The following is a 57,671-nucleotide window of genomic DNA, read 5'->3' on the forward strand; positions in this document are numbered from 1 at the left end:
GTTGCTTCCAAGACCAGCGACATCGCCGGTGACGGAACAACGACCGCGACCGTACTCGCCGAGGCCATCTACAAAGAGGGTCTCAAGAACGTCACCGCCGGTGCCAACCCCACTTCCCTGCAGCGCGGAATCAACAAGGCCGTCGACGCCATCGTCGGTGAGCTTGCCCGCATCAGCAAGAAGGTGAAGGACAGCTCCGAGATCGCTCAGGTCGCCACCGTCTCCGCCAACTGGGACACCACCATCGGCCAGATCATCGCTGACGCGATGGACAAGGTCGGCAAGGATGGCACCATCACGGTCGAAGAGGCCAAGTCCATCGAGACCTCCCTGGACGTCGTCGAGGGAATGCAGTTCGACAAGGGCTACCTCTCCCCGTACTTCGTGACCAACGCCGAGGGAATGGAAGCATCACTCGACAGCGCCTACATCCTCATCCACGAGAAGAAAATCAGCTCCCTCAAGGATCTGCTTCCTCTCCTCGAGAAGGTTGCCAAGAGCGGCAAGCCACTCCTTATCATCGCTGAGGACGTCGAGGGCGAAGCCCTTGCCACCCTCGTGGTGAACAAGCTCCGCGGCACACTCCAGATCTGCGCCGTCAAGGCTCCCGGATTCGGAGACCGTCGCAAGTCCATGCTCGAGGACATCGCCGTCCTCACTGGCGGACGCTGCATCACCGAGGATCTCGGCATCAAGCTCGAGAACATCACCCTTGAGGACCTCGGTCGTGCGAAGCACATCACCGTCGACAAGGAGAACACCACCATCGTCGAAGGATCCGGCAAGAGCTCTGACATCCAGGGCCGCGTCGGTCAGATCCGTCGCCAGATCGAGGAGACCACCAGCGATTACGACCGTGAGAAGCTCCAGGAGCGTCTTGCCAAGCTCGCAGGCGGTGTCGCCGTCATCAACGTCGGTGCAGCCACCGAGACCGAGATGAAGGAGAAGAAGGCCCGCGTCGAAGACGCCCTTCACGCCACCCGTGCGGCAGTCGAGGAGGGTATCGTCCCAGGCGGCGGTGTCGCTCTCATCCGCGCTCAGAAGGTGCTCGACACCCTCAAGCTAGAAGGTGACGAACTCGTCGGCCTTGAGATCATCCGTCGCGCCGTCGAGGCTCCTCTCCGCCAGCTTGTTGCCAATGCAGGCAAGGAAGGCGCACTCGTCGTCCAGGAAGTCAAGAAGGGCAAGGGCAACGAAGGCTACAACGTCGCCACCGGCGAATACGTCGACCTCGTGAAGGCTGGCATCGTCGATCCGACGAAGGTCACCCGCAGCGCCCTGCAGAACGCCGCTTCCATCAGCGGACTCCTCCTCACCACCGAGGCCGTCATCGCTGACGCTCCCGAGAAGGAGAAGGGTCCAGCCATGCCTCCGGGCGGTGGCGGAATGGGCGGAATGGGCGGAATGGACTACTAAGTCTGACTCCCACGCTTCTCAAAGAAGTTACAGCAGCAGCCGGGTCAGAAATGACCCGGCTGTTTGCTTTTCTGAAAGAGTTTGATGGACTAGTTCGGCCATCAGGAATTGCCCGAATCAGAAGAGACTCAGCGTTCCCGCGCAACCCGAAAGGATAAGAACGAGTGATGTGATCAAGGTCAGCATGATCAGTGAAGTTGTTTTCATGTTGGGAGTGCTTAGTTCGCCACAATTTGTCACTCGAGCCCTCTAAGCATATTCATTAGCCGTTTCTAAGTACTTCCCCATCTAGTCCGGGGGATCTTCAGGGAGTAGGGTTGCCCTATGAAAGCAACAACCATGATTGGGATCTGCAGTTTGATAATCACGCTATCGCTGACGTCATGTTTCTGGCTGAGCAGCACAACGAGAACAAGTGATGCCACCCCTCAATCCACGACCACTTATACCCAGCATACCAGGACCACGCCGAACACGACTACCACAACGCGTTCCGTAAACTACTAAAAACCAAACGCATCTCTCACCAAAACATAACCCCAAACCTGCCACCATTATGCTCTACACAATCGCCATGGTTCTTCTTGTCCTCTGGGCGCTCGGACTCGTCAGCGCGTACACAATGGGAGGGTTCATCCATATCCTGCTTGTCTTCGCCCTTGTGGTGCTTCTGATCCAGATCATCCAGGGACGCAAGATCGGCTGACACACTTCAGCTTGCTAATGATTAGAGGGAGAAAAATATACGAAACCTCCCAAACCTCACCTTGGCAGCAGGCGAAATTCTCTTGGCTATTGCCCTCAATTTATTGGGAGAGGGGTGAATTAGCCGCTTTTTCCTTCGCCATTCAGAAAACTGTGATCAGTCTGAGAAAATTATGAAAACAGCCCTCTTCACAATCCTGCTTTGTACCGTGGTGCTATTAGGTGGATGCATGTCAACGCCTCCAAAAAAAGCACCTTTGAGAACGGTTGATCATGTGGATCTGAACCGGTTCATGGGTGAGTGGTATGTGATCGGCACTATCCCGTGGATCGTCGAGAAGAACAATGTGGGGACGATGGATATCTACAAGATGAGGCCAGATGGTCGGATCGATATTACTTATGCCTTTCACAAGAAGGTCCTCACGGCAAAACGCCAGGCGATGCATGCGATCGGAACTGTGCTCGACACTAAGACCAATGCCCGTTGGGGAGTCCAGTTTCTCTGGCCCTTCAAGGCTCCCTACCTCGTCATCGATCTCGCACCTGATTACAGCACAACCATCATTGGTTACCCATCAAGGGATCTGATCTGGATCATGGCGCGGACACCGACCTTGCCTGAAATCACGTATCAGGCGCTTCTGCAAAAGGCCGCCAACCAGGGCTACGACACCAATCGCATTGTCAAAGTTCCTCAGAAAAAGGGTCTTTAGGTGGATTGACGCCTAACAGTCTCCATCCTCACTCATTATCTAGAGCATCTTGCGTTCAATCAGTCGTTTTTTGGGCGATCATCTTGACCGTCGATAATTAAAAGGACTCGCGCATCCGTAACGCCTGCGCGAAATTCTTCTGCCTCTCTACCATCCTTTTGACTTGCCGTCCGGATGGGCAAGGAATGCGATCCACCCATGCACGCCGTCATACGCCACTACCACTTCGATCCCAAGGACAGTAAGGAGATCGCCGAGAAGCTTACCAACGGCTTCATGCCGACCATGAAGAATGCCAAGGGGTTTGTCCGCTACTACTGGCTCGATAACGGAAAGGGCGAGGGAGCCTCCTTCAGTCTTTTCGGTAGCCGGGAAGAGGCGGAGGCCTCGGTGCCTCTGGCCGCCGAGTGGGTTCACGAGAACTTCACGGACTCCCAGATCATGAAGCAGAAGCCTGAAGTCATCGAGGGGACCGTGGTCGCCCACGATTGATTGCCATGCTGATCAGGGGTCCAATAAGTATCGGTTATTTCTCCACAATACTCATGTCATGACCACGACGCGCGTCATTCACGTTCCACTCGGTTCAGGGAAATCCTTCTGGGGTCCCGGCGGTGACCGCTACCGCTTCCTGATCACGGGGGAAACCAGCGGTGGCTCCTGTTTTATCGTGGAGTGCCTGGTGCCGCCAGGCGGTGGACCTCCGATGCACACCCATCTCCGGGAGGATGAATGTTTCTATCTCCTGGAAGGGGAGTTGGAGATCGAGGTGGGGGGCAAGAGTGTCGATGTCCGAGCCGGAGATTTCGTCCATGCACCGCGTGGGGTTCCTCACACCTATCGCAACACGGGATCAGGCCAGGCCAAGATGATCGCGACCTTCACCCCGTCTGGGATGGAGGGGTGGTTTGAGAAGACATTGGATCCTGTTGGTGAGGGAGAGGAGGTGCCGCCGCCGCCAAGTCCCGGAATGGTCCAGCGCATGCTGGATGCGGGGCCTGAATTCGGCGTCGAATGGTGATCTCCAAGGGATTGATCCGGAGAGACGTTCCAAGGACTTAGAGCATCCTGATTGCAAAACATGAGGAGGCTCACCGCAGTGATAGGATTTGTTGCTACTGCGGTAACTCTGCAGTCCGTATCGCTGGCTGGAATCGGGCAACAATCATCCTTGCCACACGATACCCTCTCACTGACCAATGATGGGATCATGGACAACCGGAAGATTATCGGAGCTCTTTCAGGAAAGGTTATTCATTTGCCGGACGTCAATAAGGCGCCGATGCCATCGATCGCTTCATCAGGCATGGTGATGAATGGGAAGCCATTTTCAGGAATCAACATGGTCACTTCGCCGGGTCAGCCCGATGTGAGGAGCTTCAAAAGGAAGTTCGGTCTCCTGATCCCTGCCACCAACACGAGCATGGAGTCGGAACTCTGGAGCATCATCTGCAACAATCAAGGCGCCGGAGGGCTTGACGGGGTGGGGATCCACACGGTCAACATACAAACCCCCAAGGCGCAGCTCAAGACGGAGGCTGATCTGCTTGCCTACAAGGATCAATTCATTGCCGGACTGGACAAGGCCATCCAGCAGGCAACCCTGGCGCAGCCAGAATACCTCATCATGGGCATGAGCTTGGAGCATATCCTGTACGGCATCGGTGAGATCAGATCACTGATGAGCGGTATCGAGTCCCGTTACGACTATTCATGGGCAACATGGCATGATGCAGCTGATGCCGCCTTGAAGAAGTACAAGGCAAAGCGGATCGGCCTGATCACTCCCTTTGATAAGAAAGGAAATGAGAATGCCATCAAGATGTTCGAGGATCTCGGATACGAGGTTGTCGCAAGCTTCGGCTTTGCTTGCGCCAACGCTATGGATATCGCCCACATTCCCGACTCGGCTAAGGAGGAGGTGATCGTAAGGTGTCTGGCGACGCCTGAAAACCATCTCGATGCAGTCGTCCAATTGGGCACGAACATGAGCATGATCCATGTCACCGAGAAGCTGGAGTCGAAGCTGGGCATTCCGATTCTGGGAATCAATGCGGTCACCTTCTGGTATGCCCTGAGGGAGAACGGCTTCAAAACCCCCTTGGTCAAGTCTGGGCGGTTGCTGAGGGAATTTTAACTCGGCACTCGAATCACTCAAAGGACACGTTCAGTAGATCATAACCCTTCCCCTTGATCTCCGGGACCGCCCCGATCCGCTTCTCTAGATGATCAAAGAACCTCACCCCGGTAAATAGCCCGGACTTGGTAAACGATTGGGCTTTCTGGTGGAGGGGCATCGGGGATGTCGGAGTGTAGGACAACAAGCATCCCCATCCAAGCCGGATCATTCAGCCCATCCCTTTTATCCCCTTGATCACTGTGAATCCTTCGCTGTCTCAGCCCCTAAAAGCCTAACAGCCTGTAGCCTAAACTCCTCGGCTACTCATCCCCCTAGACCTTTGGGTGATCTGGGGACATGATGGGTATAACACACGACCGACACCTATGAACCTCACACAACACGCTCCCCGCAGTCCCCGCGTCCGCCTCGGCGGTTATGTCATTCTTCCCCGCATGCTCGACAAGGGCCGTGCCACCGTTGCCGGTACCAACGGCGAGTATCACTACAACTGCCCGCTTGATGAGCACTTCTTGAAATTCACCGGAGTTGATCCGGAAGCTCTCCTCGTGGAAATTAAAGCCGGTAAAGGCGACGGAGAAATTCTCGAGTGGATCAAAGCCAACTCCGCAACCAAGTCGACAGAACTTGAAATCAAGTCATGGTCCTCCTGGCAAGAGAGCCGCGTTCCCTCATCCGTGGATACCCGCGAGTACATGCACGAGGCCCAGAAGAAAATCGCTCCGCACAGGGATGATATCGGCGCCTGGTTCGAGCTTCTGGACGTGGATGATTTCGTCACCTTTGGAGGTAAGGCCTAGGCCCTAGGCTTTAGTGACTAAAACCTTCGAGTCTTTTCAGCTGAAGAGACCTGAAGGTTTTTACAAGGATTCCGCCATCAATATCTTTTAAAACTCTCATGGACATTGCCTTTGCATCGCTTCCCCTTGAAGACACGCCCGCTGACATCCTAGGCAAGGCCCAGCGTGGGCTTTCGCTCTCCGATGAGGCTCTTGCAGCTCGCGCAGGGGTCATGGTTGAGGAGATCCGCGAACTCAAGAGTTGCGGAATGGATGCTGAAATCCTTCGCCGGGTTTCCGGGGTTCTCAGTCTGGGAGCTAGGTCGCTGACCGAGATGGCGAACGGCCGGTATGTCCCGGCACATGTGGAGCCTCCCGAGGGACTCTTCTGCACGAGCACTCCCTATCACGACATGATGGTGAATTCCTTCGTGGTCTGGGATCCCGAAACTCGCGAGGCCGCGTTCTTCGATACCGGGAGTGATGCCGAGTCTATGCTCGTCTTTGCCTCAACGAACAATCTGCAGGTGAGACAGATCTTCATCACTCATATCCACGGCGATCATATTCTGGATCTCGACCGGGTGCTCGCCAAGACGGGCGCGCAGGCGCTGGTCTCCGCGCTGGAACCGCTCGAGGGGGCGGAAGCCTTCCAACCGGGAACTAGTTTTTCTATCGGCAGCCTGACGGTCTCTACTCGTAGGACCAGCGGTCATGCCACCGGGGGGATCACCTATGTGGTGGAGGGGCTCTCGAAGAGCCTTGCGATTGTTGGAGATGCCATGTTTGCAGGCTCTATGGGAGGAGGCAAAGTCAGCTATGATGAGGCGCTAAGGACCAGCCGACAGGAGATCTTGTCACTGCTGGATGAGACCATCATCTGCCCGGGACATGGTCCCCTGACGACCGTCGGGGAACAAAGGCGGGCTAATCCCTTCTTCGCTGATTAGCCCAGAATCAGCATCCCCAGGGCGGCTACTCCCATGATCGCCGTGGCGATCCATCCGAGGATGACGATCGGTCGGCTTGCCGTGTAGTCGCCCATCACGGACTTCTTGGATGCCAGGATGATGATCACGGCCATCAGGGGGACGGCCACTACACCATTGATCACGGCGCTCCAGACAAGAGCCTTCATGGGACTAATCGGCGAGTATTGGATACCCAGAGCGGCAAGCACGCTGATGATAATCACACCGTAAAAACCGCGTGCATCACGGACCTTCCTTTCCAGCCCCCACTTCCATCCCATGGCCTCGGATAGGGCGTATCCCGCTGATCCTGCGAGCACGGGGACGCCGATCAGTCCAACGCCCATGATTCCCATCGCGAAGAGGAGAAAGGCCAAGTCACCCGCGAGGGGGCGGAGGGCAGTGGCGGCTTGGGATGCTGTCTGGATGTCGGTGATGCCGGCTGCATGGAGCGTCACTGTCGTGGCCAGGATGATGAAATAGGCAGTAATGTTGGAGTAGAACATCCCGCTCCAGGTGTCCCATCGGATGCGGCGGAGTTCCTTGGGAGCCGAGGTGGGATCTTTCAAGAGGGGGAGCTTCCCCTGGTCGCGGTGCATCTCTTCGACCTCCTCCGAGGCTTGCCAGAAGAAGAGGTAGGGGCTGATCGTGGTACCGAAGACGGCCACTATCATGGTGGCGGCCTGTGCATTCGGGGTAAACTTCGGCCAGACCGTGCGGATTGCCACCTCATACCACGGGACATTGACGGTGAAGAGAACGGCCGCATAGGCCAGCAAAGAGAGGGTGAGCCACTTCAGATAAAAAACATACCGATGGTAAGGGACGAGCACCTGGAGCAGGAGTGTCACCGCAACGAACAGGAGTGTCATGAACCGGGGGTTCATCCCTGTGACCAATTCGCCGACCTCGCCCATCGCTGCCACATCGGCGGCGATATTGAGTGTGTTCGCCACCAGCAGAAGAATAACGACTCCCTTCAGAATAAGGGGAGGGAACGCGTCCTTGATATTGGCCGCTAGGCCCCGTCCGGTAACCCTGCCGATCAGCCCACAAATAAACTGGATGGCGGCCATCAATGGAAAAGCCAGAGGCATTGTCCAGAGCATGTTCAAGCCGAACTGCGCTCCCGCCTGCGAGTAGGTAACCACACCGCTTGGATCATCATCAGCCACACCCGTTATCAACCCGGGGCCACACTTCGAAAGAGGGTGATCCTTGAGGCGTTTCCATACCCCATGCCGGTTTTCCTGTGGCGAGGAGTGTTCCTTCACTAGGACATCATAATTGAAAAGTGCTTTCCGAAGGTGATTAGACAACCAAGCAATTTGCTTATCTTTAGAGATTTACGAGTGATCTGCTCAAAAAAAGAGACCGCCAAGTACAGAGTACCAGCGGCCTTAAAAAGTCATCCCCTTCGGATAACGCAGCCTCGAGAATACCCCCCGATACCTCGCGGCTGCGTTATTTCTCCGAGGAGATTTTTTTACCCTAAAGCACATATCTCGTCATGCAAAGCATTCATTGTGACAATTTCGACAAATTCCGGAAACACAAGGAAGCCGATGCCAATTTCAACCTCAAATTCCATGGGATTTATTCAGCGCTTCCCTAGGCTACAATCATGAGCACCGACGCGGCCTTCGAACTTGTCACCCTGAAAGGGGGGGGGCGGAGCATCCGCTCCAAGGCGCACGGGGAGACGATGCATATCGGAACGGACCCTCGCACCGAAGCTCTCGAGCTCCATGTCGGCCAGCAGCGTCTTGCGGAACGGGTGAGGGAATGGGAGCGCCACGATCCTTTTGTTATTTGGGACATCGGCCTCGGCCCTGCTGGTAACGCTATCACGGCGATCGAGGTCATCAGTGAGGTGATCAATTCTGGAAATCGTGAGAGCTCTACGCCTGTTGAGATCCATAGTTATGAGATCTCGACGGAGGTGCTGGAGTTTGCCCTCGGTCATGCCGGAGAGCTGGAATACCTGGCCGGTTGGGAAACTATCCTCCGCGAACTACTGGAGACTGGGAAAGCATCACCCGCACCCTCGATTGACTGGCGACTCCACCGGGGGGATTTCTCCAGGCAGCCTCATGATGCGCCGGCCCCCTCCGTCATCTTCTTTGATCCCTACTCGCCAGCCCAGAACTCCGAGATGTGGAATCTGGAGACATTCCGATCGATGTGGGGGGCCGTGAGTGCTCCGGGGGCTCCGGGTTGCACGATGACGAACTACACCCGATCGACCTCTGTCCGCGTGACGATGCTGCTGGCGGGATGGTTTGTCGGCACAGGGGTGCCAACAGGTGAGAAGGAAGTAACGACAATCGCGGCAAACCGACTTGATCTTCTCAAGGAGCCGCTCGACGCCACTTGGCTAACTCGGGTCCGTTCTTCAACGAACGCCGAGCCGATGCGTGGCCGCAACAATGAGAGGGGACCCATCTCACCCGAGGACTACGCCCGTCTCATCGCCCATCCGCAGTTTCTGGGCTAAGAATCACTGCCAGACATTCCGGTCCAGATTCCGGTAGCTGAGGGCTTCCAGGAGATGATCGGGCGAAATAACAGGACTTGCATTCAAGTCGGCAATGGTAAGCGCGACTTTCAGGATACGGTCGTAAGCGCGTGCGCTGAAGTTGAGATCCGTCATGGCGTTCTTGAGGAGTTCGTTGCCACGGGCATCCAGTCTGCAGTGTTCCTTGAGCTGTGCGTGACTCATGCGGGCATTGAAGGTGACCTTCCTGGACTTTGTAAACCGTCGGTTCTGAATCTCCCGGGCGCTGACGATTCTCTCCCTGATGATTGCAGAGGATTCTGCCGGCACGTTGTCGGATAGTTCCTTGTACTCCACGGACGGGGCCTCCACGTGGAGATCAATAATACCATTTACGCGATTAGTCTGGTGGAATTGGCGAAGGAATTTTGGTGATGGGCTAGGCGGAAGACTGAGGGCTATCTGAAGATAACCCGAGGGATGACAACAACGCCCATCGCCGAAAGAACCTGCTGATTCTACCGGAATAAGAGTGGAGATGGTATAAGGTCGAGAAGCGGACCCGAGATCTTCTGACGATAGCGCTCTACCTGTCCGGGAGAGCAACGGCATTGACGCTTAGGATCGCCGTAGTAGCCGCAGGGACAGGGATTCATGGCTGCGACGAGCATGAATTCACATGGAAAACTCATTGTTCCACGGGCCCGTGTAATTACTACAGAGCCAGCTTCAAGTGGTTTGTGTTATAGCCACCTTTTCCCATCTCTGGACCTAGAGAATGGGTTTATTGAAGTAACGGTTTCAAATCCCGTCAGCCGTATTTCTTGAGATTCCGGAGAGTTTCTTCATTCTGAGGAGGTTCCAGGGGGATAGTTGGATAGTACAAAGAGCGACGGAGTTGCTATGTGGTTGGGTTTAGTCATCACTTCTCCTTTATCTTTTCTGTCTCGGAGCCTGGTGGATAACTTTTTCAACTATACTATTCTCCTTTTTTACCGAATCTTCTTTTTTCATGTCGAAATGTTGCACCGAATCAGTTCTCTCCCGAGTGTCTGAGGTGTTCCTGCCGTTGCGCTCTATTTTTCCGCAGGTTGTTGAACGTTTTCTGCCGGCCTCCTTGGCCGCAATCATTTGCGCGGTCAATGTTTCTGCCCAGAACTTCCCCCCGCCGAATCCCTACATGGGACCGGATGGCACCTCCACCATGCATGCCAATGCGGCATCGTCAGACGCCACCGCAAATCCGGGTCCCGGGGTGGGTCCGGTCTCCTTTGTTTCCCAATCCTATGGTGCCGTCTTTGCTTCAATCCTTATGGCTAGCGATGGGATGTTGGTAAGCGTGGCGACCAAGATATTGGACCAGACACCCTATGTCTACCTGCTGGACCCGGTGTCTTTGGCCAGTCAAGCCGAGATGAAACTAGTGAAGTCGACCACGAGCGACCTTGCCGGGGGTATCTATTCCTATCTGGACAACAACAGCAACCTTGTCCTTGTAAACGCCAATGGTGACCTGCAACGCATCAGTCACTCTCAGCAAACCAATGGTTCGTGGCAGTTGACGGTGCAACAGTCCGTGCAGATCGGTTATCCTGATGTGGTGGGACTCACGCCAGATTATCAGGGCAATGTCTGGTTTGCTACGGCGCAGGGAGCGACTACAAACGCAGGTGCCGTGGTGGGGTATTATTCGCCTTTTTCCAAGCAAACCTTCGCCTTTCAGTTGCCTGCAGGAGAGCAGGTTGCCAACAGCATTTCCTCCTCGCCTACCGGTGTGGCCGTGGCGTCGACGGCTGCCCTCTACATGTTCAATGCCAATGGCACAAACGGCGCAGTGACCGAGAATTGGCGCACGGCCTATGACCGGGGGCCAGCCCGCAAGCCGGGTCAGTTAAGCTGGGGCACGGGGTCCACACCGTCGTTCTTCGGGCCAACCACCGGTTTTGAATATCTCACGATCACCGATAACGCGGCCCCGCAGGAGCATATGCTCGTGTTCAATGCCACAAACGGAGGTCTCATCGGATCATCCCCCTTCCTGACCTCCGGAGTGAATAGCGGGACGGAGGACGCCGCAATAGCCGTTGGCAACAGCATTTATCTGTCGAGTACTTACGGATACGTCTATCCTCCCGGTGCCGCCACCGGACCCAGCATTCCGACGAATGCCCCGTTTGTCGGTGGAATGCAGCGTGTCGACGTCCTGGCAGATGGTAGCGGTCTAACTAATGTCTGGATGAACCAGACACTGGCTTCCGCAGCGGTGCCGCGTCTCTCCACAGCCGACAATCTAATCTACTCAGTTACGTACTCAACCAATACGGGGATATATAGTTTCGTTACGGTGAATCCGGAGGACGGATCAGTGTTGAGCAGTACAGATGTTGGAACCGCCAATACGTTGCAGATGGTCGGTGTGATCGGGCCTAGCGGAGTCCTGTACCAAGGCACTGAGACTGGGCTGTTCAGCGTGACTTCAGTTCCAGAACCCTCGACCTACGCCTTGCTAGGTCTCGGTGCCTTGGCACTCTTGATCGCGTATCGTCGGAAGAGCAGGAAGAAGGCCTCCTGAAGAACTGCTCAGACTGACACCAGAAGACCCATCCTCTTTTGGCAACGGGGGATGGCTTTTATGCATTCATGGAGCCAGCCCGAGTCTCGGTTTTTCCAAGGGACTCCTTCGCTCTGAAGAGGTTCGTGAACACCGTCCGAATTTGCCGCTCCTAATGGAGCCTGCGATCAAGATTCCGGTAGCTTAGCGCCTCCAGGAGATGATCTGAGGCGATGGAGTCACTTCCGGCCAGATCAGCGATAGTTCGTGCGACCTTGAGTATGCGGTCATAGGCACGGGCGCTGAAGTTCAGGTCGCTCATGGCGTTCTTCAGGAGTTCGTTGCCATGGTCATCCAGTCTGCAATGTTCCTTGAGTTGGGCGTGGCTCATGCGAGCGTTGCAGGTAACTTTCTTTACCCTTCGTGACTTGGCGAAGAGTTTTTGTTGGATGTCACGTGCTAAGACAACCCTATCTCTGATTGTTGCAGAAGACTCAGCGGGAGTATTGTCCGAGAGATCTTTGTACTCCACGGCAGGGGCCTCAACATGGAGATCAATCCGGTCGAGGAGAGGGCCGGAGATCTTCTGCCGGTAGCGTTCAACCTGATTGCCAGAGCATTTACACTCCCTTTTAGGGTCGCCGTAATAGCCGCAGGGACAGGGATTCATGGCTGCGACGAGCATGAATTCACATGGAAAACTCATTGTTCCACGGGCTCTTGTAATTACTACAGAGCCAGTCTCAAGGGGCTGACGGAGCACTTCCAGGGTCGAGCGATGGAATTCCGGAAGCTCGTCCAGGAAAAGCACCCCGTGATGAGCTAGGCTGACTTCCCCCGGAGTGATATTGCTTGTACCCCCGAGCAGGCCGATATCCGAGATCGTGTGATGGGGATCACGAAAGGGGCGCTGACGGACAATGGCCTCACCGGGAGAGAGAAGCCCGCATACGGAGTGAATCTTGGTTGTGTCGATCGACTCCTCGAGTGACATCGGCGGCATGATCGTGGGGATGCGCTTTGCGAGCATCGACTTGCCCGATCCGGGTGGGCCGAGAAGCAGGAGATTGTGCCCTCCGGCCACAGCCACCTCGATCGCACGCTTCACCTGGTGCTGTCCCTTGACTTCGGAGAAATCGACTTCGAAGGAATGCTCCTGTGGCCAGTGCTCCAAGAGATCGCTCACGACCGGCGTGAGTTCCGAGGCTTTGCTCAGAAACTCGTATGCCTCGCGTAAGTTTTTCACTCCATAGACTTCGATCCCTTGAACGACGGAAGCTTCCCTCACATTGGCAAGGGGAAGGATCACCGCTTTACGCCCCTGGGCACGAGCCTCCAGCGTGAGTGGAAGCGCTCCCTTGATAGGGCGCACTTCACCGGTCAGGGCCAACTCCCCGGCGACGGAGCAGCGGGAGAGTCTGGGTAGATCTTCCTCACGGTCCGTGGCTATCATGCCGATAGCGATTGGTAGGTCGAAGCTCGGGCCCTGCTTTCTGATATCCGCCGGCGCGAGATTCACAGTCGTGCGTTTGCGAGGCCATCGATAACCGCTGTTCGAGAGTGCAGCGATCACCCGGTCCTTGCTTTCCTTCACCGCCGCGTCCGGGAGGCCCACCACAATGATCGAGGGCTCGCCTGGCCCCGTGTTGACTTCGATTTCGATTTCGGTTGCGTCGATGCCGACCACGGCTGCGGAAAATACACGGGTGATCATGATGGACTTAAGAAGAACCCATCACACATGGCCGAGGCTTTGTAAACAAGGTGATGCGATTTATGAAAAGATTTCGAACGCACGTGCCGAAGGGTTTGTCAAATAAGCAAAAGGAAACACCCAAACAAAACACATCATGAACTACGAAGACTCAGATTCCGGATTCCAACTCTACCTGCGCCAAATTGCCCAGTACCCGCTGCTGACGCCTGTGCAGGAAATCAACCTTGCTGCCAAGATCAAGAAAGGGGACAAGGCCGCTACTGACGAAATGATCAGAGGCAACCTCCGCCTCGTGGTGAAGATCGCCCGTGACTACGCCAATCTGGGACTTCCCCTCCTCGACCTTATCTCCGAGGGAAATATCGGCCTCATGAAAGCTGTTGAGCGCTTCGATCCGGCCAAGGGAGGAAAGCTCTCCACCTACGGATCCTGGTGGATCAAACAGTCGATCAAGCGGGCCCTTGCGAATCAGGGCAAGACGATCCGCCTGCCGGTCCATCTGGTAGACAAGATCGCCAAGATCCGCCGCGTCGGCGCAGGACTCAGCGATGAACTCGGGCGCGAAGCCACGGACGAGGAGATCGCCGAGGAGGTAGGCATGGATGCCGGCAAGGTAACCTTGCTCAAGCAGGCAGCTATCCGACCCGCGTCGCTGGATGCTCCTCTCGGTGATGAAGACTCTACGGAGTTCGGCGAGATGGTCGGAGATGTGGCTGCAGTCGATCCCTTCGAGAACCTGAGCGACAAGAACATGCAGTTGGAGGTCGTGGATCTGCTTGGGCAACTCGATGAACGCGAGCACAAGATCATCGCAGCCCGGTTCGGTCTCGACGGAAACGATCCGATTACACTTGAGGAAGTGGGTGAGAAGTTCGGGGTCACCCGCGAGCGGATCCGCCAGCTACAGAACATCGCCCTGAGCAAAATGCGCAAAGCCCTGGCGAAGCGCGAACGGGCAACTCCGGAGAACTACCTGGCCCATGCCGCCTAACCGATAACGCTCTGGGGAGCCCGATCAGTTTCCCGCCAAACGATGAAGCAGCCCGCCATGACGATGGCGGGTTGACTCGTTTCGGACAGCCATGCCGAGCGCTTTTTTCTGGCCCACCAGTACGACCATCCTTTTTCCGCGGGTCACCCCGGTATAGAGCAGGTTTCTCTGGAGTAGGAGGTACTGCTGCATGGCCAGAGGAATCACGACCACCGGGAATTCCGAACCCTGGCTCTTGTGGATGGTGATGGCATAGGCCAGCTCCAGCTCGTCGAGCTCATTGAACTCGTAGATCACCTCGCGCGTTCCGAAGCGGACCAGCAACTGCTTCTCTTCCCGATCCATGGAGCGGATCCGGCCGATGTCGCCGTTGAAGACCTCCTTGTCGTAGTTGTTGGAGGTCTGGATGACCTTGTCGCCTACCCGGAAGAGATTACCGTAGGCCTGGTATTCATCGCGGTATTCGCTTTTAGGATTCAGCGCGGCTTGGAGGCGGAGATTTAACTCCTTGATACCGAGGCTGCCGCGGTGCATCGGGCTCAGTATCTGAATCCCCTCGATCGGATCGACGCCGAGATGCTTGGGCAGGCGGTCACGCACCATCGATACCAGAGTCGCGGCGCATTCCTCGGGATCCTCGCGGTCGATGAAGACAAAGTCAGAATCCTTCGGTGCCTCGATGATATCGGGAATCTCACCGCGGTTGATGGAATGAGCCCCGCTGATGATGCGACTGTCACCAGTCTGGCGGAAGATCTCCTTGAGGTGAACTACCGGAATCATTCCGCTGCGGATGATGTCTCCAAGGACGAGTCCCGGGCCGACGCTAGGTAGCTGATCGGCATCCCCGACCAGGATCAGCCTGGCTTTTCGTGGCAGAGCATCCAGGAGCCGGCTCATGAGGGGAACGTCGACCATGGAGACCTCGTCGATGACAACGACATCGCCTTCCAGGGGGTTCGATGCATTCCGCTGGAAGCCACCTCGTGCCGGCTGAAACTCCAGGAGTCGGTGGAGCGTTGAGGCTTCGAGTCCCGTGGCTTCCGCCATCCGCTGTGCGGCGCGACCCGTGGGGGCTGCCAGGATGCACGTGAGCTTCTTGGCGGTGAGAATCTTCAGGAGTGACTGCACCAGAGTTGTCTTGCCGACGCCCGGTCCCCCGGTGATCACCACGGCGCGGCTACGCAGTGCGATTTTGAGTGCCTCGTGCTGGCTGGGGGAGAGTTTGCGTCCTGTCTTTTCCTCGACCCAGGGGATCGCCTTCTCCACATCGATTGGCGGTTCGGGTTCCTTGGCCTCCGAAAGGCGTCTTAGCTGTCTGGCAATCCGTTCCTCGGCATCACGTAACAGGGGGATGAAGATCATCTCCTCCCCTTCGATCTTTTCGGAGATGATCCGGTCATCCTTGAGATGGCGCTCAAAGGCCTGCGCGACAATCCCTTCGTCGACTTCCAGTAGCCGGGTGGCTCCCTCCAGCAGTTCACGACGGGGTAAGGCACAGTGCCCCTCGGTCGTAGCTTGATCGAGCAGATGTTCCAGGGCTGCTCGTGCGCGGAGCAGGGAATCCGCTTGCAGACCCAGCTTCTCGGCGACTCCGTCCGCGGAATGGAAACCGATTCCATGAATGTCACGCGCTAGTCGGTAGGGGTCAGCCCTGATTAGTTCGATCGCCTCTACCCCGTAGGATTTATAGATTCGGACGGCGCGATTCGTCCCGAGTCCGTGGGCATGGAGAAAGAGCATGATGTCCCGCACCACCTTCTGCTCGGCCCAAGCATCCTTGATCCGCTGGCGGCGCTCCCGTCCGATTCCCTCGACTTCTTGAAGACGCTTTGACTGGTTCTCGATGATGTCGAAAACTTTGACTCCGAATCTCTTCACAAGCTTGGTGGCATAGACAGGACCGATCCCTTTGATCATCCCGCTGCCGAGGTATTTCTCTATACCCTCGAGCGATGTGGGCGGCTGGGTCTTCAAGGTGTGAGCCTTCAGCTGGATGCCGTGGTCGCGGTCCTTCTCCCAGGTACCCTGGGCGGTGATCCATTCCCCTGGTGCCACGGAGGGTAGGGAACCGAGGACGGCAAGCGGTTCCTTGCGGCCCTGCACCTTCACCTTAAGGATGCAGAAACCGGTCTCCTCGTTGTGGAAGGTGACGCGCTCTACCTGACCGCTCAGGGCATCGTCGGGACCGCCGGGTACCGGTTCATTGTCCGGCTTTTTTCGGAAAGGTCGGCGCTGAGGCATGGTTGATCATGCCACGGGAATCCCCTCAAGCCAATGCATCACTCTCCGGCGACCATGGCCAGGACCCGTTCTGCCTGCTTGAGGTGGAGTCCGAGGTGGAATCCGAACATGCAATGCCACTTGTGGGCATCGAAAGATCCGAAAACGGAGTGGGGAGTCTCAGCTGTACCACGGAGCGGAGGCAATGTCCCAATCATGATCAGATAGTCGTCGATTGATTGGCGGAAGGCCTCCACCTGCTCGGGGCCTGATAGTCCCTCGGGGAGTACGTCGGTCTTCGGATTGATCGGGTGCTCTGGTGTCGGATCCTTACCCAGAGACAGTTGCCGGACATTTCGTTGGATCATCCCGTTTACGAACGCATTGTGCTCAAGGATTTGGAAAAAGGACCATCCCCGCATCTCCGGGTCGACTCCGATCATCGTGGGAACTGTGACCGGTTTGGCACCATTCTCGGATTCCATCTGCTTCGCAAGTTTCAGATAGGAGCCAGCATGGGTGCGGATGATCTGCGAGGCCCTCTTCCGTGAGGTCAGGAGGAACTTAGTCCTGATTACGGTTCTTATGATGGGATTGCTCATGCTTCATCAGTTCTCTCTTCCTGAGTTCCTGAGTTCCAGATTAATTCGCACCAATGACCATCCAGGAACCTGCCTTCATTGATCTTCCAACTCCGACCGGACCGATGCGTGTGCATCGCTTTCTTCCGCAGGAGGGAAGCTGGCCCGCCGTGATCCTCTATTCCGAGATCTACCAGATGACGGGACCGATCGCCCGTCTGGCGGCGCGTCTTGCGTGCGAGGGCTTCGAAGTGCTTATCCCCGAGGTCTACCATGAGTACGAGGCTCCGGGGACAGTTCTCTGTTATGACAAAGAAGGAACCGACCGGGGAAATTTCCTTAAGTTTGAGAAACCGGTCTCGGGATTTGATTCCGATGCCAAGGCCTTGATCGATTACGTTCTGAGTCGTCCGGAGTATCGGAGGAAAGGTGTAGGGACGATCGGCTTCTGCCTAGGCGGCCATCTGGCCTTCCGTGCCGCTTTGGACACGCGGGTGCAGGCCTCAGCTTGCTGGTTCCCGACCGATATCCACTCGGCTACATTAGGTAAGGGCCAGAGCGATGATACCCTCGCTCGCAGCAGAGAGATCACATCGGAGTTGCTCATGATCTTCGGCCGTCAGGATCCCCATGTCCCTGCCGAGGGACGCCGGAAGATCTACGATCATTTAACTGAGACTGGGCGGAACTTCACCTGGCACGAGTTCAACACGGCCCATGCCTTTGCCCGGGATGAGGGAATCCGCTATGACGCGACGGCGACCCGAATCGGCTGGGAAATTACTTTGGAGCTATTTAAGAGAAAACTTACTTCCTGACCAACCCTGAGATCATCACGTCCGATCCGATCTTGGTGTAGCTGGCATCAGTCAGATGTACGGAGGAGATTCGGGCGCTGACGGCGGGGACGCTTCCGCCTTGGATTAGCCCTTCAACGCATACGCCGCGACTTCCAGACCGGGGATCTGTGTGAAGTGTTTGGTATTGCGGTGGGTAAATATGAAATAAGGGATGTGTAATGGGGGGCGTTAGAATGCAAAAGGTAATGAAGGTTGAAAGGGATTCCTGAGAAAGAACCACGAACCGCACGAAAGGACACGAACGCCGAAAAAAGTTAGAGGAGTTTTAACCCTAGTGTAACGAGAGGCTCGAAATCAGTTCTGTTACCCGATGCAAGTGATGCGTTGCACCTTATGGCTACGGCGGCGATGCAACAGTCAGCATAGCTTTTGGAGCGGCGCCCTGACTTGTTAAAAAGTTCCGCAGCGAGTTCGGCATCCTTACCAATCATTGCTTCCACGATAGGAAGAATTCGACGGCAAAGGGTGACTGAATGTTGCGAGTTAGGACCGCAGAGGAACTCTCCCCATGCCACGGCACTGATACCAATCGGTGATCCACTTTCAATCCATTCTGAGAGAAGTGAGGATTGGCTGCTCGTGGTGACGAGGGCATCGATCAGGAAGTTGGTGTCCAGATGGATCACGATACCCTGATGTCTAAAATGTTAACGTCGCGCCTGGACAACGGAGTCTTTCCAGGCATCTGCCTGCGCAGAAGTAAGGCAAACTTCGCGTTGGAGTTGCCTGAGAGCTTGGAGTGCCGAAGCGACGGGTTCTATTGGGAGAGTGCTTGCGGCTACCGAGACGGCTCTTTTCAAGGCTTCCTGTGGAGCAAGATGCCATGTTTCAGCCAAGGATCGGAGGGTTGAAGTTGCCGCATCGTCCAACTCAATTGTGACCGTGGAAGACATATAATGAATCTAGATCATTCGGTTCTCTGCTGCAACCTCCCAGTCTCTTTCCTGAGTCCCAGATTAAATATGCAGCTTCACCCCTTCCTCACAATCCCTGAGATCATCACGTCTGATCCGATCTTGGTGTAGGTGACATCCTTCAGTTGGGTAGGGAAGATTCGGCCGCTGACGGCGGGGACGCTTCCGCCTTGAATCACCGGGGCGAGGAAGAAGCGGACTTCGTCGACAAGCTTGCGCCTGAAGGCTTCTCCAAGCGTTTGTCCGCCACCCTCGATCAGGACGCTGGAGATGCCACACTTGCCAAGTTCCTGCAGGACCTTCCGGAGCGTCATGCTGCTGAAGACCAGTGTGCGGGCGCGGTGGGTGTCGGTGAGGAGTTTGGATTTCTTGGGGATCTTGCCGGTGCGTGACCAGACGACTCTCCATGGTTGGGGATGACCTTTTGGAAGTTTGATGCCTCGGATGGTGAGGGAGGGATCATCGGTACGGACGGTGCCTGCTCCGATAAGGATTGCCTCGACGGAGGCCCTGAGGCTCATGGCTTCTCTGCGACTGGCTGCCGAGGTGATCCATCTCCGATGGGGAGGTGAGTCGATCCGTCCGTCGAGTGACATCCCCGCCTTAGCGATGACCCAGGGAAGGCCTGTAGAGGCACGGTGGTTCCAATGGGAGTTTAACGTGGCACATTCCCTTGAGAGGATCCCCTCGGTCACTTTGATGCCGGCCTTGCTGAGAATCTTTGCCGCCCGTCCCTTGTGTCGTTTGTCGGGGTCGGTGGCGCCGTAGACGACTCGTGAGATTCCTGCCCCGATAATCGCCTCCGTGCATGGTGGGGTCTTCCCGTGGGAGGAGCAGGGTTCCAGTGTGACGTAGAGGGTCGCGTCCGCAAGCGGACGAGGCTGAAGGCTGGAGGCTGAAGGCTGAAGGGGAAAATCGGAAATCAGTTTTCTGATGGCCTCGATCTCTGCGTGGGGGAGGCCTGCGGCATGGTGGTATCCCTTGGCGATGACTCTACCGTTTTTCACAATCACTGCTCCAACGGCCGGATTCGGAGCTGTCAGTCCTTGGGCCTTCGTTGCTTCCTGAATCGCCAGACGCATGAAGCGTTCGTCGGATTTGAGGTCAAGTTGCGAGGTCATGGTGGTTGGAAATATTCCCGCTGAGGCGCAGAGACGCAGCAACGACCGGGATAGCCAAAACAGGGAAACAGGGATGGAGATGCATGGAAGTTTTTTTTACAGGGATGAAGGGGATAAAATGGGGGGCACAACCGAGACCTTGTTTCTGAGGCCAATCTGAGTCAGATCCCCGGCTTGTCCAACCCAGTTGGCATGGGCTTTGCAAAGCAAAGCCGGTTGCCTTTGGGATCATCTTTACAAGCTCACTTGCAAGAGTGATGCCAAGGCCAACCGTAGCGAAGTTCTGCCTGGCAGCAACTTCTACAATGCCATTCTTACTATCCCTTTGCCGGCACTTGCTACCCGGCAAGCAGTACCGCCCTTCCGGGTCACGCATTCGCGTGAACTTCCGCGCCGCTTCCCAGCGGTTTGGTTCATCTCCTTCATCCCTGTGCGTAAATCATTTCTCTACCTCTACGTTTGCTTGCCTGGCCTCGGTCTGATGACCTGCGGTGCAGCTGCACCTCCGCTTGAGAAGGATTCTTTGATTTCATCCTGTATTTCGTTCTTTAGGTCGGGGTTGCCTTTGAACGATCCTAGGGAATGGACACTAAAGAAAACAGCTCCGAGACATCCTCTGCCCCAAAAATCAAAACGGGCCAGGAGATCGATGTGGAAATCAATGACATCGGCTTCGGCGGCAGGGGGGTCGGCCGGATCGATGGGGTGGCCTGTTTTGTGCCGGGTGTGATCGAGAAGGAAAAGGTCCGTGTCAAAATCGCCAAGGTGAAGTCACGCATGATGGAGGCCTGGCTGCTTGAAGTGCTTGAGCCCTCACCTTACCGGGTCGAGCCTCCGTGTCCTGTGTTCCTCAAATGCGGTGGTTGCTCCTACCAGCATATCGACTATCCCCATCAGCTGCAGATTAAGGAGACTCAGCTCCGCGAGGCCCTGCGCAGGCTTGGGGGCCTAAGCGAACCACCTGTACTGCCGATGATCGCATCGCCAGAGCCCTACGGCTACCGTAACCGGATCGCCGTCCATGTGCGTGACGGGAATGTTGGATTCTTTGCCGAGGGATCGAACCGCGTGATTCCGGTGAAGAAGTGTCTGATCGCTTCGCCCGAGGTTGATCTGGGATTCCAGGATCTGCTCAAGGAGCGCCCGCGTGACGGCGACTACCTTATCGGTGAGAAGAAGCGCTATGGGGGCTTTCGCCAGGTGAACAATGCCGTGGCTGAGATTCTGAAAGAGACAGTCCGGGAAGCCGTCAGACCTTCTGGCGAGGCCGCTCCGATCGCCGGATTGCTTGTGGATGCCTATTGCGGAGCCGGGTTCTTTGCCCATGAGTTGCAGGAGCTCTTCACGAAGGTGATCGGCATCGAGCGCTCGATCGCCTCGGTGGCGATGGCGAGCCGTCAGGCCGCCGAGAACGAGGAGTATCTGGCGGGTGATGTGGAGCTGAAGTTGAGTGAGGCGCTGGGAGCCGGCAAGCCTGAGGAGACCGTCCTCCTGCTGGATCCCCCCTCTGAGGGGCTTGCTGAATTGGCCATGGAAGCCATTTTGCAAAATCCTCCTGCGCGCATTGTCTATGTATCGTGTAATCCGGCAACGCTTGCCCGCGATGCCAAGCGACTGGCCGGCAACTATCGTCTCGTTCAGGTGACCCCGCTCGATATGTTTCCTCAGACGGCCGAGATTGAGTCGGTTTCCGTTTTTAAACTCATTCCATGATCACCCGACGCTTCGGCCGGACCGGTCTCGAGATGCCCGTCCTCTCCTGCGGGGGGATGCGCTACCAGCACAGTTGGAACGACAAGGATGCCGGCGGGATCACGCCCGAGGGACAGGCCAACCTTGAGGAGTGCATCCGCAAGGCGCTCGCCTCCGGCATCAACCACATCGAGACCGCACGTGGCTACGGAACCTCGGAGGTCCAGTTGGGCAAAATCCTTCCCCGGCTCCCTCGTGGGGAAATGATCATCCAGACCAAGGTCGCCCCGTCCTCCGCCGCTGACTTTCGCGCGACCTTCGATCAGTCGATGCGCAACCTGCAGTTGGGACATGTTGACCTTCTCTCCATCCACGGGATCAACAACCGGGAGTGCTGGGAGGAGACAATCCGCCCCGGCGGGGCGCTCGAGGCAGCGCGGCAGATCATCCATGAGGGAAGGGCCACCTTCCTTGGTTTCTCGACGCACGCCCCGTGCGATCTCATCGAGGAGATCGTGGAGAGCGATGCCTTCGACTATGTAAACCTCCACTGGTATTTCATGAACCGCACCAACTGGAGTGCTGTCGAGGCGGCCACCAGGCATGACATGGGGGTCTTCATCATCAGCCCCACGGAGAAGGGGGGATGCATGCACCAACCCTCGGAGAAGCTCTCCGGGCTCTGCTCCCCCTACTCGCCGATGGTCTTCAACGACCTCTACTGCCTCATGCATCCCGAGGTCCACACGCTGAGCATCGGAGCCGCACGACCTTCGGATTTCGACGAGCATCTGAAGATCCTTCCTCTCATGGAACACAAGGAGACCTGGGATCGGGTCCGCGAAGTGGCGGGGCGCCTCGAGGAGGAGTTTCAGCGTGCCAATAGATTTCCCATTCCGGCGCGCTGGGATAGGGATCTGCCAGCCTTCGGGGAGGTGCCGGGCGAGATCAATCTTCAGGAGATCGTGAGACTTCGGGCGCTGGACCGGGCCTTCGACATGCAAACATACGGGAAGCTCCGCTACAACTTGCTCGGCAACGGCGGTCACTGGTTCCCCGGTATCAATGCCGCGGAGTTCGACGAGGCTGCGATCGGAGAGATCGGCAGGAAGGCCGGATACCCCTCGTTGGTAAACATCCTGCACGAAGCCCATGACCGCTTCGGTGATGCACCCCGAAAGCGGCTCCAGCAGGACTGAGCAAAATGACTGAGGCGCAGGTTCCCAACTCTTTCATCCGGATCAAGGGGGCGCGGCAGCACAACCTGCGCAACATCGACGTCGAGATCCCGCGCAACAAGCTCGTGGTCATCACCGGCCCGAGCGGTTCGGGAAAATCCTCGCTTGCCTTCGACACGCTCTTTGCCGAGGGGCAGAGGCGCTATGTCGAAAGTCTCTCGGCCTACGCGCGGCAGTTTCTCGACCAGATGCAGAAGCCCGATGTGGATCACATCGAGGGCCTCTCTCCGGCGATAGCCATCGAGCAGAGGATCGCCCCGCCGAATCCCCGCTCGACGATCGCCACGACGACCGAGATCTACGATTACCTCCGCGTCCTCTACTCCTCGATCGGGGTGCCCCATGATCCGAAGACGGGAGCCGCGGTGCGCCGCCAGTCACCCCAGCAGATCGCGACCGAGATCCTTTCCTGGCCCGAAGGAACCCGCATGATGCTTCTGGCACCGCTTGTCAGGAATGAGGTGGGTGAGTTCCGCGATGTCATCGATCGGGCCCGACGTGAGGGATTTGTCCGACTGCGGATCGATGGTGAGATCATCGATCTGGGCCGACCCGAGCCGATCAAACTTCTCAAGACCAAGAAGCACACGATCGAGGCCGTGGTAGATCGTCTGGCACTTCGTCCCGAGGGCGAAGGGGAGGGGATCCGTGAACGCCTGCTCGATTCGCTAGAGACCTCGCTGCGCTGGGGGAAGAACATGGTGACCGTTCTCCATCAGGCACCCGGTGCGGCGCCCGATGCTTGGGAGGAGAGGCCCTTCTCCACCGATTTCTGCAATCCGGAGACCGGCTTTACGATGCCTCGACTGACTCCCCGGCACTTTTCCTTCAATAGCCATCTTGGTGCCTGCCCTGCCTGCCAGGGACTCGGGACCGAGCCTTTCTGTGATCCGGGCCTGCTCGTGGATCCTGAGATGACTCTCTCCAAGGGGGCGATCAGGCCCTGGCGGACTCCCGACAAGCGGATGGGGCAATACTATCAACTCGTTCTGGAAGCTCTCTGCGAGCAGACGGGAGCCGGTATCAATGTTCCCTTCCGCGATCTTCCCGAGGCGTTCAAACAGAAGCTTTTCTACGGAACCGGCGGGGAGTCGCTGGAGCTCGGCGGGACAAAAGGAAAGGGGGCGAAGGCGTCGCAGAACAGGCCCTTCGAGGGACTGGTCGCCATGGTGGAGAGGCAGATGGAGACCTCGGCCAGCGAGCTGAAGAAGAACCGTTTGAAGGCCTACTTCGCCCGGAAGGCCTGTACGACCTGCGGCGGGGCTCGTCTTCGTCCCGAGATCCTCGGGGTGACGCTTGAGAGCATTGTTGGGCCCGACAAGAGGGAATGGAACATCGAGGAGTTCTGCGCGCTTCCCGCCTCCCTTGCCTGCGAGGTGCTGGCGGGATTGCAGCTCTCGGCCGCGGATCGCAAGGTGACGGTGGATCTCCTGCGAGAGATCGGCGCCAGACTCGGATTTCTGGTCGAGGTGGGGCTCGGCTACCTCACCCTCAACCGTGAAAGCGGGACGCTTTCCGGCGGGGAGGCGCAGCGCATCCGACTTGCCACGCAGATCGGATCCGGTCTCGCGGGGGTGCTCTATGTGCTGGATGAGCCGAGTATCGGGCTTCATCAGCGCGATAATGACCGCCTCCTTGGGACGCTCCGCGGTTTGAGGGATCTGGGGAACTCGGTCGTGGTTGTCGAGCACGACGAGGAGACGATCCTAGCCGCAGACCATGTTCTCGACATGGGGCCTGGTGCCGGTCCACGGGGAGGAGAAATTGTCGCCGAAGGCACGCCTGCCGAGATCCTGGCCAATCCCGCTTCGCTGACGGGTCAGTTCCTCTCGGGCAAGGCGAAGATCTCCGTTCCGAGGATCCGCAATCGTCCCCCCGTAAAGCCGGCCCCAGGTCCCGGATGGTTGACCGTAATTGATGCCTCCGAGAATAATCTAAAGAATATCACGGTCGGTTTTCCCGTCGGTCTCTTCACGGTGGTGACGGGGGTTTCCGGTAGTGGCAAGTCCACGCTGGTCAACGACATCCTGCACCGTGCGCTGGCGCGTCAGTTCTACGGGGCTAAGGATGTCCCTGGTGAACATGGACGGATCTTGGGTGAAGAGGCCTTCGACAAGGTTGTGGTGATCGACCAGAGCCCGATCGGCCGGACGCCTCGTTCCAATCCGGCAACCTATTCGGGTGTCTTCGGGCCAATCCGTGATCTCTTCAGTGGTCTGCCTGCCGCCAAGGTCCGCGGTTATGCACCGGCGCGTTTTTCCTGCAACGTGAAGGGAGGTCGTTGCGAGGAGTGCGAGGGGGATGGGATGATCCGGATCGAGATGCACTTCCTGGCCGATGTCTTTGTCGAGTGCGAACTCTGCCGCGGGCGCCGATTCAACCGGGAGACCCTCGAGATCTCCTATAAGGGAAAGAATATCGCCGATGTATTGGAACTGACGATCGACGATGCGGCGGGATTCTTCCGCTCGATCCCCGCCATCCATGGCAAGCTCGAGATGCTTCAGGAGGTCGGCCTCGGCTATCTCAAGCTAGGTCAGTCGGCCACCACTCTCTCGGGCGGGGAGGCCCAGAGGCTGAAGGTGGCCAGTGAACTTTCCAAGAAAGCCACCGGCCGGACACTCTACCTGCTCGACGAACCGACAACGGGGCTTCATTTTGCAGATATTCAGAAATTGCTGGAAGTGCTGCTGAGGTTGCGCGACGGCGGAAATACACTCATTGTCATCGAACATAATCTCGAAGTCATCAAATGCGCAGACTGGATCATCGACATGGGGCCCGAAGGGGGAGAGCAGGGGGGCAGCCTTGTGGTCTTCGGGACACCCGACGAAGTGGCCGAGTATGCCGGAAGTCATACGGGATCTTGGTTGCGACGTGTCTTGCAGCGGTAATTATTGCTTGCCCGTTTCTTTCGGCGCAGGAGAGTACTTCAACACCACCTGTCGACCTGGCCAAAACAGCCGCTCTCGAACACCTTCCCCAAGTCTCTGCGGCCCTCCTCCGCACCCAGATCCAGCAGGAGCAGGATCCGGCTAAGAAAACCGAACTGACACAGCGCTTGGCGGCTCTACTTGTTTCGGGAGGTCGCTTCGAGGAGGCATTGGCCGTCATCGCCACGCTTGATTCCTTGAATGATCCGACCCTTTGTTATTGGAAGGGACTGGCTCTACTTGGGAGCGGCGATCCTTCCTCGGCCAAGGAGATCTTTTTAACCCTGAGGGAGAAGAATGCGCACATCCCGGGTGTTGAGTCGGACACACTCGCTCTCTGCCTAGCAAGAGCACTCCGAGGGAACAATGATCCGACCGGAGCACTGGTTGTTCTGGAGAAAATTCCCGGCGACTCCCCGGTAGCTGAGGATGTTCTTCTGGAGAGATGTACTGATTTGTTAGCTCTCGGCAAGACCGAGGAGGCCCTAAAAGCGATCCCCTCCTCCGGTTTCCGAAGCGACGAGGGGAAAGCCTCGGCTTCCTATCTGAAGGCCCTTGCAGCATGGCGTACCGGTAAGATTGTCGATGCCAGAAAACTCTTTGCAGCGATCCCACCCGTGTCACCCTGGATTATTTCAGCGGCGACGCTGGGTGAGGCTCTTTGTCTGTCCACTTCCACGAACTCGATCAGTACGCTCAAGGGAATCGAGTTGCTGGAGAAACGACTTGATGCCGTCGATCAGGCGCCCCTTGTTGAAGAGCAGTTCCGCTTGCTGGACCAGCTCTACGCAAAGGCCGCCACTCCGGATATTGCTATGTTGAAGAAATGGTCCGGGGATGTATCCAAACCCGCACGGGCAAAGCTGGCCTCCTATTATCAGGCGAAGGGAGAGTTAAGACTGGGGCATTCCGAGTTAGCTGAATCCGTGCTTGATGGCCTGATCAAGTCCTATCCGGCCGATCCCCTGACCGACCGGGCAACAATCCTGCTTGTCTCCTCAAAGCTGCAGCATGGTGTGGGCACAGAAGCTTTCAGTCTGGCTGCCGACAGAGACTCTGCAACGCCCGAGATCCGTGCCCAGTTGGCATACCTCAGGGGGCTTGCTGCGTCGTCAGCCGGAAAGCCGGAGGAGGCAAAGTCAGCCTTCACTCAGGCATCGACGCTGGATCCTTCTCTTGCCCAGGATGCACTCTTCAACCAGGCAGTCCTGATTGCAAAGACGGGAAGGGGATCTCTCGATCTTTCCCAGGTCGCACAGGAAATGGCGCAGAGCAACGCCGGAGCTGCCTCCGAGGAGATGCAGCTACAGATTGCCCTGGATCTTGCACGCAGGGGTGAGGCTTCCGGTTTGCCGATGATCCTCCTTGTCGCCGACAAGGCAACTGACCCCACGATCAAGTCGCGCGCCCGACTGGCCGCCTCCGAGCTGAACATGAAATCTGGAAAGGGGGAGGCTGCGATCAGTGACCTCGCGAAGGCTGTCCACGAGAACTCATCCGAACCGGAGAGGGAGGACTACCTGAATGTCTTTTTGAAGGATACCGGAAGGAAGGTGGATGGGGCCGCCGTGATCGGCGCTGCCCGTGCTTTCCTAGAGAAGCATCCTGACTCCCGTTTCGTCCCCGAGGTCCGACTGAAGCTCGCGGAGGCGCTTCTTTCCTCCGGGGATGTCCAGGGAGCAAGGGTGGAGTTCGAGCAGCTTGCTGCTTCCGGCGCGGGAACTGATCTCGGGCGCCATGCCCTTTTCCTGGCCGCCCAGTCTGCGGCCCGTTCGATGGATCCAGCATCGATCGATGATTCCCTGATGCTGCTGGAGCGTGTTGCGGAGACGGGAGGCAGTGATCGCATGGTCTGGCAGGCCCGCCTTCAGGAAGGAGCACTAAAGAATGCCCAGAATCTTCCTCTGGAGGCACTTGCTATCTACGACAAGATCCTCTCTTCACGGTCTTCTGGTGGAACCAACGCATCCGCCGGACCGGATGCCGAACTGATCGCCGCCGCCCTCATGGCCAAGGGGGATACCCTTCATCAACTCGGGGCCAAGGATCCCCTCAAGGAACGCGAGGCCCTTAAGAGCTGGCAGGAGCTGGCATCCGATCCCTCGATTTCACTCCGCTGGCGGAATCAGGCTCTCTGCAAGAGTGCTCTTATCCTGGAGAGTCTCGGTGAATGTGACGCGGCCCTCGCCACCTGCTATCAGGTGTTTAAAAATCCACGCTCCAATGAGCCGGAGCAGCTCTGGCATGACAAGGCAGCCTTTGAGGGGGGCCGCTTGCTTGAGAGTCGCAAGCAGTGGAACGATGCGGTAGCGCTCTATGGGCAGATTGTCGCCGAGGGCGGTCCCAGGGCCGAGGAGGCGAAAGCCAGGATCTCCAAGCTGCGTTTGGAAAACTTTCTCTGGGAAAACTGAGTCTTTCTGGCAAAATCCACCTCTTCATGAGCTCACATATCAAACTCTTCAGCCCAGGACCCGTTGAGGTCTCTGAGAAAACTTTCCAAGCCTTCCGCAAGCCGATGATCGGACATCGCGGCAATGACTTCAAAAAGCTCTACGCTTCTGTTCAGCCGGGTCTTCAGCAACTTTTCCACACGAAGCGCCCCGTTTATATCTCCACCTCCTCTGCCTGGGGAATCATGGAGGGCGCTCTTCGCAACCTTGTCAAAGGGAAGGTCCTTAACTGCATGACCGGAGCCTTCTCCGACAAGTGGAACGATGTTGCCAAGCGCTGCGGCTACGAGGCCGAGAAGCTTCAGGTCGAGTGGGGTAATCCGATCACTCCCGAACTCCTGCGCGAGCGTCTCTCCAAGGGGGACATCGATGTCGTGACCCTGATCCATAACGAGACTTCGACCGGATGCATGAATCCGCTCAAGGAGCTCACCGATGTGCTCAAGGAATTCCCCGAGGTCCTGCTGATCGTCGACACGGTCTCCTCATTCTCCGTGCTTCCCGTCCCCATGGATGAGCTCGGCATCGACGTGATGCTGACCGGCAGCCAGAAAGCTCTCGCCCTGCCTCCCGGTATGGCGCTCTTCTCGGTCTCCGAGAAGGCAATGAAGCGCGCCGCCGAGATCAAAGGACGCGGCTACTACTTCGATTTCCTCGAGTTCCAGAAGAACCACGAGGGGGACATGACCCCAAGCACCCCGGTCATTTCGCACATCTTTGCGCTCCAGTCGAAGCTTGAGGATATTGCCACCGAAGGTCTTGAGAACCGCTACGCCCGTCACTCCGCCACTAATGCACTTGTCCACGATTGGGTGAAGGCCCGCGGCTGGGAGTTCTTCGCACCCGAGGGGTATCGCTCCGTCTCGTTGACCTGCGTCAAGAACAACAAGGGCGCGGATGTCGCTGCCTGGATCGGCCGCCTCAAGGCTAAGCACTCCTGCATCATCGACGGAGGCTACGGAAAGATCAAAGGCGAGACCTTCCGTATCTCGAACATGGGTGACGAAACCGTGGAGACCATCTCCCAGCTTCTTACCTGGCTCGACGATACCTTCGAGGGCTGATCCGGGTATACCCGGATCATAAGTATGAGGGATGAATGATGAAGTATGAAGTATGAAGGGAGTCATTTTGCGATGATCTCCAACGTCTCTTCAGATTAATTTCATACTTCATACTTCTGACTTCATAATTTTTCCATCATGTCCCGCTACAAAGATACCGTTCTTCTTCCAAAGACCCCCTTCCCGATGAAGGCGGGACTGGCCCAGCGCGAACCGGAGCTTCTGGCCAAGTGGGAGAAAGAGGGCCTCTACGCTTCCATTCAGAAGGCACGCGAGGGATCGCCGAAGTACGTGCTCCATGATGGCCCTCCGTTTGCGAACGGGGATGTCCATATGGGGACCGCCCTGAACAAGGTGCTCAAGGATCTTGTTGTCAAATCGAAGACGATGGCTGGATTTCAGGCCCCCTTTATTCCGGGATGGGATTGTCACGGTCTGCCGATCGAGTTCCGCGTGGTGAAGTCCTCAGCCGGCCTAACACCGCTACAGGTCCGTCAGAAATCCGAGGAGTATGCCCGCAAGTTCATCGACATCCAGCGGACCCAGTTCCGCAGGCTCGGAGTCTTCGGGGACTGGGAGCATCCTTACCTGACACTCGATCCTTCGTACGAGGCGGCGATCATCCGTTCCTTCGGCCGCATGGTCGAGAAGGGGCTGGTCTACCGGAGCAAGAAGCCGGTCCTCTGGAGCACCGGTGCCCAGACAGCCCTGGCAGAGGCCGAGGTCGAATATCAGGATAAGACCTCCCCGGCGATTTTCGTGAAGTTTGTTATCGAGACTCATGAGGCTGCATCGGCCGGTCTTCCGACAGACAAGCCTCTCTCAGTCGTCATCTGGACGACCACTCCCTGGACACTGCCTGCGAATCTCGCGATCGCTGTCCATGCCGAATTCGACTATGTGCTGCTCGAGAATGCCTCGGAGCGCCTGATCGTGGCAGCGGGGCTTTCGGACAAGTTCAAGGAGTCAACCGGATTGGAGCTTTCCCAGCATGGTGAGGCCCGCAAGGGAGCCACGCTCGAGGGGATTAAAGCACGTCATCCCTTCTTGGACAGGATTTCGACAATTCACACCGCAGAGTTCGTGACGCTCGAGACCGGCAGCGGTTGCGTTCATATCGCTCCCGGTCACGGTGATGATGATTACCAGCTTGGACGGAGAGTCGGCCTCGAACTCCTTTCTCCCGTGGATGACTACGGTAAGTTCACCGAGGAGTGTGGCGTTCCATCGCTGGTCGGGCAGAATGTCTTTGAGGGCAACGAGGAGGTGATCCGGATTCTCGCTGAGAAGAATGCCCTGATGGGTCGTCAGGACTACCAACATAGCTATCCCCATTGCTGGCGCTCCAAGACCCCGATTCTTTTCCGTGCTGTGGAGCAGTTCTTTATTCGTATCGACGCGCTGCGCGAGACCGCTCTCAAGGAAATCGACGCCACGAATTGGATCCCGCATTGGGGACGCAATCGCATCCGCGGAACGGTCGAATCACGTCCTGACTGGTGTATTTCCCGCCAGCGTAGTTGGGGAGTTCCTCTTCCTGCTTTCTATACGCCCGAAGGGGAGCCGATCCTGGATCCTGCTGTCATCGCGAAGGTCTCCGAGGTGGTGGCTGAGAGGGGATCGAACGCCTGGTTCTCCCTGGATGATGCCGAGTGGTGCCGCCTGACCGGGGCTCCTGTCGGATCAGTTCGTCGCAATGATACCCTCGATGTCTGGCTCGACAGTGGAGTGAGCCATGAGGCTGTTCTGCGTGGACGTCCGGAACTTCAGTTTCCTGCCGATCTCTATCTCGAGGCGACGGACCAGCATCGCGGGTGGTTCCAGTCCTCGCTCATGACCTCGGTGGCATTGAATGAGAAGGCTCCCTACAAGACCGTCCTGACCCATGGTTTCGTGGTCGATGTCGATACACGCCAGAAGATCTCGAAGTCTAATCAGGGACAGGGAGGTTATCAGAAGCCGACCGAGGCCGATCACTTTGTGAAGACCTATGGTGCCGATATCGTCCGACTCTGGGCTAGCAGTGTCCAGTTTACCGACGATGTTCCCTTCTCCGAGGAGATCTTCGCGCGTCTCACCGATTCCTATCGGAGGATCCGAAATACACTCCGCATCCTGCTTGCCAACCTGGCCGACTACGATGTTGCGGCACCTGTCTTGGAACCGACGTTAATCGACCGATGGATCCTGGCTCGACTGCAGGAGACAGTGAACACCTGCCGCAAAGCCTACGATGAGCTGGCCTTCCAGAAGGCATATCAGGCGATCACCCAGTTCTGCGCTGTGGAACTGAGCAGTATCTACGTCGATGTGACCAAAGACCGTCTCTACTGCGATAGCGTTTCCTCGCCCCGTCGCCGGGCCACCCAGGCTGTAATGGCCAAGGTTTTTGAGGATTTGTGCCGCCTGCTTGCCCCGGTTCTTGTCTTCACTGCCGAGGAGGCATGGGGTCACTTCCGGACCGAAGGTTCCGTGCATATGGAGCTCTTTCCTGAGGAGAAGGCTCCCGATCAGGAAATCCTGACGCGCTTCGAGGCACTCCTTGCACTACGCGCTGATATCTCCCAGGCATTGGAAAAGGCTCAGCGCGACGGGATGATTGGTAAGCCTCTTGAGGCCACGGTCGCTGTCACTACGGAGGATTCTTTGGTGCTGAGCGCCGTTGAAGAAGGTGAGAACAACGGTCTTGCCGAGATCGAGGAGTTTTTGATCCTGAGCAATCTCTCCATCTCCAAGGGAGAGAAAGGAATTGTGATCGGCAAGAGCACCGCCGAGAAATGTGAGCGTTGCTGGCGTCATCGTGATGAAGTGGGTTCCCATGCAACTCATCCGACGCTCTGCGGGCGCTGCGTAGATGCGGTGGAAGCCTTGGGTGTCTCACCGTCTGTTTCCGCATGAAGCGTTTTTTACCATGGGGAGTGATTCTGATTCTGGCGATGCTGGATCAGTTCACGAAGATCTTGGTCCTCCGATTCATCCCCTTTCAGGAATCGATCCCGGTCATCCACGGCTTTTTCTCTCTCACCCATGTCTACAATACGGGTGCTGCATTCGGCATGCTTCATGACAGCAACTTGTTTTTTATCATTCTGGCGACGGTGGCCTTCGCTACCCTCGTCGTGATGAGAAAGCACTTTCAGGGAGGTTTGATGCAGACCGGCTGGATCCTACTGCTTGCGGGCATCATCGGGAATGTGACTGACCGACTGCGTCTGGGCCATGTCGTTGATTTTCTCGACTTCCAGTTCGGGACCTATCACTGGCCCTCCTTCAATGTCGCTGATTCCTGCATCTGCATCGCTGCGGCTCTCTTTCTCTTGAGTAGCTTTCAAGCCCCTTCTAAATTGGCGGCATGAGCAACACACTTCCTGTCAGTCCCTACGACACCACTCACGGACTCGTCTATTTCCCCCGGATGATCGATAAGATACGCCTGCATGCCTCCGGTCAGCTGGGTTCCGATTATGTGCCGAACCTTGGCAAGGGATTCGATGTGCGCTGCTGCTCTCTTCTCGGAGTTGGCTATGACGCGTTAGTCAAGGCCGTGGGCTCTTCCATGAATGATGAGCAGGCTTGGGAGTGGGTCTTGCAGAATGGCAAGGCTCCAAGCGAAGAGCAGATTGAAGTCTGGAACGGCTTCATGACACGCCGCGGATGGAATGATGACCTGGTTGAGATGCTTGAAAAACGCAAGAAGGAGGGCGGTTTTGAGAGCCGCGCCGATATCCGGACGATGTTCGACTATATCGATGCCGACGAGGGGAGAGCGATCAGATCAAACTGATCGCCGAAACCTGAAACCTGAGACCTGAGACCTGAGACCTGAATCGGAGGTGGTCGAGAAGTCGACAATACTCAGGTTTCAAGTTTCAGGTCTCATCCTTTTCTGACATAGCTCAGGATTTTTTCCTGATCGCCATCCGACGCCCAGACGATCCTAAGGAAGTCAGCCGGATGGATATCGTGTTCCTTCAGGAAGCGACGATCCCCTCCGCAGCAGTACATGATTTCGTGGCAGAGGCCGCCCTCGAGGAAGCATTGTGCCTTCTTGATAATGCGGGGAAGCCATGGGATCCCAGCAAGCGCTTCGGGCTTTGGAGGGAGTGAATCCGCCTCGGTGACTACAGAATTGGTGATGCCATGCTGATGATAGAGAAAGTAATCGCGCCTGGCAGCGGCCAAAAGCAGGACAGTGTTCCAATCGGGCTCGCCAGCCCCATTCATATCTTCAGCGTAATCGTAGAGATTTATCGGACGCAGGCCGATCGAAGTGAGAAAGGCGGTTTCTTCGGGCGAGAAGTAGGAATCCAGTTCCCTGTTTCCCTCTTTGTTGAGTGCGACGGCCTTGTCGTAGATTTCGCGGAGTTTTTGTGTCCAGAGATAAGAACTCATGATGGGTGAGGGTTAGTGGCTTACTGCTTACTGCTTATTCGAGAGTAGCTCCGATCTTTACGGTCACCTGCCAATGGGCAATCTTGCCCTCCTCGAGATGAGCGCGCGTCTCGACCACTTCGAGCCATCGCAGATTCTTTTCTGAGAGGGCGGCCTTGGCCACCGCATTCTGGACGGCATCCTCGATGCTGATGGGAGAGGAGCCGACGAGTTCGATCTTTTTGTATGTGTGGTTGCTCATAAGGAAATTATCCTCCTTAAGCAGCCTTCTGTCGATTGATAGGATTTTTTGCAACGATGCGCACCAGTAGCTGTGTGAGGAGTGTATCCTCGGAGCCGTGCCCCCGCAGAAGAGCGGCATTGGCATCACGGCAGGCCAGAAATGCGGAGACGAGATGATCGCGGTCGAAGCGCGCGGCATTCACCGCGGCGAGTCCGATGCCGTAGGTATTGAGCGTTCCATCCTTCTTGCGGGGTAGATGGGCGGTCTCCTCGGATCGAAGGCGTTTCAGGTCGGAGGCAAAGAACTGGGGTTGGGCGGGCGGTCGCATTTTGTGACGCTCCATGAGATCCTTCGCCACGAGAAGATTACGCACGGTCGGGACGATGGCCGCAAGCAGGATGCCGATCGTGTTTTCCCCCTGACGGCGGAGTTGAGCCAGCGTATCAAGACAGAGAGGGAGGTTTCGTTTGTTGATAGCGTCGCTCAGGTCGAAGATTCCTCCGGCCCGGGTGAGGGGGACCAGATCGCGGACAAGGGTCTCGGTAATGATTGCTCCCTCACCGGCAGCCGTCGTGAGTTTTGCCAGTTCCGCATCCAGTTGACCCGAGCTTGCACCTACTCGGGTGGTCAGCACCACGGCGGCATGAGGATCCATTTTGACCCCTCGATCGCGGCAGCGGTCGATGACCCAATCAATGAGATCGTCCTCCGTAGCCCCGAAGCCGAAATCGGGTTTGTCGCAGAGCGTCGTCAAGGCGATCTCCGAGAGTTTCTTGTAAAAGGATTTCCGTTTGTCCGGCTCGGGAGCGCTGATCAGTAGGGTGATGCCTCCGGGAAGTCCCTCCTCCAATAACTTCAGTAGTTTTTCCAAAGCATTCTGAACAGCCTCGGAACGTCCCTGCACGCTATCCTTCAGAAAGGTGACGCCTTTCATCCAGACGAGCTTTTCACCGAACATCGGAACAGTCAGGATTCCTTGAATGGTGCTTGCCACCATCTCTATCGAACAGTCGACGGTATCGGCCGGGGCCTCGATGACCTCAATGCCGAAACCTCCGTCATCCGCGGGAGCCAGCTTCGCGGCAAGTCCTTGGGCCGTACGCCGCACCTCCGCCTCGTCACTACCGGTCACGAAATGCAGATTCGGGCTCTTGGCTGCGGCTGGGGATTTGCGGGTGGCCATCTAAGAAAGGCTGAAGTCTGAAGGCTAAAGGCTGAAGTATAAACTTATCTTCTCCATCCTTTTTTCGACTTGGTGAGTTTATCTTTTGATTTAGGACGGTTGGTCATGGAGGTGGTGACGGCGCCTCCGCCTTTCAGCTCCATGATCTGGTCGCGAAGCAGGGCGGCGCGTTCGTACTCGAGTTTCTTGGAGGCCTCCTTCATCTCGCCCTCCAGTTCCTTGATCAGGCTGGTCACGTCAAGCGGCTGCTCCTGCACGCGCGCCGAAACGGCGTCCTCTCCCTCGAGGATGACCCGCAGGCTCTCCTGCACGGGGCGCTTCACGCTGTGAGGAATGATGCCGTGCTTCCGGTTATGCTCCATCTGACGACGGCGCCGATCCTCGGTGACCTCGAGAAGATCGCGGATGCTTCCGGTGATCTTGTCAGCAAAGAGAACAACCTCTCCGTTCACATGACGGGCGGCACGGCCCGCCGTCTGGATCAGGGAGGTGCGGCTGCGGAGGAAGCCCTCCTTGTCGGCATCCAGGACGCAGACAAGGCTGACCTCGGGGAGATCGAGTCCCTCGCGGAGCAGGTTGATCCCGACTAGGATATCAAATTCCCCCGAGCGAAGTGAACGCAGGATCTCGACCCGCTCGATGGTGTCGATGTCGCTGTGAAGATAGCGGACCTTGAGACCCACATCCTTGAGATAGTCGGTAAGATCCTCGGCCGTGCGTTTGGTGAGAGTCGTGATCAATACCCGTTCGTTGATTTCCACACGACAACGGCAGAGCTCAATGGTTTCGTCAATCTGGCCTTTGAGAGGGCGGATCATGATGCGCGGGTCGAGCAGGCCCGTGGGCCGGATGATCTGCTCCACGATAAGCTGGGAGCCAGTCGTGGAGGTGTCGAGCTCCTCAGTAGCGGCATTCGGCTTGATGAGGGAGAGGGGAATGGGTTGGGCCTGGAGCGTAGCCAGATCCACGAAGCCGGTGTTGCCTACCACGCTGTTGCGCAGTTCCAGAGGGGCCGGGGTCGCGCTGATGTAGAGACCTTGTCCGGTCGTCTGCATGAATTCGCTGAAGTTCAGAGGGCGGTTGTCTAGCGCGCTCGGCAGACGGAATCCGTACTCCACCAGAGTCATCTTGCGGGCCCGGTCCCCCGCATACATCCCCCCGACCTGAGGCAGGGTGGCATGGGACTCGTCCACCATCAGGAGGGTGTCTTCCGGCAGGAAGTCCATCAGCGTGTAGGGGCGGACACCGGGATCGCGTCCGGTGAGGTGACGTGAGTAATTCTCGATGCCGTTGCAGTAGCCCATCTCCTGCATCATCTCGAGATCATACTCGGTGCGCATTTTCAGTCTCTGTGCCTCAAGGTACTTGCCGTTCTCTTCGAAGAATGCCACCCGCTCCACCATCTCCGTCCTGATACTCCTCATGGCCGTCTGCATCTTATCCTTTGGGGTCACGAACTGCTTCGCAGGGAAGAGGGTGAGGTGGGTCAGGTCTCCGCGGGACCGACCGGTGAGTGGATCGAAGAGGGCCATCCTGTCTACCTCGTCTCCGAAGAACTCGATCCGCACGGCCTCCTCGTCGTTCTGGGCCGGGAAGATCTCGAGCACATCGCCGCGGACGCGGAACTTGCCCCGGGCGAACTCGATCTCGTTCCGCTCGTAGAGCATCTCGACGATCCGCTTCAGTACCTCCTCGCGGGTGATCCGGTCTCCTTTCTTGAGGGTCATCACCATCTGCATGAAATCCTCCGGCGAGGCCAGGCCATAGATGCAGGAGACGCTGGAGACCACGATCACATCGCGACGCGTCAGTAGGGAACTGGTGGTTGAGAGGCGTAGTCGCTCGATCTCCTCGTTAATCGAGCTGTCCTTCTCGATGTAGGTGTCCGAGCGGGGAATATAGGCCTCCGGCTGGTAGTAGTCGAAGTAGCTGACGAAGTACTCGACCGCGTTGTTGGGGAAGAACTGCTTGAACTCCGAGTAGAGCTGGGCGGCCAGCGTCTTATTGTGGGAAATGATCAGCGTCGGCCGATCCAGATTCTTGATAATGTTGGCCGCCGTGAATGTCTTCCCGGAGCCGGTCACTCCCAGCAGGGTCTGGTGACGGTTCCCCATTCGGATCGAGCGTGTCAGCTTCTCGATCGCCTGCGCCTGATCTCCTTGGGGCTTGTAGTCGGAGCGGAGGTCAAAGGACATCTGGCGAAAAGTATAAAGGATGAAGTCAGAAGTATGAAACCGAGAAACATTCATTCTCTACTCAAAGCATGGCCAGCGCAACAGAGGGATCCGTTCTCGGTCTTGCCCTCATTTCCTGAGTTCCTGATTTCCCTATTAAACTCCTACAGATTCGATTCTGGCGAACCGATCGGGGGTGTTATAGAGTGGTCTAATGAACAAGCGCCTGCTCGATCCTGCCCTCCTGCCCATCCTCGGGAAGGTTGAGGCCGGGGAAAGGCTCACCGGTGAGGAGGGGCTCTCACTCTATGCTTCGCGAGATCTGAACGGGCTTGGTTCTCTGGCCAACATCGTCCGGGAGCGCAAGAACGGGAACGTGGCGACCTATGTCTTCAACCGCTACATCAACTACTCCAATATCTGCATCCTGAACTGCCAGTTCTGCGCCTTCAGCGCCAAGAAGCGGGATGATCACGCCTTCGAGCTGGCCATCGCTGATGTGGCGGCCAAGACCAAGGAGGCCTGGGAAAACGGGGCGACCGAGATTCACATGGTGGGCGGGCTACACCCGACACTTCCCTCCTCGTGGTACCTGGAACTGCTCGGAGCCATGAAGGTGGCGGCACCGGGGATTCATCTGAAGGCCTTTACTGCAATCGAGATACGCCATCTCTCGGACCGAATCTTCAAGAAACCGCTGAAGGAAACCCTCGAGATCCTCAGGGGCGCTGGACTCAATGCCTTGACTGGGGGAGGGGCTGAAATCTTCGACCAGGGAGTCCGCGACACCATCTGCCGGGGCAAAGAGACGGGAGAGGAGTGGATCGAGGTGCATCGCACCTGGCACAAGATGGGCCAGAGGAGCACAGCCACCATGCTTTACGGACACGTCGAGACGGCCGCTCACCGGATCGATCACCTCCTGAAACTCCGTGAGTTGCAGGACGAGACCCATGGATTCACGGGATTCATCCCCTTTGCCTTCGTCCCCGAGACGACGGAACTGGCCCATATCCGGCCCGCCTGCTCCACGGATGAACTGAAGAATCTGGCCATCTCTCGCCTCATGCTGGATAACTTCGACCATATCACCGCCTACTGGGTCAGCCTGGGGCTCCCGCTGGCCTCCATCGCCCTGAACTACGGGGTAGACGACCTTCATGGCACCATCCAGGAGGAGAAGATCTTCCATATGGCCGGAGCAAAGACCCCCCAGCAGCAGACCATCGTGGCCATGGAGAAGGCCATCCGCGAGGCGGGTAGGGAGCCGATGCAACGAGACACCTTTTACCGCAGGATCGAGTCGACCGTTCCCAAGAAGGCGACCGCTTCTGAAACTGTTCCCGCGTGAGCATTCCCAGTCCCCGGATAGGCTGCGTTCCTTATCTTAATGCCCGTCCTCTATTAGAGAGATTATCCTTTCCAATTCGTAAGTTGGTTCCCGCTAAGTTAGGTGAGGCCTTTCAGGTGGGTGAGTTAGATGTCGCACTGCTCTCTTCTATTGATGTTATTACACAGGAGAATCCCCATGCTGTTGACGGTATCTCGATCTCATCACGTGGTGATGTCCATAGTGTGGTTTTGGCCTATGAGGGGGATCTCAAGGAGGTCAAGAGGGTGGTGCTGGATCCAGCCTCCCATACCTCTAATGCCCTCCTGCGGATTGTGCTTGAGGAATTTCATGGAATCTCACCCGAGTATGTCCATTCTTTAGAGGGTGAAGCTAAAGAATGTGCCCGTTTGATGATTGGAGATCCTGCCATTCTTTACAGGAAAGAGGCCCTTGCTTCAGAGATACGATTCCTGGATCTTGGGGGTGAGTGGTTCCGCCATACAGGTCTTTCATTTGTCTTTGCCATGTGGTCACTTAAGTCTGATTATACTTATAAAAAGGAGTTATCAGACATGCTCCGGAGTGCTAAGGAGCTGGGAATGGCCTCTCGACCCGAGATCGTCATCTGCGAGCCTGATCCGGACTTCGCCTTGCACTATCTGACCGAGTCAATCCGCTATGATCTAGGAGATGAAGAGAAGGCCGGTCTTGCACTTTTCAGGGAGTTCTTGGAGAAAAAAGAAATCACTAAATCTCATAAGGAAATAATTTATTACTAAATTATAATAGAATTTAAAAATGAAACTTTTATTATCCCACTTAATTCTGATACTTCTGATTCCCTTAGCTTGTAAACTGCAAGCTCAGACTCAATCTCCTCAGCAGGTGCTTGCTGCCATGGACAAGTCCCGGGAGCAGGTGATCAGCCAACTCTCCTTCAGCGATAAGATGAAGATGAGATCGGCTCTGGGGGTCATCCAGAGCAATCCTCAATTCATCACGGCCAACAATGCGGTGAATAACGCCACAACTCCCGAGGCTAAGATCGAGGCGAGGAGGGCCTTTGCGAGGTTAAAACTCGATCTGATTTCCCAGCAAGATCCCTCGTTGAAGACGGTGGTGGAGAAGATCCGTTTGGCCCAGACCGCAGTTCTGAAATAAGGCATCTTTCTCTTCAGCTCCTGCGAATCCTGCAGAGGAGAGGGAAAGGTGGTCCGCAGTGAGGTTGATCAGGTGCGATTACCTCCGGCTCCAGGAGGCCGATCCGCCGCGAAAGCCCGTGGCACTACCCGAGCCGTGACTCCAAGATGCGGAGCCGCCGCGGTAACCTGTTGCGCTGCCGCTGCCATCGCTCCAGGAGGCTGAACCCCCACGGGCACCCGAAGCGCTACCCGAGCCGTCGCTCCACGAGGCGGTGCCTCCCCGTGCACCATACGCATCTCCCGTACCGTCATAGGAGTATCCGTAGCCTCCGTGATAGTTATTGTAGTAGGCGCCGCTATTATACGCACCATGGTAGACGGCCGCATTGGCCGCGTTGACATAAGGCGTTGAGTAGACAGTGGCGCTCACGCTACGATAATAGGGGCTGGCATAGTAGGCTGCGGGATAGGAATAATAAAATCCTCCGTAGTATCCGGGGCCGACCCAGCCATAACCGGGAGCCACGACAGGAGGAACATAGGCAGGCTGTGCATAGTTCATGTTATTGCAGGCGGCGAGGAGCAGGACCATAATGCCAAGGAGGGAGGCCGAGAGGATGTGCGGGAGTGTTTTCATCGGATGGTTCGTGAATTGGGATTAAATCATAGTTTCCTTAGCGTCCGGCATCCTTGAGCACCGTCTTGAAGGGGATCTCCTTGAAGCCGGAGGGAGGGTGGAAAGTAAAGGCATCACCTAAGAACCAGGGGTGAAGGTTCCAGTGGGAGAACTCGATGAACTTGCGGGGGAAGTTGGTCCTGTCAGTGAAGGTGGCGGCGAGTCTGTAGGGGAGTGCGACCTTGCCGGTGGAGATCCAGAGTTCCCAGTTCACGCCGGGTGCGCGGAAGGCGAGATGATCGCACAGGATGCCGTTGACCTTGGTTTGCCCCACGACGACAGCGCTCTGGATGTTCTTGGTAAGACGGGCTTCAGGGGCACTTACGAGCAGGGGGGAGAAGTGCAGATCGATGCCGGTCTGCTGACGGAGGCCAACGAGCATGTCGTCAATGGTCGCCGGTGCCTTGGTGGTCGAGTAAACCTTTGCCTTGGGGGCAACGGCCGAGACGGAGCTTCCATCGTAGAAAAACTCAAAGGCGGGTGCATCCCCTCCTTGGATCAGGCTCATCCTGTTCGGACGCTCAAGGGCGACCTTGCCGAGCGAGCGGAGCGTGATGAACTGACCGGTGACGCACGGAACCTCGAGGATGCTGTTCGAGCGGAAGGTAAAGGCCTTGGCCTTGGAGAGGGTGGTGCTCATGCGCTTGAGATGGGCCACGGCATTGGGATCAATGCGTGCACTTGTCTCGGCATAAAGAGAGCTGGTCGACAACAAGAGGAGTGCGCTCAGGGAGAGGAGAAGCGTTTTTTTCATTAGGAATCAGTAGGGAGTTAGAGGGAATAGTCATGCTTGGATGGGAAACTTCCAGTTTAAAAGACTGCATTGGCAAACAGAGAAACCTAAAAATATTACCACCTAAATATTTGCCCATTTTATGCATGCTTGGCAGTGATGAGAGCACTTTTGGATGAGTCGTGAATGGATCCTTTCCTTCCATTGTGGCTGGTTTTGAATCTAGTGTGCCTCATGATAGGTGCTTTTCATGAAACGAGATCCAAATAATTTACAATGTTTGCCGCGCATCCTTTTTGCGGCCCTCGCAATGATTTGCGGCGGTTGCGCCGTAGCGAGTCACGCGATCAAATCTGATTTCACGACCTACAACTCGATTATCCAGTTCAACCAGTCCCAGCAGATGCTGATGAACTTGGTGCGCCTGCACTATAGGGAGTCGCCTTCGTTCCTCCAGGCGGGTTCGCTCACCGCTTCCTACGAGAGCACGGCTACCGCTGATGGAGGGATCAGCGGTCTCAGCGGTCTTAGCGGATTGGTTGCCCAATCGGCCAATGTGGCTACCGGTTACGGAGACCTGAAATACAATTTCTCGGCGAAGCCGACAATCACCTACACGCCGATCGACGGGAAGAATTACGTTCAGGAATTTCTCACCGAGATCTCCCCAGATACCTTTTGCCTACTTTTAAAATCGGGTTGGAAGATCGAAAAGCTGGGCAATCTTCTTGTCGATAAGGTCATCCCCGAAGAGGGAAAAAAAATGATTAACCGTGGCGATGCCAAGAGTTATCCGAGGTATCAGGCCTGGTTGAAGTCTCTGCAAGCCGCCCAAGACAAGGATGAGCTTGATGTCATTGCGGGTGAGCAGGGAACGGAGATCAGGGCCGAAAATCAGATGACTCCCGTGAAGAGGATCGTCTTCCGCTCGCTTTTGGACGTGATGTTCAATGCAGCCATGAGTACCGAGACCCCGTCGATCCATCGGAAACGGATCAGGCCGAATGAGAGGAATCCCGAGATAACGATCCATGCCTCCTTCTTGCCCCCTAATGACGCCTCGGTCTGGGTGAGATTTGCTGGGCATTACTACAGCATAAGTAATTCCGACGTCACTTCGAAGGACACCTTTGCCCTTCTGATGGAGCTTTATAGGCTGCAGGCTGCGCCATCAACAGGAGCACCCGTCCTGACGATCCCCGCCCGATGATCATGGGTTGCACCACACTTTCATCTCCGTTTCGCCTCATGGCTTCGGGTCGCCTCAGGAGCCTGCTTTTTCTGATTCCGTGGATTTTGGTGTCAGTTGGTTGGGCTTCCGGTGACACGCCCTGGACAGGGACTTGGCAAACGCAAACGCAGGAGGAGGAATTCCCCATCACCTTGAAGCAGGATGGAGTGGTGGTGACCGGTTCCTATCCTCTCCAGAACAAGGGACGGATCGAGGCGAAGGTCAGAGGGTCGAACCTCGAGGGTCGCTGGATTGCGGGTGATCTCTCCGGAAAATTCGCGCTCTACCTTGGCAAGGACAACCGGACCTTCATTGGACGCAATGAGAGCGGCGAGTGGTGGACCGGAGAGCGTCTTGCGGCGACCTATGATATTCCCTTGGAGAACCTGAATTCTCCGAGGGAGGCGCTCGCTTTTTTTATCCGGGTGGGGAATCAAGCCCAAAACAGTAACGACGAGGCATGGGGCGCTGCCTTGAGGGCTGTTGATTTCGGTAGTGGCCAGGCGGCCATGACCCGCGGTGAAAAACTCCGTCAGGCCAAGGAGCTGTTCCGGCTTCTGGATTTGGCAACCTTCCGTCTCTCCTCGATTCCGGATGCTCCGCCAGACGGCTCTTTGGCTGTGGAACTCAGTCAGGCGGGCTCGCAGACCGTACTGTCACTGAATATGAGGAGGGATGGTGAGGGGAACTGGCGTCTCCTAATGCCTGGGCCCAAGGAGATTGAAGCCTCGTTCGTCTCAATGTCCGGAGGGAAGGCCCCGCAGGGCCCGCTCCGCCCTCTGCATACTCCTCGCCAGACGGTGGAATCGTTCCTGAAGGGAATTACCATGGGAGGCCCCGAGGGATATGCTCTCGCCCTCTCCACTATGGACCTGAGCGATTTTCCTGAGTTCCTCAGAAAAACTGATGGCATCCATGCTGCGGAGTGCCTTTACATGGTTCTTAAACGCATCGGGTTCTCTCAACTGCAATCTCTCCCCGACGATGTCGCCAACCGGACGCCATGTGTCCTTTTTGTGCTCGGCAGCAACCGGATTGTCATCGCGCCCACCGGTGATTCCTCAGATGCCCCATGGCGATTCACTGCAAAAACCGTCCGAGAGATTCCCGATCTGTTTTTTGCCACGGAGAGTCTCCCCGAGTCCCCCTACTCCCTGGCCCCGAGGAAACTCCAAAGCCCTTATTTTATCCTTCGCGGGCTTGTTGCAAAACGCGCGCCTGTTTTGCTGGGGAAATTGCGCTACTTCGAGCTATGGCAGGTTTTGGCCGCTCTCTTGGCGGTATCGGTAGGCCTCGTGATAGCCTGGTTGCTTGCATCGCTGGGGTGCATCGCCATGAGGCGCCTTCAGGGGGAGGGATCCTCTTCTTCCCGTGTGTTTCTCATCTCTCTGATGCTGCTGATTGCTGTCGTTCTCCTGAATCCGGTTCCGGGAATCCTGGGAATACCCGAGAGGACGCGAGCTTACACAGTGCCGTTCTTGGGATCCCTCGTGACGATTGCAGCCTGCATTGTTGCATGGCATCTCCATCGGGTCCTTGGTGCGTTATTTGCCAAAACAACCTCGCGCACGGCTAACCGGGTGGACGACATCCTGCTTTCTTTTGTCCTGACCGCCCTTCGGATAGGCATCATTGTGGCCGGGGCTCTTGGGATTGCTTGGTTTCTTGGGATTCCCGCACGGGGGATGCTGGCGGGACTCGGCATCAGCGGCCTCGCCTTCGCACTGGCTTCCCGAGACACACTCGCCAATCTCTTCGGTGCAGGCATCCTCCTAATCGACCGCCCATTCAAGAAGGGCGATTGGATTCAGACTGACAAGATCGAGGGCTCGGTGGAGGAGGTCGGCGTCCGCTCGACGAGGGTGCGTACCGCAGAGGATAGCCTCGTTGTCGTTCCAAACGGCAAACTCGCGGATTCAATCATCAACAACCTCGGCACGCGCCGTCAGCGTTTGGTCAGAATGCAGTTGCTCATCACAGGGGGAGGTACTCCGGAAAACATCAACGCATTCACCAGCGCGGTGCGTGCCCGCATGGCCGAGGACAAGGAGTTTTCCGAGCGAAAGCTCGAAGTCAGCGTTACGAGCATCGGTAAATCGGGAATCGAGGTGGAACTCCACGGATACCTCAATGTGACCAATAGCCGAGACGAGACCGCAGCGCGGCATCAGTTGCTTCTGGATGTCATGACTCTTGCCCAAAAGTCCAACTTGATTCTTGGTGATGGCATTGCCAAACCAGTTCCTCCTTCCTAGCGAGGATTGTGAGAAATGCTGCGAGGCATAAGAATCGATGTTTCAGTGGTACTCGCATGAATCATCAAAACCTTCTGACTTCCTTGGGCGTCGTCATTGCATCACTGATCGCCCTGTGTCCGGCACGGGCCCTGCCAACAGATGTAATCCGCGTTCCCGTTGTGATTTCCGGTGGTCATGAAACCGATCCGCGCGATCACGGGAGACCTGTTGTCTTGGTGGCAGGAGGTTTGGGGGTGGCTCCGGAGACTTTCCGCGAGGCCTTCAACAGGGTTCATCCGGTGGCCCCGGGAAGTTATCCCGATCAAGGGCGTGCCCAGCAGAACAAGTCGGTCCTGTTGTCTGCTCTGGGCAAGTACGGAATCACCAACGAAAAACTGGACTCAGTTTCTGATTATTACCGTTATCAACCGGGAACCGGTCAACTCTGGCCGACAAAAGCGGCCGTGATCACGGCGCTTGTGGAAAACGGCACGGTAACCTCCTTTGAAATAAACGATGGAGGATCGGGTTATTCCTCCCAGCCATTGATTTCAGTGCCTGGGGCCAAGTACGGGAGGTTGACGGCGAATCTCTGCTACGGACCGGATCTTCGGAAGAACGGATCAATAGGTGCGCTTACCTTTTCCAGATAAGGGTTTTCCTGCTCTTTATGAGCAAGCTAGTCAATTGGGAGCTTCTCTGTTAGTCCCTTCTTCGTGAAAATCTCTCTCTCACGCTTTGCCGTTACCACGGTGGTAATGGCTGCACTTATCTCCGTTCTCTCCTCTTGCAAAAAAGAGGCGCCTGAGGCTGGTCCGCGGCCCCCGGTTCCCGTGACGTTCGGAACGGTGATCCAGAAAGACATGCCGAATCATAAGGAGTGGATCGGCAACCTTCAGGGCACGGTCACCTCGCTCGTGAAGCCCAACGTCTCCGGCAATATCATTCAGCGCTACTATACGGAAGGTAGCGTCGTGAAGCAGGGGGAACCGCTCTTCCAGATCGACCCGGCTCCGTTCCAGGCCGATATCGACCGCGCCAAGGCCGATCTCGCAACCGCCATCGCCCAGGAGACCAAGGTCCAGCAGGATTTCGTCCGTGCCCAGAGCCTGCTTGCCGGCAAGGTGATAAGCGTTCAGGAGTTCCAGAACCAGCAGCAGAATTACCAGGCGATGGTCGCCCAGGTGGCCGGAAAGCAGGCCGCGGTGCAGTCAGCCCAGGTAAACCTGGATTTCACCAAGATCGTGGCACCGATCGACGGCATGGCTGGACTCGCCAACTACGAGGTCGGCACCTATGTCGGCCCCACCTCCCAGCAACCACTCACAACCATCGTGGCGATTGATCCGATCAAGGTGGTGTTTCAGGTCGGGCAGGACGACTACCTGAGCCTAATCGCCGGAAGCCTCAAGAACCCCTCCACTGCCGCCGAGCAGAGGAAGGAGGACCGCGAGGCCGGCATGCAGATGGTGCTCTCCGACGGGACCCTCTACCCGCAGAAGGGAACCTTCCGTGCGGTCAACAACCAGATCAGCACCCAGACCGGATCGATCACCGTGGAGGGGAATTTCCCGAATCCCGGCACACTCCTTCGACCCGGTCTCTTCGCACGCGTGCAGGCCACCGTGGGAGTTCAGAAGGATGCCCTCGTGGTGCCGCTTGACTCCGTCATCACGATTCAGAACCTCCATCAACTCGCCGTGGTGGGTCCCGACAACAAGGTGTCGATCCGCAATGTGAACGTCAGCTTCATGACCCGTGAGGAGGCCGTGATCATCTCCGGTGTCTCCAAGGGTGAAAAGATCGTCGTCCAGGGCATCCAGAAGGTGACCGACGGTTGCACGGTGACGCCATTACCTGCGGCCGCCACCACATCCACCCCCCCACCTGTCCCAGAACAGGGTGCCTCCATAACCATCCCGGCGGCCTCCTCTGCCAATCCCCAGTCCTCCGCCGGAGCCGCAGCCAAGAAGTAACCCGCATTACCCGGCACCCAGCACCAGCCCGTCATGGCGAAATTCTTCATCAACCGGCCCATTGTGGCCATGGTCATCGCGATCATCACGGTGATCCTCGGTGTGGTCTGTCTGCTGGGCCTTCCCGTCTCCCAGTTCCCGAACATCGTCCCGCCCCAGATCCAGGTGGCCGCCACCTATCCCGGCGCCGACGCGGTGACGGTGAAGCAGGCGGTTGCGACCCCGATCGAGCAGCAGGTCAACGGCGTCGACAACATGCAGTACATGTACTCCCTGAACTCCAGTTCGGGGCAGTCGCAGCTCAACGTCATCTTCGCCAACAACACGGTCCCTACCACCGACCAGATCCTGACCCAGATCCGTCAGGCGCAGGCGCAGTCCCAGCTTCCCCAGCAGGTGGTCAAGCAGGGCATCAACGTCATCAAGACGTCTCCCTCTCCCCTGATTTGCTTCGCCCTCTATACCGACGACGATCGCTACGACTCGGTCTTCCTGGCCAACTACGCCTACGTCAACATCGTCAATCCGCTCACCCGTCTCACGGGCATCGCGAGCGTCACGGTCTTCGGAGCGGGGACCTACGCGATGCGCCTCTGGCTTGATCCGGCCAAGCTCGCCAACTTCAACATCACGACCCAGGAGGTCTACGACGCGGTCAACCAGCAGAACACGGTCAATCCCTCCGGACAGACCGGGGCGGAGCCGGTTCCTCCCGGCCAGCAGATGACCTTCACCGTCCGTGCGCCGGGCCGCCTCATCACCGAGGAGGAATTCGCCAACATTGTCATCCGCGCTGACAAGAATGGATCGGTCGTTAAGGTGAAGGACGTCGCCCGCGTCGAGCTCGGTGCCCAGACCTACAACCTTGCCGGCCGCTTCAATGGTCACCCCGCCGCGATCGTCGCGGTCTACCAGCTCCCCGGCAGCAATGCGCTCCAGGTCGCCGAGATGGCCCGCAAGCTGATGAACTCCTACGTCCCGACCTTCCCGGCCGGACTGAAGATGAAGACGGCCCTCGACACCACGCTGGCCGTGACGGCAAGCATGGACGACATCAAGAAGACGCTCGTCGAGGCGATGATCCTCGTGCTGATCGTGGTCTTTGTCTTCCTTCAGAACTGGCGCGCGACCCTGATCCCCGCCCTCGCCGTGCCTGTCTCGCTGGTGGGCACCTTTGCCCTCTTCCCTCTCTTCGGTTTCTCGCTGAACACGCTCTCCCTCTTCGGTCTCGTGCTGGCGATCGGTCTGGTCGTCGACGACGCCATCGTCGTGGTCGAGGCGATCGAGCACCACATCGAGGAGGGCCTCCCGCCCAAGGAAGCCGCCGCCAAGGCGATGGAGCAGGTGACCGGCCCGCTCGTGGCCACGGCCCTCATCCTCTCCGCTGTCTTCATCCCGACGGTCTTCCTGCCCGGCATCACCGGCGGACTCTACCAGCAGTTCGCCCTGACGATCTCGATCTCTGTCATCATCTCGACTTTCAACGCCCTGAGTCTCAGCCCCGCCCTAGGGGCCATGCTCCTGCGTCCGCGCAAGGAGGTGGGGGGACCCCTTGGAGCATTCTACCGTGGGTTCAACCGGATCTTCGACGCAGGGCGGAACAAATACCTCGGCACCTGCCGCTTCCTCCTGCGCAAGACCTTTGTGACAGGAATCCTGCTCGCGGGCATGGTCGCCCTCTCGGGATTCTTTGGATCAAAGCTCCCGGGTTCCTTCGTGCCGGAAGAGGACAACGGCTACCTCTACGCCTTCTCCCAGCTCCCTAACGCCTCCTCCCAGCAGAGGACAGACGCTGTTTCCAAGCAGGTTGCCGACATCGTCAGTAAGATCCCGGGTGTTGAGCACGTGACGACCATCGTCGGCTTCAATCTCCTCTCCGGCGTCCAGAACACCTACAGCGCCTTCTACTTCATCACGCTCAAGCCTTGGGAAGAGCGCACCAAGCCGGGTGAGGATGCCTTCGGTCTCCTGCGGACCATCAACCAGAAGATCGCCCCCATTCCCGGAGCGATCAACTTCGCCTTCCCGCCGCCGGCCATCCCCGGCATCGGAACATCTGGCGGCACGACCTTCATCCTCGAGGACCGTCTCGGCACCGACCCGAACTTCCTGCCGACCAATACGGCCAAGTTCATGGCGGCGATCAAGAAGCGTCCGGAGGTCGGCTCGGTTACGACGACATACCTCCCCTCCGTGCCGCAGATCTCGATGACAATTGATCCGGCCATGTGCCTGATGCTCGGTGTCGACCTCCACGAGGCGTACTCCACACTCCAGGCCTTCCTGGGAGGAATCCCGGTCAATTACTTCAACCGATTCAACCTGCAGTACTACTGCTACATCCAGGCGGAGGGGGCGGCCCGCACCGATCCGAAGGGTGCATCCCTCTTCTACGTGCGCAACAAGAACGGCGATCCGGTGCCGCTCTCAAGCCTCCTGCAGGTGAAGCAGATCACTGGTCCCGAATTCGTGATGCGCTTCAACATGTTCGATTGCGCCCAGATCAACATCAACGGCGCCCCCGGCGTGAGCACCGGCCAGGTGATGAAGGCGCTCGAGGAGACCTTCAAGACGACAATGCCCCCCGGTATGGGCTTCGACTACTTCGGGATGTCCTTCGAGGAGAAGCAGGCGGCAGAGGGGATTCCTCCGGGAGCCATCTTCGCCCTCTCCCTCCTCTTTGTCTTCCTAATTCTGGCGGCACAGTACGAGAGTTGGTCGCTCCCGATGAGCGTGCTCTTCTGCACGCCGATCGCTGTCTTCGGTGCGGTGGCGATGCTCTTTGTCCGCAAGATGGACAACGACGTCTACGCCCAAATCGGACTCATCATGCTCATCGGCCTAGCGGCCAAGAACGCCATCCTGATCGTGGAATTTGCCAAGGAGGAGGTGGAAAAGGGACGTCCCGTCATGGATGCGGCGCTCGATGCCGCGAAGCTCCGTCTCCGTCCCATCCTGATGACCGCCTTTGCCTTCATCCTCGGGTGCGTCCCCCTTGCAATCGCCACGGGATCGGGTGCGGTCTCACGCAGGGTTCTTGGATCAACCGTGGTCGGCGGAATGCTGGCTTCTACCTTCATAGCGATCTTTGTCATCCCCGTTTGCTTCTCCTGGTTTGAGAAGAAGAAGGTTGAAGGGTTGAAGGGTTGAAGGGCTTGTCTCTCCTAAAATCTCACACCGAATTACTCCTTGCCAGTAGGTGAGGGGATGCGCATAACAAGGATCTCTATGGATAACACTTCACCCATCCCGCAGTTTCCCGTTCCTCAGCTCTCCCGCGGTTGGGCGATCGCCGGCGGTATCGCCATGATCCTACTCGGCTTCTTTGCCCTGGGTGATCAGCTCGTTTCCACGGCGGCCGTGGCCACCTTCATCGGATTCATCCTGATGTTTGGTTGCGCCTTCCATCTGATCAAGGTCTTCACGATCGGGGATTGGAAATCCCATTTCTGGTTTGCTCTTGTCTCTGTTGCCTACGGAGTAGCCGGTTATGTCTTCATCGCCCATCCGTTCAAGGCCGCTATCGCCTTCACCCTCTTCCTTGGTTGGGCCATCCTTATCGGTGGTATCTTCCGTATTTTCTTTGCCTTCAAGATGCGCCACCACAAGGGTGCCTCCTGGGTTCTCTTCAGTGCCGTCATCTCCATCATCCTCGGTGGACTAATCATCTCCCAGTGGCCCGGCACGGGACTTTACATGCTTGGTCTTTTCCTTGGTATTGAGCTCATCTTCGCTGGCGTCGGTTGGCTCGGTCTCGGTCTCTCATCAGAGAAGAAGGCCTGATTCCTCGTATCGGACTTCTCAAGTGAAACGCCGGGCAACTGCCAGGTGTTTCTTTTTGTATGTCCGGAGGTTCTGGAACCTGTCAATCCAATCATGAGTTCTTGTGAGAGGGACTTTTTAAGTAATGTCTTTTTTTTTGGAATCTGTATTCTCACAGTTATTCCCCTTGATCATGACTGGATCCGAACAGAGCATCTTTCCTGTTAACAAGAAGTCCCCGTCCATGCCTGCAGGTGCGCTACGTAGTGCCGTGGTAGCTTTGGCATTGTTGACCCAGTCAATGTCACCGCTGCTTGCGGCCGATCCCGCGCCAAGTGGAGGCCCTGAGGAAATTTTTAATCAGGGTGGCACCGCCTTCCAGGCGGGTGATTTTGCAGGGGCCGCCAAGAAGTTCGAGGCCGTGCTCGCCATGGGACCCCAGGGGGAGAATCTCGAACTGGTGCTCTTCACCCTGGCGGCGACCTACTACAACCAGAAGAACCTTCCCAAGGCCGAGGAGTATTTCAAGCGGGTGGCCACCGAGTTTCCCAACGGCAAGCAGAAGAGCAAGGCGCTCATCTCGCTTTCCCAGATCCAGACACAATCAGGCCGCAAGGAGGAGGCAGCCAAGTCCCTTGCGCAGGCCGCCGAGTGCGGTGGTGATCTAGGCGACCGTGCCAGATTCGCCCAAGTCTCACTGCTTATGGAGACAGGGAAAACGGACGACGCTGTCAAGGTGCTCAAAGGGCTGCTCGCCGGAGGCATCAAGGATGACCAGTCCGTGCAGGCGGCCATGGCGCTGACCGAGATCGAGGCCAAGAGGGGGAACCTGGACGACGCGCTCAAGCTGCTCGACCGGTTACAGGCGGCCAGTAACATCGTCGACAATCCTCTCCAGCTCGACATGCTGGCCGTGAGGATCGGGGATGGTCTTCTTGCCAAGGGGGAACGCCAGAAAGCTCTGCGGATGTACGCCATCGTGCGGCCCGCGGACGTTGTGTCCTCCCTTCAGAGAGACCGGATCGCTGCGATGGAGAAGACGATCGCTGATAACAAGGCCAGCCTCCAGACCAACCCCAAGGCCTTCATGGAGGTCAACGCCGCCAACGCCCGCATCGCCAAGGACATGGAGGATCTCAAGAAGTCGCTGGATCAGTATGCCAAGCTCCCCGATATCACCTCGGCGATCAGGTTGCGTCAGGCCAAGGCCTACGACGAACTCGACCTCAAATGGGAGACCATCCTCATCTGGGAGAATCTCCTCGGGGGAAAAGATCCCAAGATTCGTGAGGATGCCCTCTTCAGTATTGCCGCCGCATACTGCTCGCTCGTCAGGCCCGATGACGCAGTCCCTGCCCTCGACCGCTACTTGGGGGAATACCCCTCTGGAAAATACGCCCCCCAAGCGGGATTCCTGAAGGGGGCCGTTGCTCTGGAAGCCGGGGACTTTGCCAAGGCGGAGACGGTTTTCTCCACCGCCCTCAACAACGCGGCCAGTTCGCCTCTGGCCGGCGACATGCAGTTCCTGATGGGCAACACCCAGTTCGCCCAGGCTGCCGATCCTGAGAAAAGGGACAAATACAAACAGGCCATCGAGAGTTACAAAAAATACCTCGCCAAATACCCCACCGGCAGGTTTGCCGAGGAGGCCGAATACCGCCTTCCGCTTTCTTACTTCATGATCGGCGGTCAGGAGGGGTACACCAAGGCCCTCGAGGGATTCCAGGCCTTCGTCAAAAAGAACCCCCAGGCCCAGTTCGCCGGGGATTCCGAGTACCGCATCGCCCTCTGCTACAACGCCGCCGAGAAATACGACGAGGTCATCAAGCGCTGCGACGAATGGAGAGGGAAGCACGGAGGCGAACCCATGCAGGCCGAGGTCATGGCGCTCCAAGGGGACGCCTATGCGGCCAAGGAGATGGCGGCGGAATCCGCGGCTGCTTACCGGAAGTCCGTCGAGTTGGGTGAGTCCGAGGAAGTTCTCAAATACTCCCTCTTCGAGGCCAACAAGCAGTACCAGAAGCTCAACCGCTGGGACGAGATCGCCGACATGTTCAGCGTCTTTGCCTCGCGCCACCCGGATCATCCCGCGGCCACGGCCGCCGTCTACTGGGTCTCCAAGGCCAAGATCAAGGATGGCAAAGCTGAAGAGGCCAAGCAATACCTCGCCGAGACCATCCTCAAGACCATCAACGACCGCAGGAAGGACGCCGTCGAGCAACTCCTGTCCCAACTGGCCCAGACCTGCTCCAAGCGCATCCGTCCGCCGCTCATGGCCAGGGAATCCGGCTCGCCCTCACCTGTCGTGGCGGCTTCTTCAGCCTCCGCCACCAACGAGCCCGTGGCAGGCCAGCCCGAGGCTCCCCGCCCCACTCCCGCTCCGACGCCTCCTTACGACTCCGATGCCGACTTTGCCAAGTATCTCAATGAGACCAACGTGGCCGCTGTCGGGACCAACTCACTTGCCAAGGCTCGCCTCCGTTACGCCCAGGCAGAACTTGCCGGCTTCACCAAGCGCCAGGAGAGGCAGAAGGAGCTTATGGCCACCATCTACCGCGAGTTTCCAGCCGACCAGCTCAGCGCCATGCTCCTGGCGCAGTGCGGAGAAATCGCACTGGACAAGGGCGAGCTCGACAAGTCCGAGGCCTTTTACAGGGAACTCATGACCTCTTTCCCCAAGAGCGACCTGCTCGAATACGCCTACTGCGGCATGGGTGAGGTCTCTTTGGCGCGAAATCAACCCTCCGATGCGCTCCGATGGTTTGACGACGCCGTTGAGAAGGCGAACGCCGAAGCCAAGCTCGCCCAGGTAACTTACGGGAAGGGGAAGGCACAGTTCGGTTTGGGGAAATATGACGAAGCGAAAAAGACCTTTGAGTTAGTTGCCGGCAACAAGGAGTGGAGGGGAGAGATCACGGCTCGTGCGCTTCTCTCGCTCGGCGAGTTGGAGGAGAAGAGGGGTAACACCGCCGCCGCCATCCAGTATTACCAGCGTGTCTTCGTTGCCTATCAGCGTTATCCCGACGTGGTGGTTTCCGCCTACCTCAAGTCAGCCGATGGCTTCATCAAGCTGGGCGAGCCCGCCAAGGCCGCCGCCCATCTCCGGGAAATGCTCTCCAAACCGCGCCTGGCCCAGATTCCGCGCGCCGAGGAGGCCCGCAAAAAACTCGAAGGACTTCCCGCCGCGCCACCTTCGGCCGAGTCCGCCGCACCGGCCGCCTCCCCAGCCCCCGCCACGCCATGATGACCCCCACGACACCGCCGCGCCGCCGCATGCTTTCCCGGAGACTCACAGTTCTCTTCCTTCTCTTCCTCGGGACCGCATGCGACCTGCGGGCCGAGAATGTCACCACGACCGATGGTCAGGTCTACGCCAACACCACCCTTCGGAAGGCAGGATCCAACATCATGATCCAGATCGTCATGCCGGGAGGGGGATCGATGGAGATGGGATTGCCCATTGCCAGGATTGCCAAGGTCTCCTTCGTCGAGCCACCCGAGCTTGCCAAGGCCTCCGATGCCGCCTCATCTGGAAACGCCCCCGAAGTTCTAGTACTGACCGAGAGCTATGTCGCTAAGCAGGGAGATCTCAAGGAAGTTCCCGGTTCCTGGTGGCCGCAGATGGCGCGACTCCGCCTCTTTGCTCTGGCCGCCTCCGCAAAGGATGCCGACGCGGCCGCGCTCGCCCGCGAGATCGGTGTGATTAACAATCCTGCCTCCGAATCTCTCGCGCGCGGGGGCGCACTCTTCGGACCACTGGCCTCCGGTGACACCGCGGCGGTCGTCGTCGGTGCCAAGGCGCTGCCCTCCATTGGAGGTGATGCCGGATCCTCCCTGGCCCAACTGGCCCTCGGACGTGCCCTCCTTGATAAGAAGGATTTCGCGGCCGCCATCAGGGCATTCCTCACCATCAAAGTCTTCTATCCCTCACCAGCCATGCTCCAACCGGCGGCACTGCTCGGCGCCGTCAAAGCCTACGAGGGACTCAAGGACGCCAAGAGGGCCGCGCGTACCCTGACCGAAATCGTCGATAACTATCCTGCCTCCCCGCAGGCCTCCGATGCCAAGAAAATGATCGAGGCGCTACCCAAGCCCTAGTCGGGAGCTGCAGCGGCTTTCTCTTTTTCTCTCCTGGTTAGTTTTCAAGTTGAAAGAAGCCCTTAGTTGAATACATTTCATCAGATAGCAAATGAACTCCCCACGTCGCCTCCTCAGCACCAGCCTCCTTATCGGATTTCTCTTCATCGGTTCAGCTGCCGTCATGGCTGAAGAAACCGGAAAGAAAGACCCCAAGGCCGCGCATTCCAAGACCCTGCTTGAGACCCTTGTTGAGGGGGGATGGGTCATGTTCCCGATCGGCATCATGTCGATCCTCACCGTCTATCTTGCCACGGACGGCGTCATGCGCACATCCATCAAGAAGACTGCTCCTCCGGCGTTTGAAGCCGAGGTAAAGCGTCTCTTTCAGGCCGGAGACTACGTCGGAGCCTACACCTTCTGCCGCGACAACAAGTCTCCCCTGACGAATGTTCTCCGCGTCGGTATCTCGCTGCTTGGGGATGGAAAGACGATGGTTGAGGAGGGAATGGTTTCGGAAATGCACAAGGAGAGCGCCTCCTTCGGCACACAGATTAACTACCTCTCCGTCATCGGTGTTGTCACTCCGATGATAGGATTGCTTGGAACCGTCACTGGTATGATCAAGGCCTTCAGCACCTTGGGGAGTTCCGGCATCGGCGACCCTTCCAGCCTCTCGGGTGCCATTGGCGAGGTGCTGGTCGCCACGGCGAGCGGTCTCGTCATCGCGATTCCTGCCTTCGGCATGTTTTACTTCCTACGAAGCCGCTCCACCTCGGCGATGCATCACATCCAGGATGTGATCAACCAACTCTTCCGCAAGATGCCCTATGATGTCCTTGCCGGCGTTCACATAAGCGGTGAGGAGATCTACGCGAACGTTCCCAACTGGATTGTCTACGAGGAGCCAGCAGCAGAAGAGCCGCCAGCAGAGGAGCCCGCCGCGGCCTAACCTCCCCGCCCTCATCACGCCATGGCAGGAGGAGGAGGAGGACTAGAAAAGGGAGAGCCCGATTTCCAGATCGCGCCGATGGTGGATGTCCTGCTGGTCATCCTGATCTTCTTCATGGTCATCACCTCCGCCCAGGTTCTCAACATCGACAAGACCATCAAGCTCCCCCTTGCTCCCGAGGCCGCCAAAAAGGACGATTCCCGTTCCGAGGCCGTGGTGAATGTCCGTTGGGATCCTGCGACCAGTCGGGCTAGTTTCAACTTCCAGGACCACATCTACTCAAGGGCATCTGAGTTCGTGGAACCTCTTAAGGCGGCCAAACTTCTGGGTGAGCAGATGGCGGCCTCCAAGCCGGGCCAGAACCCGGAGTTTCGCCTTGTCATCCGAGGTGACCGCGATGTTCCGGCTCTTTTTGTTTCCCAGGCCATGAACTCGGCCGCCGAGGCCGGGATCTCCGACATCTCCTTCTCCTCGGTCAATCATGACTGAGAAAACTCAGTTCGATCAAAAGCTCCGCCACCTATGAAGCCCTTTGTGAACGAAGATGACGGGACCATGGGCTTCCAGATCGCGCCGATGGTGGATGTCGTCTTCGTCATCATGCTCTTCTTTATGGTCATGGCGGGGGCGGTGAAGGTGGAGAATGAACTCACCACCCGGCTTCCCGGCAGTGCAGAGAACTCCCCTGCAACCGAGTTCAATGACGAGACCATCATCGGCATCACTGACGAGGGGGAAGTCTCCCTCAATGATGAACCCTTCGACACACCGACCAGCGCTGATCTCCCGCAGTTGCGCGCCACGCTGATGCGTCTGAAGGAAAACGCCGATAACGCCAAGCAACCCGCGGTCGTCACCATCAACAGTGATGCGCACGCCAAGTACAGCCGCACCATCGACGTCCTCAATGCCCTCGCGGCGGCCAAGATCACCAATGTGACCTTCAATGTCAACGAGGAGTGAGTTCATAGGCAAAATCAAGAACCTTAGACCTCTGACCTATTCTCGATTCCCTTCACCCTTTCACTTTCTTACCCTCCTCCCTCAGGTTTCAGCCTTACAGCCTTATAATTCCCCATGTCCGCCACACCCGACCATTCCACATCCGCCTCCGAACCCGTTCCTGCGGCCGAGGATGCAGCGACGGCGGAGCATGTCGTGCCCGAAGTCCCTGAAACCACCCACCACTCTGTCCACCCTGCCTCCGCTGTGGATCTCCACGTCGCCCCCTCCGAGCCTCATCCCCTGAAGCGTAACCTCTGGCAGCGCTGGATGGCCTGGAGCGGAAGCTTCTTTGTCCTCAGTCTCCTCGTGCACGTCCTGCTGATTGGCGGAGCGACCGTCTTGGTTGTCCAGGTCGTGGCGGGGCGGAAGGAGAAGCTCAAGTTCACCGCGCCTCCGCCGAGTTCGGCCGGTCCCAAGACCGTCGAGCACAAGGTCAAGCTCTCCAAGGCCACGGCCAGCGCCCCGAGTGTTTCCAAGCGCATCACTTCCACGGCGGCCAATGCCTCCATAGCACTCCCCGCCATGGAGATGAGCTCCAGCTCCGGTCCCGATGTGATGGCCTCCGTCATGAGCGGTCTGGGAAGCGGGAGCCTTGGAGTGGGGGCCCCCGCTGGGGGTGCCGCGGGCGGCGGCGCCTCGATGCCTGGCGGAGGACTCACCGCTTTCGGTTATAAGGGAGCCGTCAACGTCCCCGGTCTCAAGGTCAATCTCTACGATCTCAAGCAGACACCCAATGGTACCAAAACCGATATCGGTGAGGACTTTGACAAAGGGGCTACCGCCGAGGCGCTCTGTGATTATAAGATCATCAGAGACGTCATCGCCTTCATGGAGTCAAAATGGGATCCGAAGCTGCTTGAGAAGAAGTATTACAAGGCCAAGGACACCATCACGGCTTACCAGTTTTGGATACCTCAAGCATTGACACAAACCGAGGTTCTCAAGGCATTCGGTGCCGACACCAGCGTCAAGCCCGGCTTCTTCATCGTTCATTACACCGGAAAGGTCACCGCACC

General features: G+C 57.3%; 51 protein-coding genes (1 of these 51 running past the window's edge). 35 read left to right on the top strand and 16 right to left on the bottom strand.

Annotation, left to right across the window (positions count from 1 at the left end; all coding sequences use genetic code 11):
- From groL to K8R57_02475, 8 genes are all read left to right on the top strand, one after another.
- On the top strand, nt 1-1,416 hold a 1,416-nt coding region (gene groL, locus K8R57_02440), incomplete at its 5' end, for a chaperonin GroEL (GenBank protein MCE9587153.1).
- A gap of 556 nt (nt 1,417-1,972) precedes the next feature.
- A complete protein-coding gene (locus K8R57_02445) occupies nt 1,973-2,122 on the top strand; it encodes a lmo0937 family membrane protein (protein MCE9587154.1) in 150 nt (49 codons plus the stop codon).
- Between the two features lie 172 nt (nt 2,123-2,294).
- Nucleotides 2,295-2,837 carry a lipocalin family protein gene (locus tag K8R57_02450; protein MCE9587155.1) on the top strand — a complete coding sequence of 181 codons (543 nt, stop codon included), beginning with the start codon at nt 2,295-2,297 and terminating at the stop codon, nt 2,835-2,837.
- 198 nt (nt 2,838-3,035) lie between these two features.
- Nucleotides 3,036-3,329, top strand: coding sequence for a hypothetical protein (locus K8R57_02455; GenBank protein ID MCE9587156.1), 294 nt, complete (start codon nt 3,036-3,038; stop codon nt 3,327-3,329).
- Between the two features lie 58 nt (nt 3,330-3,387).
- Nucleotides 3,388-3,858: a cupin domain-containing protein gene (locus K8R57_02460; protein ID MCE9587157.1), complete on the top strand. Its 471-nt coding sequence runs from the start codon at nt 3,388-3,390 to the stop codon at nt 3,856-3,858.
- A 60-nt stretch (nt 3,859-3,918) separates the two neighbouring features.
- Nucleotides 3,919-4,974, top strand: a complete 1,056-nt coding sequence (locus tag K8R57_02465; protein MCE9587158.1) for a hypothetical protein — start codon at nt 3,919-3,921, stop codon at nt 4,972-4,974.
- A 368-nt stretch (nt 4,975-5,342) separates the two neighbouring features.
- A complete protein-coding gene (locus tag K8R57_02470; GenBank protein ID MCE9587159.1) occupies nt 5,343-5,777 on the top strand; it encodes a DUF5069 domain-containing protein in 435 nt (144 codons plus the stop codon).
- Nucleotides 5,778-5,875: 98 nt separating this feature from the next.
- Nucleotides 5,876-6,706 (top strand): MBL fold metallo-hydrolase, encoded by an 831-nt coding sequence (locus tag K8R57_02475; protein MCE9587160.1) that lies wholly within the window; start codon nt 5,876-5,878, stop codon nt 6,704-6,706.
- On the opposite strand, the gene K8R57_02480 is transcribed toward K8R57_02475, so the two are convergent.
- A complete protein-coding gene (locus tag K8R57_02480) occupies nt 6,703-8,001 on the bottom strand; it encodes a divalent metal cation transporter (GenBank protein ID MCE9587161.1) in 1,299 nt (432 codons plus the stop codon). The genes K8R57_02475 and K8R57_02480 overlap by 4 nt on opposite strands.
- Nucleotides 8,002-8,351: 350 nt before the next feature.
- Between K8R57_02480 and K8R57_02485 the strand changes: the two genes are divergently transcribed.
- Nucleotides 8,352-9,224 (top strand): hypothetical protein, encoded by an 873-nt coding sequence (locus K8R57_02485; protein MCE9587162.1) that lies wholly within the window; start codon nt 8,352-8,354, stop codon nt 9,222-9,224.
- A 3-nt stretch (nt 9,225-9,227) separates the two neighbouring features.
- On the opposite strand, the gene K8R57_02490 is transcribed toward K8R57_02485, so the two are convergent.
- The 3 genes from K8R57_02490 to K8R57_02500 form a co-directional block, all read right to left on the bottom strand.
- Nucleotides 9,228-9,596: a hypothetical protein gene (locus tag K8R57_02490; protein MCE9587163.1), complete on the bottom strand. Its 369-nt coding sequence runs from the start codon at nt 9,594-9,596 to the stop codon at nt 9,228-9,230.
- A 146-nt stretch (nt 9,597-9,742) separates the two neighbouring features.
- Entirely contained in the window at nt 9,743-9,937 is a 195-nt protein-coding gene (locus tag K8R57_02495) for an ATP-binding protein (protein ID MCE9587164.1), read from the bottom strand.
- Between the two features lie 220 nt (nt 9,938-10,157).
- Nucleotides 10,158-10,355, bottom strand: a complete 198-nt coding sequence (locus K8R57_02500) for a hypothetical protein (GenBank protein MCE9587165.1) — start codon at nt 10,353-10,355, stop codon at nt 10,158-10,160.
- On the opposite strand from K8R57_02500, the gene K8R57_02505 reads away from it, so the two are divergent.
- Nucleotides 10,342-11,796, top strand: a complete 1,455-nt coding sequence (locus tag K8R57_02505; protein ID MCE9587166.1) for a PEP-CTERM sorting domain-containing protein — start codon at nt 10,342-10,344, stop codon at nt 11,794-11,796. The genes K8R57_02500 and K8R57_02505 overlap by 14 nt on opposite strands.
- A gap of 151 nt (nt 11,797-11,947) precedes the next feature.
- On the opposite strand, the gene K8R57_02510 is transcribed toward K8R57_02505, so the two are convergent.
- Nucleotides 11,948-13,489, bottom strand: a complete 1,542-nt coding sequence (locus K8R57_02510; GenBank protein ID MCE9587167.1) for a YifB family Mg chelatase-like AAA ATPase — start codon at nt 13,487-13,489, stop codon at nt 11,948-11,950.
- A gap of 136 nt (nt 13,490-13,625) precedes the next feature.
- Between K8R57_02510 and K8R57_02515 the strand changes: the two genes are divergently transcribed.
- Nucleotides 13,626-14,483, top strand: a complete 858-nt coding sequence (locus tag K8R57_02515) for an RNA polymerase sigma factor RpoD/SigA (protein ID MCE9587168.1) — start codon at nt 13,626-13,628, stop codon at nt 14,481-14,483.
- A gap of 24 nt (nt 14,484-14,507) precedes the next feature.
- Here K8R57_02515 and K8R57_02520 read toward each other — a convergent pair whose 3' ends face one another.
- Both K8R57_02520 and K8R57_02525 read right to left on the bottom strand, forming a co-directional pair.
- Nucleotides 14,508-16,727 (bottom strand): ATP-dependent RecD-like DNA helicase, encoded by a 2,220-nt coding sequence (locus K8R57_02520; GenBank protein MCE9587169.1) that lies wholly within the window; start codon nt 16,725-16,727, stop codon nt 14,508-14,510.
- Nucleotides 16,728-16,765: 38 nt separating this feature from the next.
- A complete protein-coding gene (locus tag K8R57_02525; protein MCE9587170.1) occupies nt 16,766-17,308 on the bottom strand; it encodes a DinB family protein in 543 nt (180 codons plus the stop codon).
- Nucleotides 17,309-17,361: 53 nt separating this feature from the next.
- Between K8R57_02525 and K8R57_02530 the strand changes: the two genes are divergently transcribed.
- Nucleotides 17,362-18,105 carry a dienelactone hydrolase family protein gene (locus K8R57_02530; protein MCE9587171.1) on the top strand — a complete coding sequence of 248 codons (744 nt, stop codon included), beginning with the start codon at nt 17,362-17,364 and terminating at the stop codon, nt 18,103-18,105.
- 296 nt (nt 18,106-18,401) lie between these two features.
- Here K8R57_02530 and K8R57_02535 read toward each other — a convergent pair whose 3' ends face one another.
- From K8R57_02535 to ribD, 3 genes are all read right to left on the bottom strand, one after another.
- Nucleotides 18,402-18,773: a PIN domain-containing protein gene (locus tag K8R57_02535; protein MCE9587172.1), complete on the bottom strand. Its 372-nt coding sequence runs from the start codon at nt 18,771-18,773 to the stop codon at nt 18,402-18,404.
- 21 nt (nt 18,774-18,794) lie between these two features.
- On the bottom strand, nt 18,795-19,040 hold the full coding sequence (locus tag K8R57_02540; protein MCE9587173.1) for a hypothetical protein: 246 nt from the start codon (nt 19,038-19,040) through the stop codon (nt 18,795-18,797).
- A 77-nt stretch (nt 19,041-19,117) separates the two neighbouring features.
- Complete coding sequence (gene ribD / locus K8R57_02545; protein ID MCE9587174.1) at nt 19,118-20,182, bottom strand: bifunctional diaminohydroxyphosphoribosylaminopyrimidine deaminase/5-amino-6-(5-phosphoribosylamino)uracil reductase RibD; 1,065 nt, start codon at nt 20,180-20,182, stop codon at nt 19,118-19,120.
- Nucleotides 20,183-20,764: 582 nt separating this feature from the next.
- Between ribD and K8R57_02550 the strand changes: the two genes are divergently transcribed.
- The 8 genes from K8R57_02550 to K8R57_02585 all read left to right on the top strand — a co-directional run bounded on the left by K8R57_02550 (nt 20,765) and on the right by K8R57_02585 (nt 33,343).
- Nucleotides 20,765-21,895: a class I SAM-dependent RNA methyltransferase gene (locus K8R57_02550; protein MCE9587175.1), complete on the top strand. Its 1,131-nt coding sequence runs from the start codon at nt 20,765-20,767 to the stop codon at nt 21,893-21,895.
- Entirely contained in the window at nt 21,892-23,073 is a 1,182-nt protein-coding gene (locus K8R57_02555) for an aldo/keto reductase (GenBank protein MCE9587176.1), read from the top strand. Before K8R57_02550 ends, K8R57_02555 begins: the two co-directional genes overlap by 4 nt.
- Nucleotides 23,074-23,078: 5 nt before the next feature.
- Nucleotides 23,079-26,006 carry an excinuclease ABC subunit UvrA gene (uvrA, locus tag K8R57_02560; GenBank protein ID MCE9587177.1) on the top strand — a complete coding sequence of 976 codons (2,928 nt, stop codon included), beginning with the start codon at nt 23,079-23,081 and terminating at the stop codon, nt 26,004-26,006.
- Nucleotides 25,979-28,456 (top strand): tetratricopeptide repeat protein, encoded by a 2,478-nt coding sequence (locus K8R57_02565; protein MCE9587178.1) that lies wholly within the window; start codon nt 25,979-25,981, stop codon nt 28,454-28,456. Before uvrA ends, K8R57_02565 begins: the two co-directional genes overlap by 28 nt.
- A gap of 26 nt (nt 28,457-28,482) precedes the next feature.
- Complete coding sequence (locus tag K8R57_02570; protein ID MCE9587179.1) at nt 28,483-29,559, top strand: alanine--glyoxylate aminotransferase family protein; 1,077 nt, start codon at nt 28,483-28,485, stop codon at nt 29,557-29,559.
- 138 nt (nt 29,560-29,697) lie between these two features.
- Nucleotides 29,698-32,457: an isoleucine--tRNA ligase gene (gene ileS, locus K8R57_02575; protein MCE9587180.1), complete on the top strand. Its 2,760-nt coding sequence runs from the start codon at nt 29,698-29,700 to the stop codon at nt 32,455-32,457.
- Nucleotides 32,454-32,915, top strand: a complete 462-nt coding sequence (lspA, locus tag K8R57_02580; protein ID MCE9587181.1) for a signal peptidase II — start codon at nt 32,454-32,456, stop codon at nt 32,913-32,915. The genes ileS and lspA overlap by 4 nt, the downstream gene beginning before the upstream one ends.
- Nucleotides 32,912-33,343, top strand: a complete 432-nt coding sequence (locus K8R57_02585) for a DUF5069 domain-containing protein (protein MCE9587182.1) — start codon at nt 32,912-32,914, stop codon at nt 33,341-33,343. Before lspA ends, K8R57_02585 begins: the two co-directional genes overlap by 4 nt.
- Before the next feature lie 92 nt (nt 33,344-33,435).
- Here K8R57_02585 and K8R57_02590 read toward each other — a convergent pair whose 3' ends face one another.
- Genes K8R57_02590 through uvrB form a run of 4 tightly spaced genes read right to left on the bottom strand, consistent with a single transcriptional unit; the run spans nt 33,436 to nt 37,552 of the window.
- Nucleotides 33,436-33,951 (bottom strand): DUF5069 domain-containing protein, encoded by a 516-nt coding sequence (locus K8R57_02590; protein MCE9587183.1) that lies wholly within the window; start codon nt 33,949-33,951, stop codon nt 33,436-33,438.
- Nucleotides 33,952-33,985: 34 nt separating this feature from the next.
- Complete coding sequence (locus K8R57_02595) at nt 33,986-34,192, bottom strand: dodecin family protein (GenBank protein MCE9587184.1); 207 nt, start codon at nt 34,190-34,192, stop codon at nt 33,986-33,988.
- Nucleotides 34,193-34,208: 16 nt separating this feature from the next.
- Nucleotides 34,209-35,357, bottom strand: coding sequence for a DNA polymerase III subunit delta (gene holA, locus K8R57_02600; protein ID MCE9587185.1), 1,149 nt, complete (start codon nt 35,355-35,357; stop codon nt 34,209-34,211).
- Nucleotides 35,358-35,401: 44 nt separating this feature from the next.
- Entirely contained in the window at nt 35,402-37,552 is a 2,151-nt protein-coding gene (gene uvrB, locus K8R57_02605) for an excinuclease ABC subunit UvrB (protein MCE9587186.1), read from the bottom strand.
- A gap of 193 nt (nt 37,553-37,745) precedes the next feature.
- On the opposite strand from uvrB, the gene mqnE reads away from it, so the two are divergent.
- The 3 genes from mqnE to K8R57_02620 all read left to right on the top strand — a co-directional run bounded on the left by mqnE (nt 37,746) and on the right by K8R57_02620 (nt 40,025).
- Entirely contained in the window at nt 37,746-38,882 is a 1,137-nt protein-coding gene (mqnE, locus tag K8R57_02610) for an aminofutalosine synthase MqnE (GenBank protein MCE9587187.1), read from the top strand.
- Entirely contained in the window at nt 38,879-39,643 is a 765-nt protein-coding gene (locus K8R57_02615) for a menaquinone biosynthesis protein (protein MCE9587188.1), read from the top strand. Before mqnE ends, K8R57_02615 begins: the two co-directional genes overlap by 4 nt.
- Nucleotides 39,644-39,761: 118 nt before the next feature.
- Nucleotides 39,762-40,025: a hypothetical protein gene (locus tag K8R57_02620; GenBank protein MCE9587189.1), complete on the top strand. Its 264-nt coding sequence runs from the start codon at nt 39,762-39,764 to the stop codon at nt 40,023-40,025.
- A 78-nt stretch (nt 40,026-40,103) separates the two neighbouring features.
- On the opposite strand, the gene K8R57_02625 is transcribed toward K8R57_02620, so the two are convergent.
- Together K8R57_02625 and K8R57_02630 are read right to left on the bottom strand one after the other, a co-directional pair.
- Complete coding sequence (locus K8R57_02625; GenBank protein MCE9587190.1) at nt 40,104-40,643, bottom strand: hypothetical protein; 540 nt, start codon at nt 40,641-40,643, stop codon at nt 40,104-40,106.
- 37 nt (nt 40,644-40,680) lie between these two features.
- Complete coding sequence (locus tag K8R57_02630; protein MCE9587191.1) at nt 40,681-41,436, bottom strand: DUF2092 domain-containing protein; 756 nt, start codon at nt 41,434-41,436, stop codon at nt 40,681-40,683.
- A gap of 229 nt (nt 41,437-41,665) precedes the next feature.
- Here K8R57_02630 and K8R57_02635 point away from each other — a divergent pair, with 229 nt between their 5' ends.
- The 12 genes from K8R57_02635 to K8R57_02690 all read left to right on the top strand — a co-directional run.
- Nucleotides 41,666-42,625, top strand: coding sequence for a hypothetical protein (locus K8R57_02635; GenBank protein ID MCE9587192.1), 960 nt, complete (start codon nt 41,666-41,668; stop codon nt 42,623-42,625).
- A gap of 173 nt (nt 42,626-42,798) precedes the next feature.
- Complete coding sequence (locus K8R57_02640; GenBank protein MCE9587193.1) at nt 42,799-44,901, top strand: mechanosensitive ion channel family protein; 2,103 nt, start codon at nt 42,799-42,801, stop codon at nt 44,899-44,901.
- Between the two features lie 56 nt (nt 44,902-44,957).
- Nucleotides 44,958-45,536, top strand: coding sequence for a hypothetical protein (locus K8R57_02645; GenBank protein MCE9587194.1), 579 nt, complete (start codon nt 44,958-44,960; stop codon nt 45,534-45,536).
- Between the two features lie 63 nt (nt 45,537-45,599).
- The gene (locus K8R57_02650) at nt 45,600-46,859 is read left to right on the top strand and encodes an efflux RND transporter periplasmic adaptor subunit (protein MCE9587195.1); all 1,260 of its coding nucleotides are present in this window, start codon (nt 45,600-45,602) and stop codon (nt 46,857-46,859) included.
- Between the two features lie 33 nt (nt 46,860-46,892).
- Complete coding sequence (locus K8R57_02655; GenBank protein ID MCE9587196.1) at nt 46,893-50,009, top strand: efflux RND transporter permease subunit; 3,117 nt, start codon at nt 46,893-46,895, stop codon at nt 50,007-50,009.
- A gap of 78 nt (nt 50,010-50,087) precedes the next feature.
- The gene (locus tag K8R57_02660; GenBank protein ID MCE9587197.1) at nt 50,088-50,642 is read left to right on the top strand and encodes a DUF308 domain-containing protein; all 555 of its coding nucleotides are present in this window, start codon (nt 50,088-50,090) and stop codon (nt 50,640-50,642) included.
- 172 nt (nt 50,643-50,814) lie between these two features.
- Complete coding sequence (locus tag K8R57_02665) at nt 50,815-53,865, top strand: tetratricopeptide repeat protein (GenBank protein ID MCE9587198.1); 3,051 nt, start codon at nt 50,815-50,817, stop codon at nt 53,863-53,865.
- Complete coding sequence (locus K8R57_02670; protein MCE9587199.1) at nt 53,862-54,719, top strand: hypothetical protein; 858 nt, start codon at nt 53,862-53,864, stop codon at nt 54,717-54,719. Before K8R57_02665 ends, K8R57_02670 begins: the two co-directional genes overlap by 4 nt.
- A 91-nt stretch (nt 54,720-54,810) precedes the next feature.
- Nucleotides 54,811-55,650 (top strand): MotA/TolQ/ExbB proton channel family protein, encoded by an 840-nt coding sequence (locus K8R57_02675; protein MCE9587200.1) that lies wholly within the window; start codon nt 54,811-54,813, stop codon nt 55,648-55,650.
- Nucleotides 55,651-55,671: 21 nt separating this feature from the next.
- Nucleotides 55,672-56,139: a biopolymer transporter ExbD gene (locus K8R57_02680; GenBank protein MCE9587201.1), complete on the top strand. Its 468-nt coding sequence runs from the start codon at nt 55,672-55,674 to the stop codon at nt 56,137-56,139.
- A gap of 33 nt (nt 56,140-56,172) precedes the next feature.
- On the top strand, nt 56,173-56,613 hold the full coding sequence (locus K8R57_02685) for a biopolymer transporter ExbD (protein ID MCE9587202.1): 441 nt from the start codon (nt 56,173-56,175) through the stop codon (nt 56,611-56,613).
- Between the two features lie 114 nt (nt 56,614-56,727).
- A protein-coding gene (locus tag K8R57_02690) for a hypothetical protein (protein MCE9587203.1) crosses the window boundary here: on the top strand, nt 56,728-57,671 show its 5' portion. Its footprint extends 436 nt past the window's final position; only the first 944 of its 1,380 coding nucleotides appear in the window; its start codon is at nt 56,728-56,730; the stop codon falls past the right edge of the window.

It is taken from the genome of Verrucomicrobiota bacterium (assembly GCA_021413925.1).
Lineage (GTDB): Bacteria > Verrucomicrobiota > Verrucomicrobiia > Chthoniobacterales > UBA6821 > UBA6821.

What these genes read in the sequence shown, in the direction of transcription:
- K8R57_02445 (MCE9587154.1), top strand. Translation starts at nt 1,973, where the DNA reads ATGCTCTACACAATCGCCATGGTTCTTCTTGTCCTCTGGGCGCTCGGA.
- K8R57_02450 (MCE9587155.1), top strand. Translation starts at nt 2,295, where the DNA reads ATGAAAACAGCCCTCTTCACAATCCTGCTTTGTACCGTGGTGCTATTA.
- K8R57_02455 (MCE9587156.1), top strand. Translation starts at nt 3,036, where the DNA reads ATGCACGCCGTCATACGCCACTACCACTTCGATCCCAAGGACAGTAAG.
- K8R57_02460 (MCE9587157.1), top strand. Translation starts at nt 3,388, where the DNA reads ATGACCACGACGCGCGTCATTCACGTTCCACTCGGTTCAGGGAAATCC.
- K8R57_02465 (MCE9587158.1), top strand. Translation starts at nt 3,919, where the DNA reads ATGAGGAGGCTCACCGCAGTGATAGGATTTGTTGCTACTGCGGTAACT.
- K8R57_02470 (MCE9587159.1), top strand. Translation starts at nt 5,343, where the DNA reads ATGAACCTCACACAACACGCTCCCCGCAGTCCCCGCGTCCGCCTCGGC.
- K8R57_02475 (MCE9587160.1), top strand. Translation starts at nt 5,876, where the DNA reads ATGGACATTGCCTTTGCATCGCTTCCCCTTGAAGACACGCCCGCTGAC.
- K8R57_02485 (MCE9587162.1), top strand. Translation starts at nt 8,352, where the DNA reads ATGAGCACCGACGCGGCCTTCGAACTTGTCACCCTGAAAGGGGGGGGG.
- K8R57_02500 (MCE9587165.1), bottom strand. Translation starts at nt 10,355, where the DNA reads ATGATTGCGGCCAAGGAGGCCGGCAGAAAACGTTCAACAACCTGCGGA.
- K8R57_02510 (MCE9587167.1), bottom strand. Translation starts at nt 13,489, where the DNA reads ATGATCACCCGTGTATTTTCCGCAGCCGTGGTCGGCATCGACGCAACC.
- K8R57_02515 (MCE9587168.1), top strand. Translation starts at nt 13,626, where the DNA reads ATGAACTACGAAGACTCAGATTCCGGATTCCAACTCTACCTGCGCCAA.
- K8R57_02520 (MCE9587169.1), bottom strand. Translation starts at nt 16,727, where the DNA reads ATGCCTCAGCGCCGACCTTTCCGAAAAAAGCCGGACAATGAACCGGTA.
- K8R57_02525 (MCE9587170.1), bottom strand. Translation starts at nt 17,308, where the DNA reads ATGAGCAATCCCATCATAAGAACCGTAATCAGGACTAAGTTCCTCCTG.
- K8R57_02530 (MCE9587171.1), top strand. Translation starts at nt 17,362, where the DNA reads ATGACCATCCAGGAACCTGCCTTCATTGATCTTCCAACTCCGACCGGA.
- K8R57_02540 (MCE9587173.1), bottom strand. Translation starts at nt 19,040, where the DNA reads ATGTCTTCCACGGTCACAATTGAGTTGGACGATGCGGCAACTTCAACC.
- ribD (MCE9587174.1), bottom strand. Translation starts at nt 20,182, where the DNA reads ATGACCTCGCAACTTGACCTCAAATCCGACGAACGCTTCATGCGTCTG.
- K8R57_02550 (MCE9587175.1), top strand. Translation starts at nt 20,765, where the DNA reads ATGGACACTAAAGAAAACAGCTCCGAGACATCCTCTGCCCCAAAAATC.
- K8R57_02555 (MCE9587176.1), top strand. Translation starts at nt 21,892, where the DNA reads ATGATCACCCGACGCTTCGGCCGGACCGGTCTCGAGATGCCCGTCCTC.
- uvrA (MCE9587177.1), top strand. Translation starts at nt 23,079, where the DNA reads ATGACTGAGGCGCAGGTTCCCAACTCTTTCATCCGGATCAAGGGGGCG.
- K8R57_02570 (MCE9587179.1), top strand. Translation starts at nt 28,483, where the DNA reads ATGAGCTCACATATCAAACTCTTCAGCCCAGGACCCGTTGAGGTCTCT.
- ileS (MCE9587180.1), top strand. Translation starts at nt 29,698, where the DNA reads ATGTCCCGCTACAAAGATACCGTTCTTCTTCCAAAGACCCCCTTCCCG.
- lspA (MCE9587181.1), top strand. Translation starts at nt 32,454, where the DNA reads ATGAAGCGTTTTTTACCATGGGGAGTGATTCTGATTCTGGCGATGCTG.
- K8R57_02585 (MCE9587182.1), top strand. Translation starts at nt 32,912, where the DNA reads ATGAGCAACACACTTCCTGTCAGTCCCTACGACACCACTCACGGACTC.
- K8R57_02590 (MCE9587183.1), bottom strand. Translation starts at nt 33,951, where the DNA reads ATGAGTTCTTATCTCTGGACACAAAAACTCCGCGAAATCTACGACAAG.
- K8R57_02595 (MCE9587184.1), bottom strand. Translation starts at nt 34,192, where the DNA reads ATGAGCAACCACACATACAAAAAGATCGAACTCGTCGGCTCCTCTCCC.
- holA (MCE9587185.1), bottom strand. Translation starts at nt 35,357, where the DNA reads ATGGCCACCCGCAAATCCCCAGCCGCAGCCAAGAGCCCGAATCTGCAT.
- uvrB (MCE9587186.1), bottom strand. Translation starts at nt 37,552, where the DNA reads ATGTCCTTTGACCTCCGCTCCGACTACAAGCCCCAAGGAGATCAGGCG.
- mqnE (MCE9587187.1), top strand. Translation starts at nt 37,746, where the DNA reads ATGAACAAGCGCCTGCTCGATCCTGCCCTCCTGCCCATCCTCGGGAAG.
- K8R57_02620 (MCE9587189.1), top strand. Translation starts at nt 39,762, where the DNA reads ATGGACAAGTCCCGGGAGCAGGTGATCAGCCAACTCTCCTTCAGCGAT.
- K8R57_02625 (MCE9587190.1), bottom strand. Translation starts at nt 40,643, where the DNA reads ATGAAAACACTCCCGCACATCCTCTCGGCCTCCCTCCTTGGCATTATG.
- K8R57_02630 (MCE9587191.1), bottom strand. Translation starts at nt 41,436, where the DNA reads ATGAAAAAAACGCTTCTCCTCTCCCTGAGCGCACTCCTCTTGTTGTCG.
- K8R57_02635 (MCE9587192.1), top strand. Translation starts at nt 41,666, where the DNA reads ATGAAACGAGATCCAAATAATTTACAATGTTTGCCGCGCATCCTTTTT.
- K8R57_02645 (MCE9587194.1), top strand. Translation starts at nt 44,958, where the DNA reads ATGAATCATCAAAACCTTCTGACTTCCTTGGGCGTCGTCATTGCATCA.
- K8R57_02655 (MCE9587196.1), top strand. Translation starts at nt 46,893, where the DNA reads ATGGCGAAATTCTTCATCAACCGGCCCATTGTGGCCATGGTCATCGCG.
- K8R57_02660 (MCE9587197.1), top strand. Translation starts at nt 50,088, where the DNA reads ATGGATAACACTTCACCCATCCCGCAGTTTCCCGTTCCTCAGCTCTCC.
- K8R57_02665 (MCE9587198.1), top strand. Translation starts at nt 50,815, where the DNA reads ATGACTGGATCCGAACAGAGCATCTTTCCTGTTAACAAGAAGTCCCCG.
- K8R57_02670 (MCE9587199.1), top strand. Translation starts at nt 53,862, where the DNA reads ATGATGACCCCCACGACACCGCCGCGCCGCCGCATGCTTTCCCGGAGA.
- K8R57_02675 (MCE9587200.1), top strand. Translation starts at nt 54,811, where the DNA reads ATGAACTCCCCACGTCGCCTCCTCAGCACCAGCCTCCTTATCGGATTT.
- K8R57_02680 (MCE9587201.1), top strand. Translation starts at nt 55,672, where the DNA reads ATGGCAGGAGGAGGAGGAGGACTAGAAAAGGGAGAGCCCGATTTCCAG.
- K8R57_02685 (MCE9587202.1), top strand. Translation starts at nt 56,173, where the DNA reads ATGAAGCCCTTTGTGAACGAAGATGACGGGACCATGGGCTTCCAGATC.